Genomic DNA, 53,883 nt, shown 5'->3' with positions numbered 1-53,883 from the left:
CAGAAATGAAATAGCCTCCATCGCGTCCACAACCTCTGACACTGGTACTGTCTCGCGGCCCGCAATCTTTACCAGGAAATTTTCAATCTTTTGCCTAATAACACCGCCATATGTCGTTACCTGATGATGCAGCGATATGATCGTATCTTCATCAAGTGTAGAGATAGATGAGAGGAAGAGATTTCGCTTTCGTTCTTCAGCAAGTTTTTCTGACGCCTCCGTAGCCGCCTTTTCGGCCACATATGCACGAGCCTCTGCCGCCTCTTTGGCCCTGCGCTCTTCGTCGGCTTGCTTGCGGGCCCGCTCCTCCGCCTCCCGAAGTTCCTCGAAGCGCTTTTCTGCTGCCTCGATATTGTTGAACAGTCCCCTGTCTTTAGTCTTTTCGGCTATTGCCCGCAAACTGCTAAGGGAGGCCTCAAATTGAGCTGAACGCTCGCTTAGGATGCCGATCAGACTTGTGCTGTATGCGAGTAGTTCTACGTTTTTGTCATCAACAAGCTTCGCGACCGCCGCCGCGACGCGAGCCCGGCCTGGGTCTGTCAACAGCCGGGAGACGTCACTGGTATTCTTGTCCTCTTTGTCCACGAAGGTGACCGGAACAACGTAACGCTCCAGGCGGATGAGGCAGTAGTCACGGAAGCATTTCCTGAGCTGTGTGACAGCAGGTGTTTCGATAAGGCCGGCATTTCGGCTGGAGGCTTCTTGGAAATCGCTATCGGTTCCTGAGACATCCACACGTCCAATGACATCGCGCGTCCCGAGAAAACGTGCGTAGCCCTGCTGCTTCCTGCGGTCCATCCCGAACCAGTCATCTGTCTCTTCACCAATCGGGTAAACTCGAAAGCCATTTCGGAAGAGGAAAACAGAGCCAAACTGGACCGAGGGCACCCCCATGCGCCGCGCGAACGTAACCTTCGCAGACTGGTTCAAAAAGAACACCTGGCACTTGAAGCCGGACTTAGCGAGAAGAGGGAATTCATTAGGCTCCCGTATACGGTATATGAGCTCACCGCGATCAGTAAGTGTGCTCTCGATGTACTCACCACTCTCATCGATTGCGACATCAATAAAAGTGGTTTTTTCCTGCAGCGTAGCGAAAATAAAGTTTCCTACCTCGCCATTTACAATGGCATTCGGGTTCTCTTCCTCACCCTTTTTCTGGGATTGTAAGCGTTCTGCTTTGTCTGCTTCTTGTTCTGCGGGAGCGTGGATAACGATGCGAAATCCGTCCGTAGACACCCCAAACGGATTTATCAGTTTTGCCAAGGCCGACTTCAGCCTCAGGATTTTCTCGCGGCCCCACTGTCGCCGGGTCTTTTCAATCGTTATCGCTGTTCCATGTTTGGGTGCGGTAAGTTCATCCGGGAGGGAAAAGCCCTCCGGTTGGGCAACGTAGTCTACACCGATTTTTTCAAAGTGTTCCGTATGGTCCTGATCGAAACGGTCCCAATCGATAGCGATGCAATGGACGGGGTCATTGCGTTCTAACTTTGGGCGGGTTTGTAAGCGGATAAGTTGGCCAAGTCTGTCCGACGAGAACCGGCCGATGCCTTTACTGCCCGCATAGTTTCGCCGCTCCGCGATATCATCTCGAAAGTCGGCTTCACGATTGGATTCACGTTTTGAGGAGTAGGCCACGAAGAGCCATTTGGTTCTGATGTCCTCATATGACATGCCTATGCCATCGTCGGCGATCGTGATCGTTGAAGCGCCAAAATATAGTTGGACAAGCTTAGCTTCTGCATCGAACGAGTTCTTTACAAGTTCAAATATCGCGACCTCATCATCAGTGATGAGTTCGCTGCCGAGCACGCTTTTCAGGCCTGTGCTCACATCAAAATGTAATGGCTCTTCTTTGGCTGCGCTCATCGAATCTCTATTCCAGTATCTCTATCACCTACCATTTCGCTTAATTCGGCCCAACTATTTCCACGAAGATGGGGAAGGCTAATTTCTGGACGACCTTTGGTTTAGCACATTTGGGTTAAAAATGGCGGATACGCTCACACCGCAGGAGCGCAGCGAACGGATGCGGAGGATTCGGGGAAAAAACACAAAACCCGAGTGGCTGGTACGCCGCATGCTCCACAATGCCGGATATAGGTATCGGCTCCACCGGCATTCCCTTCCTGGCAAGCCTGACCTGGTGTTTCCTTCCCGCAAGATAGCTGTTTTTGTACATGGGTGTTTTTGGCACCAACATCAGGGGTGCAAGATCGCACATATCCCGAAATCTCGTTCAGGATACTGGAAGCAAAAATTCCGACGCAATGTTGAAAGAGACGCTGCGAATGAGGCCGCTCTGGAGAATATTGGGTGGCGGGTAATCGTCGTCTGGGAGTGCGAAACCGCCGATAGTGAAAGCCTCCTATTGAGGCTAACTGAGGAACTTCGGCTGCCATCAGTTTCATAGGCCCCACCTACACTCCACATAGCCTGCTTATCCCCACGCTATCCGATGCTCTGAAGGTGTTGGACAAGTGCTGCGGGATCGAAGCTAAGTATCTCAGATAACTCCACAAGCTCCACAACATCCACCCTCCGTTGCCCGCTTTCCAAGCGTGCCACGAACGACTGATATGCGCCCAGCTTCTCCGCCAGCTCGGTCTGTGTAAACCCCGCCATCTCTCGCTTCTCGATCAAGAGGGCAATCAGGGCTTTATGCCGCTCAGTCCCAAGGGTTTTGACCACGAATTGCCCCACCTGATAGCAGATGAGGGCTTCCGGTATATCTGATTTTCAGTTATCTTAAATTCAGATATTTGGAGGCTTGGTTATGGACTGGGCACAGGTGGCGATTTGGGTGATTTGCCTTTCCCCGATCTGGGGCGCATTTGCGTTGGAGTGCTGGGAAGGGCTGATTCGGCCGAGCCTGATCCCACGCGATAGAATATTGGCTGAAGCTGATAGGTTGTGGGCAATCGATGACGATCGCGCCTTTGACACGGCCTGTATGGAAGAGCACGCTGCATGGTATCGTTCGAATACATCCGAGCAAGGCCGGTGGCGGCGAATCAGACGCGAGATTATGCGAAGGGAACGCGCGAGAGGCACCACCTTTCGGAAGGTGCGTCGCGCTTCTGACCTTCACTGAGAACTGATGCCATTCGGTTTGGACTTTCTTTCCTCGACGGCAGGCAGTTGCCAATTTCTCCCAATCGCTCAGGGTCGTTTATTTCCTATATTATCGATCCGTCCATAAGACGTATTCGTGCTTCCTGATGCTCTATCCTGATGAGTGAAAGATAATTCTTTCCTTCCAACAACTTGCTTTGTCCTCAATCCATCTACCTGGGGGCTGGTGCCACAAACGCTTTCATCCAAGCTCGGTCATACAGTCCGGGCCACGCCTCGTGAGGGCTGCCATATGTGAAAGCTTGTCTCACGACGAGGATCGGGCGCGTCTTATAGCGGCGATGCCTATCGCATCGCTCCTCAACATTGACATACAGAGTCGTCCGAAAAACCCGAAAATGCGATTCAGGGGTGAGCGACAGCGATGTTTCGCTGTTTCCGAGCCTGTTTCCCGTTTCGGTCGCGTGTTTCCCGAGTTTGTTTCGGGCCTGTCATAGATCACGCGCCGGGGTGGACTCGACCCCGATCATGAGCGGACGTGCTGCGTTTCCCGGTTTCTCTGGGGTAACATGGGGGAAGCGGGCCGAGACGGACCTAGCTTCATTTGAAGCGTTGGATCAATTCGCCGCTCTTGTGCATCGGGCGCGGGTCGTTTCCGGCCATCGCTTCAATGCGTGCTTCGCGTGCCAGACGTTTCGCCAAGTCCAATGTGAGATTGCCTGGTTTGCCTAAAGTGATTTTGCCCTGCGTGCTGCGCCCGCAGATCCTGAACATGACGATGTAGGTTTTTACGCCTGAGGGTCGGACACGTAAGCCAAACCCCGGCACGGCCTCGGACCAGATCGTATATTCACTTGATCTCGGCGGAGCGGTGATCACGCTTTCTTCGGTTAGGTCCGGCCGCACGACCACTGCGAGCTTTTGCACCTCGGCACCGATATTCGGCACAATAAGCAGGTCTTCGGGGTCGATGTCTCCGATGTAGTCCCCCGATAATTCGACTGTTTCCCGATAATAGCGCGGGAGCATGTCTCGGAAGGCTCTTCGGGCAAATGCGTCCGAATAGCCTTGATGGCGCAAAGCCCAGTAGGCATCGTTGCGGGCGCGCGGGTCGTGTGGCCCGATTGGCTCGTGCTGCATGCGCCGCAAAAGTTGGCTATTTGTGGGGTTCTTGCGGGGCTTCATCGTTTGAGCCCCGCAAGTGTCGATCTGCGTCGGAGGCTACCGGACTTCTGCGACTTCGGCTTCCAAGTATCCCGCAATCTGCGGGATACTTGCCGTGGTGTACACCGAGGGGCCGGACTTGAGATAGACGATACCGCCCTCACCGCCATTGGGGCGGCCCCCGGCGATCTCGCTGCGGCGGATGAGAGCGCCGCCGCCCTTGGCTGGGATAAGGATGAAATCGCTTGTTTCGTTTTCCATGACATGGGTCCTTTCGATGGGTTGGTGTCATGGTGAGGCACAGCGGCCTTCACCTCTAATAACAAACCAGACCCACCGAGGGTGTCAACTTTTGAGTTGCCATAAGTCATTGTAATTTCTTATTATTGCCCCGCTCTGACCCAATCAGAGTTTTGCCAGAAGTTCGAATACGTCCATGTCGCGGCTAAGTTCGACTGCCGGTTTTTTGTTGGGACGCGCAGGTTTGCGATTGGATTGCCGAGGCAAGACATCGGGTGTTTCCGCCTTTCGCTGAGACTGGAGGATAGGTGGTTCCGATGTGGTCCGGCGAACCTGACGGCGAGATTTGACCCATTCGTCAAGCTGCTCAGGCGTGTAATAGACGCGGGCGGGAAATTTGACGTGTTCAGCGCCCTCGCCGGTATGGCGCAATTTGGCGAAATATTTGGGACTGTAACGGATGCCGTAGGTCCGAATGAGGTAATTGACCGCTTCTTCTGGCGTGAGGTGTTTGGTCTGCATTTTTTGCACTCCGTGGATCGCGTTTGAGAGTGCGACACGGGCTGCGTCGCCCCATTATATACACTGAGAGCGTCGAAATCTGCGGTCCTGCGGCAAAGAAAAATAAAACCCACTCAAATACATATACTTACGGACGGTCCTGATCACGGGTTTTGCTGACATTGATGGCCTGGCCAATCTGGTTCAAGCCTCGCCGCAATGGGTCCTCGGTGAGGTGAGCGTAGCGCGAGGTCGTCTCTGGGGATTTGTGTCCGAGCAAGGCTCCGATCATTTGTAGGCTCATGCCCTGCGCGGCACCGATGGACGCGAAGGTATGTCGCAGATCATGCAAGCGAACGTTCTCAAGCTCGGCATGATTTGCGATCCGTTGCCAAGGGCGTTTCAGGTCGGCACGGGGCTGGTCTGGGTTGCTTCCCGCGATCACATAGCGTCCGACGCGCGGCAAGTTCTGTAAGACGTCAAGAGCTGCATCGGAAAGGAAAACGGTTTTGCGGCCCGTCTTGCTGTCTGGCAAAAGCAGAAGCCCGCGCTCGAAATCGACCTCATTCCATCTTAGATGCAGGATTTCCCGCAAGCGGCAGCCGGTCAGCAAAAGCAGCCGGATTGCGCCGGTGACATGCGGAGAGAGGATTTCGCGCTGCTTTTCCGATGTCGGACGATGCTTGGCCTCCGCAGTCTCGCGAAAGGTCCATGGAAGGCCGATCGTTTCGGCTTCCTCAAGCGCCGTGCTCAACCGTGCCAACTCATCCTCCGACAAGAAGCGCTCTTTCGCGCCGTCCTTAAAGAGCTTCACGCCTGTTCGCGGATTTGTTTCAAGATAGCCTTGGTTGACCGCATAGGTGAAGATCCCGCCGAGAAGGCGCACCGTGCGGGTCGCGGTTCCCTTGCCGCCCTTGATAATCGAGCGACCTTTTTTGCCGGTGGGTTTATCCCGAGCAGTCTTGCCCTTGGCGATGTCGTTCAAGAACCGCTCGATGTCTTGCCTCGTCACGGCACCGATCTTCTTCTTGCCGAGCAGCGGGCGAATATGGCCATCGATGCGTCCGACATCGGTCTTGATGGTGCTGGCCTTCTTCAAACCCACACCATGCTCAAGATATTCATCGCAAAGCTGCGAGACGGTCATTTCAGAGCGGGCCTTTCGCTCTGCGCCGACGAGATCGTTTCCAAGATGGGCCGACGCCAGGTAATCCTCAGCGCTCTTGCGCGCTTGGTCGGTCGTCACCACGCCGTAGGTGCCGAGCGCCTTGCGTCGGGTCGGCGTGCCACGCCCGCCGGTTCGATATTGGACGATGAATACCTTCTTCCCGTTCGGCCAAACCCTTACGCCAAAGCCCGCCAGCTTTCCGCACCACGCGAAATACTCCTTCTCGCGCGGTACAAGCCGATCGACGACCGTCTTGGTGAGGCGGGTTTCGCTCATCTGGATTTACAGGAAGCACATAGGAAGCACATAGGAAGCACCGAAGCGGTAAATCAGGGTAATTTGGGGCAATGCCGATTACGGCGTCACCTACCAAAAGAACACCATTTTACAAGAAAAATCAAACGCCTGCGGTAATTTTGAGTTAGCTTCGGAAAAGCCAAGAAATCTCAATCCCTCGCCCTCCGAAGGCAGAGGTCACAGGTTCGAATCCTGTCGGGTGCGCCAGAGATCCTTTTGGATCGGTGGCTGACCTCGAGCGGAGTTTCCTCGCTTGCGCTCGTTTTTCTGTTCGAAATCCAGCTTGTCCATCATCGCGGATGTTCGCATTGACCGGCCCGTCGTCGACCATATGGCACTCGCCGATGTGCTCGAACGTGCCGTAAACGACCTTCGGGTCGGTCGAAGGCGGCCTGCCGCCTCGACTGGTTTCAGCACGACGAACCAAGGTTAGCAAAGGCGGCTCCTTTGCGCTCACCCCGTCTCGCTTCGGCGAGCCGATCGTCTCCGGCTCGAGGCGGTCCATGCACGCCCGATGAAAAGCAACTCGTTCTCACAAAACCGAAGCCGGGGCGTATCGCACTTTTACCGCCCGTTTCGAAATGGCATGCGGAGGAGCGCGCTAGGATACCTAGTCATCTCTAATGACCGGACGAGCGATATCAGGCACAAACATGAACGCACCGGAAAACCGCCGGATGTCGTTCGTCGTGTGTACGTCGTTTCTTGCGCGGGCCGGCGGGCCATGACGAAGTTGCGTGAAGGCGTCCTCTACCCGAACATCGAGTTCGGTATCAGGAGGGCGACCGACGGGAACGCGACGATGATGACGAGTCCGACGATCATCGCGAAGAGGAAGGGGGCGACGCCCCTGAAGATCGTCGTCAGCGGCACGTCTTCGGCGACACCGCGCACGACGAAGACGTTGAGGCCGACCGGTGGCGTGATCATTCCCATCTCGATGACGATCACCGCCACCACGCCGAACCAGATCGGATCGAAACCGAGCTGCATGATGATCGGGAAGACGATCGGAATGGTGATGACGAGCATCGACAGCCCGTCCATGAACATGCCGAGCACGACGTAGCCGAGGATGATCATGAGAAGCGTGCCGTAGGCACCGAGGCCGAGTGCCGTCAGGCCGGCGCCGAGCGCATCGGGAATGCGCGTGACGGCGAAGAACGGATTGAGCACGTTCGCGCCGATGACGATCGTATAGAGCATGGCGGAGGTGCGAAGCGTATCGAGGACGGCGTCGCGAAAGCTCGCGAGCGACAGGCTGCGCGTCGCGACCGCCAGGAGAATGACGAGCGCGGCGCCGACGCCGGACGCTTCCACCGGCGTGAAGGCACCAATATAGATGCCGCCGATCGACACGACGATGACGCCGATGAGCGGCAGCGCATCGCCGAGCAGACGGAAGCGTTCGCGATAGGCGAGCGCCTCGCCGCGCGGGCCGGTCTGCGGAAAGAGGGTGGCGACGATCCACACCGTCAGCATGAAAAGCGCCATCAACAGAAGTCCCGGCAGGATCCCGGCCATGAAGAGGCGCCCGACCGACTGCTCCGTCAGGATCGCGTAGAGCACGAAGCCGGTCGACGGCGGAATGAGAAAGCCGAGCGTGCCGCCGGCGGCGACCGATCCCGTCGCAAGGCTATCGGCATAGCCGAGCCTGCGCATCTCGGGCAGCGCCACTTTGCCGAGCGTCACGGCAGTGGCGACGGAGGAACCGGAGACCGCCGAAAACGCCGCGCAGCCGATGACGGATGCCGAGGCGAGCCCGCCGCGAAACCGGCCGACCCAGGCATAGGCCGCATCGTAGAGCCCGCGGCTGAAACCGGCCGCCGTCGACACGTTGCCGAGCAGGATGAACATCGGCACGACAACGAGCGTATAGCCCGAGACGGCCGAATAGCTTTCGGTGAGGAGAAGGCCGCCGGCCGAGCGGAAGCCTTCGAGCGCCCATGTGCCGAAGAAGCCGACGAGCAGCATGGCGAACGCCACCGGGGTTCGCAGGATCATCAGTGCGAAGAGGCACGCGATGCCGACGAGGCCGACCTGGACCGGGCTCATGCCGCCTCCCCCGCGGCAACCGCGATGACGATCTGCATGGCGAAGACCACGACGCAGAGCGCAGCCCCCGCCGCGAGCACGGCGTAGAAAGGCCAGATCGGCATGGAAAGCATGTTCGTCGCATCGCCCCAGCGCCACGCGTCGATCGCCTTCAGTACCGCGCGCCAGACGAGCACGCCGAGGACGAAGCCCGAAAGCAGGCGTGACAGCACGTCGCCGGCAAGGCGTCCCCACCGCCCGAGCATGGGATCGAAGACATCGACGCCTACATGCGCGCGCTCGGCAGTGCAATAGGGAAGAGCCGCCATGACCACCACGACGGCGGCAAGCTCGACGATCTCGTTCGCGCCGAGGATCGGGATCGCGAAGACGTACCGCAGAAGCACGCCGAATGCGATCATCGCGACGAGGAACAGGAGGCCGAGTGCGGCAAGCCACGCGAGGGCGAGCGTGGCCCGGTCGAGACGCTTCGACCAGGCCATCGAGGAAGAGGATCGCATGAGAGTTCTATTTCGATCCGAGCGCGTCCACGATCTTTTCGGCCTGATCGCCCTGTTGCTGGACCACCTGTTTCGTGACCTTTTCGGAGATCTTGTCGAAGGCTGCCGCCTGATCGTCCGACAGGCGGATGAGCGTCTTGCCGTCCATGTCGGCGAAGGCTTCGATGCCCTTCTTCGCTTCGGTCACCTGCACCTCGTGGCCGAGCTCGGAGGCCTTCCGGCCGGCGCTCTCGATCGCCGACTTTTCATCGTCGGTGAGGTTCTCGAAGGCGTCGCGATTCATGATGATGTAGAAGGGCGAGATCGTCGTCTCCATGCCGACGGTCAGGTACTTCGCGACTTCGCCGAGCTTGAAGGCGCGCGTCGCCGTTCCGTCGATCATCGCGCCGTCGATCACGCCGGTCTGCATGGCGTTGTAGATTTCCGAGACCGGCATCGACACCGGCGTTCCGCCCCAGGCTTCGACGAGCTTGCCGGTGTTGCGCGAAGGAACGCGGATCTTCATGCCCTTGATGTCGTCGGGCGACTTCACGGCCTCGTCACGCGTGTAGAGGATGTTTTCGGCGCTCGACCACAGGCTGACGAGCTTGACGCGGCGGAACTCCGACTGGAACAGGTCGATATGGTTCCAGATCGTCTTCGTGCCGGTATCCTCGTCGATGACGCCGGGAAGCTCGGTCACGAGCGTCAGCGGAAACTTCGACGACGTGTAGCCCGGCAGGCTGACGGCGAGTTCGGCGACGTCGTCGACGACGCGCGAATACTGCTCGGCCGGACCGCTGCCCAGTTCGCCGCCATTGTAGAGCGTAACCTTGAGCTTGCCATCGGTCTTCTGCTCGACGGACTTGGCGAACGGCTCGAACGTGCCGCCCACGTAAGGATGGGTCGCGGCCATATAGTTGGCGAACTTCAGGTCCTCGGCGAGCGCAGACGTCGCCCACATGGCCAATCCGACCGTCGCGAACGCCGCGATCCTCTTCCCGATACGCATGATATCCTCCTTTATCCCGAACGGCTTCGGTCCATCACTCCCGTTCGACAGACGGGCTCGACCCTATGTGCCGAACCAGCTGCGCGAAACGAAATTCGAAGCGAAGCGCACCGTATTAGAACAGGCTATAGCGGCTCGAGGCGGGACGCTTCCTCGCGCACGATGTCGATGAGGCGGCGCTGTGCTCCGGTCGGTTGCCATTCGCTGCGCATCGTCAGGCCGATGGCGCGGGCCGGCCAGCGAACGGTGGCATCGATCCTCGCGAGAAGCCCGTTTGCGATTTCGGCCTGCGCCTGCTGGCCGGAAACGCAGCCGAGATGGTCGCTCTGCCGCAGCATCTCGCGCATCAGCAAAATCGAGCCGGCTTCCATGACGTGTGGAGACGTCGAGGGGCCGCTCTGCGCGAAGAGCGCATCGAACTGTGCTCGCGACGGCGTGCCGGGGCGCGGCACGATCCACGGATAATCGACGAGATCTTCGATGCCGACGGCCCGAAGGCGGGCAAGCGGATGGTCGAGCCGGGCGACGATGACGAGACGATCGTCGAAAAGGGCTTCCTGGACGACGTCGTTGATCGGCGGAGGATCGCGCAACGCCCCGATCATGAAATCGATCTCCCCACGCCGCAGGCCGGAAAGGAAGACGTCGTAGAGACCGTCGTGCACGGTGACGCGCATCGACGGCCGTTCGGCGCGAAACCGCACGAGGGCACGCGGCAGCAGGACGGAGCGGGCAAGCGGCAGCGACCCGATGACGACGGTGCCCTCGTCACGGCCTTCGAGCTCGGCGAGTTCGGCGCTCGCCTGCTGCAATTCGTAGAAGGCGAGATGGGCCGCCCGCGCGAGAGCAAGGCACGCTCGCCCCGCCACGACACCGAAGGAGGTTCGCTCGAAGAGCGGCCGGGTCGCCTCGTGTTCGAGCTGAGCGACGGCGCGGTGAACGGTTGGCTGCGCCAGCCCGAGGCGTTTGGCGGCAAGCGTGAAGTTCTCGCTCTCGCAGACCGCGATCAGCGCCTCGAGTTGCGAGATGGTAGCGGTCGCAATAAGCCGCGGCGAGATGTCGGCAAGGGCCGGATCGAGCATCGCGAAGACGCGTTCGACGCGCCGCACCAGGGCTTCGCCGCGTTCGGTCGAATAAAAGCCGTGGCTCGTGCGGGTGAAGAGAACGCCTTCGGCCTGCGTTTCGAGTTTGCCGATCGCCTGGGTGACGGCCGGCTGCGAAACGTGGCAACGCGACGAAGCGACCGTCAGGGAATGGCTGCGTGCCACTTCCAGGAAAAGTCGCAGGTGCCGCAGATTCCGGGCGAGAGGCGCACGCGCTGCCTGTCGCGTGCTGCGCGACACCGTCACGTCGTTTCCCGTCGCCTCGATCAAGCCGTCTTTCCTCGTCTTTGCGCCTGCCTCGCCCGGTAGAGCGAACACATGGTATCAGACGAGGAGTTGGTAGCGCGTTACCATTCAGGACGAACGCGAAAGTCCGTCGAAACGGGCTTCGAGAATACGGTCGAGCAGTTCATGCACGTCGTCGACATCGGCTTCGATGCCGAGATCGCCCAGTTCGGCCTGCCAGGCTGCACAAGCCGAACTCATGCGCGACGGCATGCCGAGATCGTCGAGCGTCTCAACGACCGCCTCCATTTCCGCCGCACGGCGCACGCCATGGTTCAGCATCCGCTCGGTATTGTAGGCGACGCGAGCCGGCCAGTCCGTGCGCGGATCGGAGGCGGCAAGCGAGGCGAAGACCGCATCCTCGACCCCGGCGCGGCGGGCGGCGAGCGCACATTCGGCCGTCAGCGCCTCCATGCCCTTGACCATGATGGAACGCAGCATCTTGATCGTCGAGGCCTGCCCGATCCGTTCACCGGCGATCGACGGCTTCATGCCGAGGCTTTCGAGTGCGTTCTTCGCGGCTTCGGCATGCGGGCCGGAAACGAGCAGCGGCGTCTCGTGGCGCTTCGGATGGACCGGCGCCATGATCGCGACGTCGACATACTGACCACCGGCCTCCGAAACGATGCGCGAGGCACGCTCCTTTGTCTGCGGCGCGCACGAGTTGCAATCCAGGAAGAGCGATGCTTCGGGAAGGAAAGCCGCGGTCTCCTCTGCCGCTTCGAACGCGCGATCGGCCGTTACCAGGCTGAAAACGCACGCGGCCTCGGCAGTGGCCCGTTGTGGGTCCTCCGCACACGCGACGTCGAGCTTGTTCGCCGCATCGCGCAGGCGCTCCGCCTCCCCTTCGTTCCGGATCTTGATGTCGAAGGTCGAGACGGCGACGTCCACGGTTTCGCGCCATCCGGCGACGAAGGCCCGGGCCGCTTCTCCGAAACCGATCGTGGCGATGCGTTTCATGGCGTGCGTTCCGTCGAAATTGCCGATATCGTTCTGTTTCGCATGTCGATCGGCGCCCCGGAAGCCGCTATGGGCTTTTCACCCGAAGACCGTACCGTCGAAAAGCTTGCGCGCCGTGCGCAGGATGCCGGCACGCGAGACTGCGCCACCGTCGTCGAGCGTCGCGACGACGGTCATCTCGCCCGTCGGATGCTCCACTGCAAGCCGGCGCTCGGTCCCCGAACCGATTTCGGCGAGTTCGCTGGCCGGCCCGGCGTCGAGCAGGCAGGCAGTCGCGACGCTGACAGCGCCGAGCACGCCGATCGCCTCGTGGCAGCGATGCGGGATGAAGGTGCGCGTGGCGATCGCGCCGCCGTTTCGAGCGCGCGAGACCATCGTCATCTTGGGGACCGACTTGTCCGAAACGTCGCCGAGATTCATCATCGGCCCGGCCGCGAGCCGGATCGCTTCGAGCTTTTCGCGCAGCGCTTCGTCTGCTTCGAGCTCGGAGGGGCTCTCGCTACCATCGACACCAAGATCGCTCGCCTTCACGACGACGCAGGGCATGCCGTTGTCGATCAGCGTCGCTTCGATGCCATCGATCGTATCCACCGCATTGCCGGTCGGAAGCAGCGCGCCGCAGCTCGATCCGGCCGTGTCTTCGAAGACGATCGACACGGGGGCCGCCGTTCCCGGAACGCCGTCGATCTGCGCCTCGCCCTCGTAGGAGACGAAGCCACCCGGCGTCTCGACGGTCGCGACCGCCGTCTGGCCGGTGTTCTCCATGAAGATGCGGACATCGGTGCGGCCGTCCTCGGCAGCCACCAACCCGCGCTCCAGCGCGAACGGCCCGACGCCGGCGAGGATGTTGCCGCAGTTCTGCCGGTCGGTGACCACCGCACGGTCCACGAAGACCTGGAGAAAGAGATAGTCGACGTCGGCATCCGGCCGCTCGGAACGCTTTACGACCGCGACCTTGGAGGTCAGTGGATTGGCCCCGCCCATGCCGTCGATCTGGCGCGGATCGGGCGAGCCCATGACCCTGAGCAGGAAGGCATCGCGCTCGTGCGGATCGGACGGCAAATCGTCGGCAAGAAAATAGCCGCCTTTCGAGGTGCCGCCGCGCATCCACATGCAGCGCACGCCGTCAGACATATTTGAGGCCCTTCTCGGCCAGTTTCTCGCGCATGCCGTAGATGTCGAGGCCGAGCTCGCCTGCCTTCAGCCGCTCGCGCTTTTCCACCTCGTTCGCCTCGCGCTTGCGTGCGGCCTCGAGAGCCGAAGCCACCTCGTCGCGCGGCACGACGCACACGCCGTCATCGTCGGCCACCACCACGTCGCCGGGCTCGATATGGGCGCCGGCGCACACGATCGGCACGTTGACCGAGCCGAGCGTCGCCTTGACCGTGCCCTGCGCGAAGACCGCCTTCGACCAGACCGGAAAGCCCATCTCCGTCAGGTCGCGCGTATCGCGCACGCCGCCTTCGATGATCAGCCCTCGCACGCCGCGCGACATCAGCGAATGGGCGAGCAGGTCGCCGAAATAGCCGTCCTCGCAGGGGCTCGTCGGCGCGACGACGAGGACGTCGCCATCGCGGCACTGTTCCACCGCGACGTGGATCATCCAGTTGTCGCCGGGAGGAACGGAGACTGTGACGGCAGGTCCGGCAATGCGCGCTCCGGCATAGATCGGCCGCATGAACGAGCGCATGAGACCCTTGCGCCCTTGCGCCTCGTGTACGGTAGCGACACCGCATTCTCCGAGCCCGGCGATCGTCCCCGCGTCGGGCCGCTCAATGTTCTGTACAACTACGTTCGCCATGTCAGAGCTCGTCCACGGTCTTCGGGAAGATCGACTGGAAGGCCTCGGCGTATTTCGCCTCGCGCCCACCGGATTGTCCGCCGGAATTGCGGCGGAACTGGTTGCCGCGGTTTTCGGCGACGTTCGTGTAGTAGTGCCAGAGGTGCTGCTGGCCTTCCATGCACTCGATCGCCGCGCGCTTCTTGTCCCAGACCTCGGTGATGTCGAGAAGCGTGTCGGGCTTCCAGCCGCACTGCTCGCTCTGGTGCGGTTCGAAGAGGTAGAGCTGCGGCGCGCCGAGCACTTTCTCGCCCGGCTTGTGCCCCCAGGCCTGCGCGATCATCCGGCATTCGAGCGCGATCTTCGCGGCGTAAGGGTGGTCGGTGTTGTACGGGTCGTCCATCGAGTGCGAGAGCATGAAGGCGGGCTGCACCTCGCGGATGACGTCGACGAGCTTGTCCTTCGCCGCCCGGTCCAGTTCGAGCGGATAGTCGCCGAGGTCGAAGAAGCGGATGTCGTGCGCTTCGAGCGCGCCGGCGGCGTTCTCCGCCTCCTTGCGCCTCGCGTCCTTCACCTTGTCGAGGGTCATCCCCTCCTGCTTCCACAGCTTGGCGCTCTCGCCGCGCTCGCCGTAGGAAAGGCATACGACCGTGACGTCGACCCCGCGCGCCTGATGCAGCGCGATCGCGCCGCCGCAGCGCCAGACGAAATCCGCCGCATGGGCGCTGATCACCAGCGCCGTCTTCTTGCTCATCGCTCGTCTCCGGAATGATGGCCGCCCGCGTTCTCGATCGGCGGCGTGCCGTGCGTATGAAAGCTCTCGATCGTCTTCAGGCCCCAGGCCTGGCCCTTCTTGCGCTCGGCTTCCGTCCACGTGATCGTCGGCCAGTCGGGGCGCAGGATCAGCCGCGCGCCGGCATTGGCGATCTCGACGCGGTTGCCGGCCGGCTCGTAGACATAGAGGAAGAAGGTCTGCTGGATGGCGTGCTTGTGCGGCCCCGTCTCGATGTGGATGCCGTTTTCCAGAAAGATGTCGGCGGCGCGCAGCACGTCCTCGCGCTGGTCGGTCACGTAGGTCACGTGGTGGAAGCGCCCGGGCGTGCCGGTATGCTCCTCCGCATAGGCGATGTCGTAGCCCTTGTTGTTGACGGTGAACCAGCAGCCGCCGAGCCGGCCGTTGTCGAGAAGGATCTCCTCGGTGACGCGGCTGCCGAGTGCCTCGACCATGAACGCCTTGATGGCGCGCACGTCGACGGCGAGCAGGTTCACGTGGTCGAGCCGGCGCGGACAGGCGCCGCGTCCGTGATAGCGCTGCGCGATGTTCTTGATCGCCGGCGCCTCGCCCGAAGGCGGCTCGAAGACGACCGTCTCCCAGTAGAGCTCGAAGACGTGGCCGTCGGGGTCGCGAAACCGGTACGCAGGACCGTGGCCCATGTCGCCTTCCGTCCAGCCGATGCCGCACCCCATCGCCTCGATGGCGGCGACACGGCGGTCGAGCGCTGCCTTCGAGGATGTGCGGTAGGCGACGTGGCCGACGCCGGTCGTTTTCGAACGTGTCAGCTTGAGCGAATGGAACTCGTAGTCGTCGAAGGCGCGCAGATAGACCGAGTCCGCATCCCGCCCGCTCTCCGTCAGCCCGTAGACGTCGACGAAGAAGTCGAGGCTCTCCTCGAAGCGGTTGGTGAACATCTCGACATGACCGAGATGCGCCACATCGAAGCACGGTTCATCCTCACCCACGCAAATCCTCCAAATGACTGCTCAATATCGACGCCGAAGGATTTTATAGGAAACGTTCCGATGTCCGATCCAATTAAACCTTCAGAGGTCGGCATAAGTTGGAGCTATGAAGTCACCATGAATGCTGGGGAAGGCGCAGGAGTAAGCGCGGAAGCGCTTCCTGTGGCGGGAGAAGCGTCCCGCATGCGGCAAACCGCGGTCTGGCCGACGACGGGACTGAAGCTCGTCGTCGGCACGCGAGCGTTCAGTCTAGACGGGCAACGTGCTTCACGATGAGGACGGCCGGCGCAGGCTTTCCCGACCAGACCGCAGATCAATCATCGCAATTGCAGAATGCGCGTCGGCGCTCGGATCGCTTATCAGAAGACCGCCAGGTATTTCAGCAGCGAGAGAATACCGATGATGATGACGACGATTCGGGCGATCTGCTTGGCCTGACCCTGAATCGGCAGGCGCTCGATCAGGTATAGAACGAGAATGACGACCAGGAAGGTGATCAGGATGCCAATCAGCACGCTCATGGTTTAGCCTCGAACCTGATTATCGATCGGAAGCCGGAACACGTCGTGGTTGCCGACCTCATCAGGAACGCGATGGCACCGGGCCGGTTCCCCCTCGCACGTTCCCTTCTTTCGCGATCGTGCCTCGCCGTTCGATCTCCGCATCGACGAGGTGATTGGCGATGCTCATGCGCAGGTTGGCATTCTCGCGCAGTGCCTCGGGCTGGCCGTCGGGGTGGTTCTCGCGGGCAAATCGCCGCCGTGCCGCATGAAGCGCTTCGAGGCCGGCGCAACTTGCAAGGGCGAGTTCGCAGGCGATCTCGGTCGGATCGACGCTCTTCGGTTGACTGTCTTCGGCGCCTTCTCCCCGATCGGCAGGCGGCGTACCTCCATCGGCGTAGAGGCCGGCAAACGTATGGGCAGCGCCCTCTCCCGCTTCCCGCTCGCGGGCCGTCGAGGCGATGAAGAAGGACCGCGTGCTGACCGGCGCGCTCGTCCGACGATCCGCACCGTTGCCATCGGCGTCGGGCGCTCGGTCGGTCCGGGCACTCAGGATTCGCTCGAAGCGGTCGTCGCGATGCACCATGGCGACGATCATACTCCCCCTTTCCTTGCCGACATCTTGCCACGGGATGCCGGAGGCGTCCGTTGACAATGGTGCAGCGCAGCATGATCATGATGTGATTTCGCGGATCGGATGTCGTCCACCATGTCCAAACCGGCCCTTCGCTCATACGATCGACGCCCATACGATCGGCACGAAGTGTACGCGGACGGTGCCGTTCACGTCGCGGGCATCGCCCTCGCCCTTTGCGGATCCGTCGCGCTCGTCATCGCGTCGAGCCGCCTTCCTCCGCCCCACGCACTTGTGGGCACCATCGTCTACGCGCTCAGCCTGCTCGGTACGCTCAGCCTTTCCGCCCTCTACAACCTTTGGCCTGAAACGCCGGTCCGCCGCTGGCTGCGTCGGTTCGACCATGCGGGCATCTTCCTGCTGATCGCCGGAACCTACACGCCGTTCGTGCTGCATATGGGTTTGGGTGCGAAAGGCTTTCTCGTGGGAATGTGGTGCGTTGCAGCACTTGGCATGGTCATGAAGATCGCGCTCACCGGCCGGTTCGATCGGTTGGCGATCTTCTTCTATCTCGCCCTCGGCTGGAGCGGCGCCGCCCTCTTCGGCCTGATGATCGAAACCCTTCGGCCGGCAACGCTGATCCTCGTCCTCGCCGGCGGCCTTGCCTATTCGGCCGGCCTCATCTTTCATCTATGGCGCGGCCTGCGCTTCCAGAACGCCATCTGGCACACCTTCGTGCTGTCGGGTGCCGCCTGCCACTATGCAGCGGTCTGGCTGACGGTCGGCACGCTCGCACCGACCGCCTTGTAAATTCCGATACCCTGGAGCCCATGGGACCCGAGCGAAGCGGACCCCGCGGCGATCGGGCCGCAGGATCCGCTTCGAAACCGTCTTCGGGCGCGGGCCGGAAAACACGCTTGCCCGTCGCATACACTCTAAAGTTTCGCGGATCGTTCGCGACGCCGGACTGCATCGGTCCGGCTGGAAGACGCCCTAATGGTCGCGGCGCCACCGGCGGTGGTCGTCGCGATCATGGTTGCGATCGTCGCCTCGGCTTGCGTGACGGTCGTGATCGTCGTGGTCCCTGCGTGCATGCCTGCCGTGGTCGTCGCGGTCCCGATTGGAATGGTGGCCACGATCGCGACGGTGGTCGCCGCGGTAGTCGTGGTGATGCGAATCGTGGTTGTGATTGGTGAGCACCGAACCGATGACGGCCCCTGCGATCAGTGGAATACCGATCGCGGCACCCGAACGCGCATAACGCTGGCCGCGATGGTGCGCCTGTCGTGAAGCGAGGTAGTTGGAAGACGCCCAGCCGTCATGGCCGTTCCAGCGCACGCGGCACCAGTTGTAGCCGCGGGTGCATCCCACGACGTTGACGATCGCACCGTTCGGCATTGCCGTTTCCACACGGTATCCCGTACCGGGGCCGCTGCGAAGGTTGAGCGACGTCGTCACCATGGCCGGTGCGGCGGAGGCCGCTCCGATACCGAGAAGGCTCGTGGCGAGCGCCGTTGCGAAAACCGTCTTCATCATGTCGTTTCTCCTCTTCGGGTCCGTTTCGAACCAGTTCGTGCCTCGACGGCCGCCGGTGGTTTGAAGCCGTTGCCTGCCGGCGACGGATGAAGACCTAGCCGAGCGCGCCTGAATGCGACCTTGGCGAAGCGTTCAGATTGGGTTCACGGCCCGAAGACAGGGCGAGACCGGCTTGCCATAGGGGCTGGTGCCGTTATTTCTCGACGCAACCAGGGAAGGAGACCACGCATGACGGCAGGAAAGAACATTCTCTTCACCGGCGGTTCCGGCAAGGCGGGAAAGCACGTCGTACCCTATCTTGTCGACCAGGGGTACAACGTTCTCAATGTCGATCTCACCCCGCTCGACCATCCAGGCGTCGACAATTTGAGGGCCGACGTCACCGACAGCGGCCAGATGTTCAATGCGCTGAGCCAGCACCGCAACCTTGACCAGCTCGAAACGGGCGACGGGCCGGAAGGCTTCGATGCCGTCGTCCATTTCGCGGCGATCCCGCGCATTCTCATCGAGCCGGACAACGAGACCTTCCGCGTCAACACGATGGGCACCTATGCCGTCATTGAGGCGGCAATGAAGCTCGGCGTGCGCAAGATCATCTTCGCGTCGAGCGAGACGACATACGGCGTGTGCTTCGCCGAGGGTCGGAAAGATTTCCATCAGTTCCCGCTGGAGGAAGATTACGACGTGGATCCGATGGACAGCTACGGCCTCTCCAAGGTGCTGAACGAGAAGACGGCGCGAGCCTTCCAGATGCGTTCGGGCATCGACATCTACGGCCTTCGCATCGGCAACGTCATGGAGCCGGACGACTACGCCAACTTTCCGGAATACCTCGAAAAGCCGGAGATGCGCATCCGCAACGCCTGGTGCTACATCGATGCGCGAGATCTCGGACAGATCGTCCATCGCTGCATCCAGACCGACGGTCTCGGCTACGAGATCTTCAATGCGGTCAACGACACGGTCGTCTCCCGCGCGCCGACCCGCGAGCTGCTCGAACGGTTCTTCCCGAACGTTCCGGTAACGCGCGAGATGGGCGAGTTCGAGGGCGTCATCTCGAACCGCAAGATCCGTGAAGTACTCGGCTTCAGCGAGGAACACGACTGGCGCAAATACGTCTGAGCGCCGTCGGGCTACCTTGTCAGGCCCCGAAGATCGGAACGGTCAGCGGGTAAAGACGATCGCGTTGTTATTGCGGTCCGTGCTCAGTGCCACGACGTTGGACACCTGAACGTCGTGGGCGCGCAGATAACGCATCAGGTCGGCATTGGCGCGAATGGCGTCCCGCAGCGTTTCAGCGGCGGCGTTTTCGTCCATCACCGCCTGCACGAGCGGTTTCGAATTGCCGGATTGCTCGACGGGAACGATCTTGATCGAAGCGAATTTCGGCGTCTCGCGTACCGCGATCGCCTGCGCCGAAAGGTTGGGGTCGATCAGTTGGCCGGGATCCGCCACGCCGGCCCCGTCGATCGAGGACTTCGAAGCGGCACTTCCGCCCTTGCCGGAAGCGGCGCCGGACGAGGTCGCGATGTGATCGCCGGTGCCATTGCCGCCGTGCGTCGTATCGGCCCGTGCCGATGCCGGCGCGACGGCAACCATGACGATCGCAAGCCATGCGAACCGCCGATGTTCGATACCGAACAGCATTCTGCCATCCCTTCTCCGGCCGGCTTCGTCCGGCCTCGCGTCGAAAACGGTTCCGCCATCGGGCTCTACGGCCTTGGTATCGGAGAGGTAGGACCGGCCCGGCGAAAACGCAAATCTAGCGTTGCATAGCCGACTGTCGACATGGACGGGAAGCGGGCCTCCTGCCGCATGTCTCTTTGCCGCAGTCCGCCTTCGTCGCCTCGACCGCCGGGCCGGACGAAAGCCGCCGGCCGGTGTTCGAACGAACGGCCGGCCACGCGCAAACCGCCCTTGGGTGTTGCAATCGCCGCCGCGGGGAGCGATGGATGCGCGCGACATTTTCGAAGGGGCGAAGCGCAGGGCGGAAAACCGCCCTCGCCGGACGCGCCGCAAAGATCTCAACAAGGAAAGGATCTCCAACCCATGGCCACCGAAGCAAAGCGCATCGCGGTAACCGGCGCGGCCGGGCAGATCTGCTACTCGCTGCTGTTCAGCATTGCGAAGGGCGAGGTCTACGGCGCCGATCAGCCGATCCGTCTGCAACTCCTCGACCTCCCGCAGGCCCAGGACGCCGTACGCGGCGTCGTCATGGAACTCGAAGACTGCGCCTTCCCGCTCTTGAAAGACGTTTCGATCACCGACGATCCGGCGGTCGCCTTCAAGGACATCGACGCGGCCTTCCTCGTCGGCTCGCGGCCGCGCTCGAAAGGCATGGAGCGCCGGGACCTGCTCACGGCCAACGCCGAGATCTTCAAGGTGCAGGGCAAGGCTCTCAACGAAGCGGCCAAGCGCGATGCGCGGGTCATCGTCGTCGGCAATCCGGCCAACACCAACGCCATGATCCTTGCCGACAACGCGCCGGATTTCCCGCGCGAAAACATCACCGCCATGGTCCGCCTGGATCACAACCGCGCCCTCACGCAGCTTGCCAAGAAGGCAGGCGTCGGCGTTGAGGAAATCGACAAGTTCGTGGTCTGGGGCAATCATTCGCCCACCATGTTCGCCGACTGGACGAACGCGACGGCGAACGGCAAATCCCTGCCCGAACTCATCGGCGACGAGTCCTGGTACAAGGACACGCTGATCCCGCAGGTCGCCAAGCGCGGCTCCGCGATCATCGAGGCACGCGGCGCGTCTTCGGCGGCGTCCGCGGCGAATGCGGCGATCGACCACATGCACGACTGGATCAACGGCTCGAACGGCGACTGGACCTCGATGGCGGTCTCTTCCGACGGTTCCTACGGGATCCCCGAAGGCCTGATGGCCGGCGTACCGCTGATCTGTGCCAACGGTTCGTACGAGCGGGTCACCGGCCTTTCGCTGGATGCCTTCCAGCGCGAAATGCTCGAGCGCACGGTGGGCGAACTCGTCGAGGAACGGGACGCGGTCGCAAAAGGCTGAACGGCCAGCAACATTCGGGCGACGACATTCGGGGGCGACGAGCCATATTCCGGCCGCGCCTCCGGCCACTGCGCATTTTTTCTGGAAAATAATGCGTAGTGAAATCAACGATCTGGATCGCAAACACCGATCGTTCGAAAAAATTCGAGAATTTTTTGAGCGATGATGGAACACCGAAGCGATCACCGCGTTGATCTGGCGAACCAAGACACCCCACCTCATCCCCGACCCGAGACGTCTTGGTTACTGTCGTGTTACCCCTCAGACACGATCAGGGGCTGGTGCCGTCCCCCGCACCAGCCCCTTTCCTTTTTCCGATAATAAATTGGCTGACTTCGGACTGATGTTCAGGCGCGTTGCGGCAGTTCGGTTTCATGGGGCCGATTGAGATACATCGCGCGGGGAAATCACGCATCCAACGACGGACATTGGCCGAAACCTTTCACCGCTATTAGGGGTCGCACCCTCCAATGGATAGGCCAAACTCCATGGTCAGCCGGCGAGCTCCGGCAGGCGTTCCATACTCTGTTCGAAACGTCTGCGATCTCGCTTCGGTGCGGCGCTGGGAGTAAGACCGTCTGAAAGCCGCGGACCACTCCCGCCGTCATCAGCGGGTCTAGCCGGTGCATGACGTGCGGGGGGATCGAGCGTCCTACAGATCGTCTTGCTTCTGATGCTGGGCCGAGACGAGCTCGCCAGCGTTTACGGAGCGGCGGGCGTTTCAACCGAAGAATGAACCGCCCCTCCCTAGCTCAGCATTCGTACTGGGAACTGGGGATTTCCAACCGGTACTGCACCGTTTCGAGGGCGATCTCGTAGATCGCGCTTCCGCCGACGGCCTTGGGCACCACCCGTTCGAGAACGGTACTGCCGAAGCGCGCACGGACCGCGTCGACGTCCGCCGCCCCGGCCAGATGTTCGAGCCAGCGGATCTCCAGCACCTCGCTCTCGGATCCTTCGTCACGCTTGTGCGTCTCGATGTCGACGTGACCGTAGCCTTCCGAAAGCACGCCGTAGACGGCGGAATTCACGGAAAGCTCGTGAATCGCGAGCCCGACATGCAAGGCCGCATTCGGGTTCAGGTAGCAGTCGACGCCGTTGCGCCGGACGAGCCCGACATTGCTCGCGATGTAGCGCGCGAGCTGGCGTGACAGAAGTTCCGAGAAGCGCGCACCCCGCCAGTTCGAATCCGTAACAAGATCCTGCGACTGCGAGAGCGACTGGATGCGGCCGCGAAACTTGAGCAGGAAATCGTCGAGGGTGTCGGAAAATCGCGCCGTCTGCATGGCGATGCTCTGCATGATCGCCAACAGATTTTTCGAGCGATGACTGACCTCGCGCAGAAGCGTCTTGAGCACCTGCTCGCGGTGGACGAGATCGGTGATTTCGACTGCGGCGACGAAGATCCCCTTCGCCGCACCCGAAGGGTCCGTATCCGGCTCGACGGTCACCTCGAACCAGCGGGACTGGTCCTCGCTCACGACCGGCACCTCGATGCGCGTCGCGATACCGTCCTCGATGACGCCGAGCTTCGCGCTCTTGACGCGCTCGGCCACCTTCCGCTCGAAGATCATGGCATCGCCGCCATCCATGATCTCGCGTCGCGACGGCCAGAACTCCGGCGCATTCTCGACCATGAGGACGTTCAGGTCGTTGTCCTGGTACATCACGCACATGCCGCTCGCGCGCAAGCCACGGAGCATGGTCTTGAAACGGTCAAAACGCGGCACCGAATCGGCCGGAGATCCAGACGTCATCTTGCCTTTGCCTATGAAGACCCATGAAGCCACGCGGTGTGAACGACCGCGCGACGGGAGGCGAAGCCATCGCCATGAACCACCAATGTGTCCGATGCCGCTAAGGTTTCGTTCGTGCGACGGCGGAACCCGTGGATCCGAGGATGGCTGACCGGTTGCGAAGGGTGCGAACGGCGAAGATGCGCGGCGTCAGGGATCTGCCCGGAAGCAACCCCGTTGGCGAAACCCGGCATCTTCTCCTCCATTCGCCCCACCGACGTGAACGCGTCGCGAAACGCCTGGTTCCACGCGAAAGCGACCGGCCGCGGCATGTTGCCACTCAGGCCGCGAGGCGGGAGCTTTCGTTGAAGAAGAGGGCCTGGCTGATGAGGGCGCGGACCATGTCCGGATTGAAGGGCTTCGTCACGAGAAAAGCCGGTTCGGGCTTGTCGCCCGTGAGGAGCCGCTCGGGGAACGCGGTGATGAAGATGACCGGAATGGTGCTCGTGCGCAGGATGTCGTTCACCGCGTCGATGCCCGAACTACCGTCGGCGAGCTGGATATCGGCCAACACCATCTTCGGCGTGCTCTTCTCGAAGAGTTCGATCGCTTCCTGATGGGTGCGCGCGACGCCGGTCACCGTGTGGCCGAGACCTTCGACCATCTGTTCGATGTCCATGGCGATCAGCGGTTCGTCCTCGATGATCATGATATCCGTGGCCACCTGACGCGAGATCTCGGTCGACGCCTGGTTGATCAGATCGGAGATCTCGCTCGTGCTCACGTCGAGGATTTCGGCGGCCTCTTCCGGCTGGAAGTCCTCGACCGCGACGAGCAGGAACGCCTGTCGCGGCATCGGCGCGATCGCCGACAGGTTCTGCGACGCGCGCTGTTCCCATGCGAAGGGCGAGGAAACGGAAGGGGACGGAACGGAAAGCGAGGAGAAGAGCTGGGTGAACAGCTTGTAGATGCCGATCCGATCGGACGAACTTTCCGGGAAGATCGAAACGTCCGCGATCAGCGCTTCGAGCACCGCTGCTACGTAAGCGTCACCCGACGTTTGCGAGCCGGTGACGGCACGCGAGAAGCGGCGGAGATAAGGAAGGTGCGGCGCGATGCGCGTCGAAAGAGACATACGATACTCCCCATGCAGAACTGTCGCGTGCCGCAGCGCATGCCACAGCGTTGATAAACTCACGAAAGAAAAAAAAGTTCCCGATACGCAGGAACTTTTTTTGGTCTATGCCATTCACGCCTTCATAAGAACGCGTCGAGAGGAATCAGATCCGAGTGATGAACGACAAGCCCGACGAAAATGCCCGTGACAGCGCGCTCGATACACCCCATATTCCACTCGATCCAAATAGCGAAATCGGCTCGAGACTGAAAGCCTTTTATAGCGCAGTTCAGGAAGAGCCGATACCGGATCGGTTTTTGGATCTTTTGCAGAAACTGGACGAGTCCGAACAGAACAGCCAGTCGGGGTCGAGCAGGCAGGGGCAGGAATGAGTCAGGGCGACGACCAGACGAACGACTTCAAACGAGAGCTGCTGGCCACTTTGCCCAGCCTCCGCGCGTTCGCCATGTCCTTGAGCGGACGGCACGACAAGGCGGACGATCTCGTTCAGGATACGATCATGAAGGCATGGGCGAAGCAGTCGGGCTTCGAGCTCGGCACCAACATGAAGGCCTGGCTCTTCACCATCCTGCGCAACGAGTTCTACAGCCAGATGCGCAAGCGCGGGCGTGAAGTGCAGGATACCGACGGGCTGTTTTCCGGCAATCTCGCCGTGCATCCGTCGCAATACGGCTCGCTCGACCTGCAGGATTTCCGCCACGCCCTCGACCAGCTTCCCGACGACCAGCGCGAGGCGATCGTGCTCGTCGGCGCCTCGGGCTTTGCCTACGAGGAAGCCGCAGAGATTTGCGGCTGCGCCGTCGGCACGATCAAGAGCCGCGTCAATCGCGCCCGTGTGCGCCTTCAGGAACTGCTGAGGGTATCGGGCGAGTCGGATTACGGGCCGGACGCGATTTCGGCACCGAGCGTCTCGAAGGCTTTCGCCCGTTGAGATAGCGCACCGCCCGCCGAACCGAAAGGCCCCCGGATCGAAACCGATCCGGGGGCTTTTTTGTTTACGGTCGCATCACGGCCGACTGCATACCCGCGTCATGCGCCCTCGGGCAGCACTTCATGCTTCACGAACGAATTTCAGCGTCCGCCGTCGTCGTTCGAGGAACCACCGCGGCCCATCAGCATATAGCCGATCGCGGCCGCCAATGGCACACCGAGCAGCATCGTCGCGCGCGAGCGCAGCAGATACGGGAGGAAGGAGACCGCCGCGGCGCTGAACATCGCGTTGTTCTCCTGCCTGCGACGAAGTGCACGCCGGCGCGCCTTCGCCTGCATGAACTTGCTCGCCATGAGAACGACGAGCCCGACGACAAGCGATACGATCGCGATGAGGAGGCACGCGCCCAGATTGCCGTAGATACGGGCGAGATAGACTTCGAGTGCGATCAAGCCGAAGGCGACCGCGATCAACACGAAGAAGGCGACGATGGACATCATCACCGCCTGCCGCTTCGCGTTCTTGATCCTCAGCCCCACTTCGCCGGAAGCGAAGGAGGTCAGGAGCGGAAGCAGACTCCGCATCGATCAGCGGCGCAGGATCAGCGCTGCAAGAAAGCCGATGCCGGCGGCGACACTCAAGGTCTGCAGCGGCTTCTCGCGAACCTTCAGCGACATGTCGCGCTCGACGTCGTTGAGCTGGCGACGAAGATCCTCGATCGCCTGCTCACCGGCGCGCGTCAGTTCGTGGATGCGTCCATCCGCATGACCGCGCGCATCGTTGAGGCGGCTGGATCCGATCGACGCGAGCGTGGATGCGAGACCGGAAATATCAGCCTTGATGCGGGCCAGCTGCTCCTCGATCGCCGCCTTGTCCGCATTCTGCGGTTGGGGCCCCTGGGGGCCGTCCTCGGCGGGGTTTACACGCGGGTCCGTCGTCATCGATCACTCCTGTATTGCATCTGGCACGCCAACGCCGTTTGAACGCCATTCGTTCCACTGGCCCTTCCGCGATACGGCTCGGTCCTTGGAGGAACGTGCCGCCCGTATCCGGCAGCATCGGCCACTTCAATGAAGCACGTCGGCAAACCGAAATGAATGCTGCCCTGCCTGCTCATCGCAAAAATCCACTGGCCTTTTCGGCCGTACTTCACCAGATCGTACAGGTGGGTCGAGCAGCACGTCGACGCCTTCGGCGTGCGGTTCGACACCTCCTCGTGGAATACTGGCCGATCGGCTCGGGCGTCGCGGGCGAAACAAGAGACCTGGAGCTCGTCGAACATGAACCGCAAAGCCGGCTCGCTGCGCGAAACCTTCAACTCCCTCGGCGGCCTGTTGTCGGTACCCGGCACCATCGCGCTCGGACTATGGGCGCTCTCGGTTCCCGCCCTCCTTCTCGACCATGCGTTCGGCTCCGGCGCGTTCCCGGGCTTTGTGCGGATCGGCGAGACGACCGCCTATTACGTGTTGTCGGCGATCGCGACCGCGGCGATCGCGACGCTTGGCGTCGTCTACTCGCTGGTGTTGATCGTCTTCACGCTCGCCGCCGGCAACATCGGCCCTCGCCTTCTCCAGCGCTTCACGCGCGATCGGGTCAACCAGATTACCGCGGGCCTGCTCGGCGGCACCTTCCTGTTTTCGATCGTCGTCCTGCACCAGACGGACAAGAGCCACGTGCCGAGCCTTTCGATCGCGTTTGCGGTCGTGCTTTCGGTGCTGAGCGTGCTTCAACTTATCTATTTCGTACACTCCGCTTCGAAGAGCGTGACGATCGACGAGGAGATCGCAATCATCTCGAGCGGCCTCAAGATCGAGATCGACCGCGTCACGGCGAAGGATGAAGACGGAGACGATCCCGAGACGGTGGTCCAGGCCTGCAGGACCCCGGTCAAGGCCGCCCGGTCCGGCTATGTCGAGGCGATCGTCGAGGATGATCTCATGGCGCTCGCACGGCGTCACGACCTGCGGATCGACTTCGTCGCCAGGCCCGGCCTCTTCGTCGTCGAGGGCATGATGCTCGCGCGGCACAGTGCCGCAGCCGATGGCGAGATCGAAACGGCCATCCGCGATGCGGTGGAACTGGTGGAGTCCCGCACGGCGACCTCGAACATCGCGTTCTCGCTGGATCTGTTGATCGAGATGGCGCTGCGCGCCCTATCGCCCGCCGTCAACGACGCCTTCACGGCCGTCGCCTGTGTCGACCAGTTCACGGCAGCGATGATCGGTCCGGTGACGCACGGCCTTCGTGGCCACGTTCGCTGCGACACCGACGACACACCACGCCTGCACGTTCCGGGAATGACGGTGGGAGCCATGCTCGGCGAAATCTTCCATCCGTTGCGCCGGGCGGCCGCTTCGAACCTGCTCGTAACGCGCCATCTCGCCGATGCGCTTCTTCGCCTGGACGAGATCGCCAACGATGACGTTCGCCCCCTCCTTCGCCATCACGCCAGACTGCTCGCCGAGGAGCAGCGTCTGGTCAAATGCCTGGATCAGGACGAACGTGACCTCGAAACGCTGCTTTCACCGTTGCTCGAAGGCAAGAACAGCGCGGGAGCGCACGATCCGAGCTACCTGTGATCGGCGAACGGATCATCGAGCCGACCGGGTGGCGGATGGCAGCCGCCCTGCCCGCACCGTCCCGAGCGACAGCGCTCATCGAACGATGAGGATCGCCCTTTCTCATCCTGCCTGGCGAGCCAGTCGTCGATCTGGCGATCGTCTTGTTCCTTGGCGAGACCGTAGCGTGTTTTGCAGGCGACCGACGAGCTGGTCCCGGCGGCCTTCGATCTGATCGAGGTCGTCGTCCGTCAGCTTACCATTGCAGTTGGGCCCTGCCTCGATATGGCGTCCACTGGCCTTCGGAAATATCCCAAGATCATCTCATGCGACCAAATCCGGGCTTGGCGTCGTTCCATACGAAAAAAACCCGGCAGAATTGCTCTGCCGGGTTTTCGTATCAAGCCGCTCGGCTCCCGAAGCGTGCCCTGATCGGGCGGAAACGCTCCTAGTAGCTGTTGGGGCAGCGTGCGACGTAGGTACGTCCGCGACGATCGCGATAGCGGCACTGGTCGTTGCCTTCGGACGCCTTGCCGAGAAGCGCGCCGGCCGCGCCGCCGACTGCGGCACCCGCGAGCGCGCTCTTGGCGTCGCCGCCCAGTGCCGCGCCGATCGCGCCGCCCGAGGCAGCACCGACGGTTGCGCCGCGTTCCGTCGGCGTGCAGGCCGCCAGCGGGGCAATGCAAAGGACGGCGATGATTGCTTTCTTCATTGGGGTATTCCTCTCACTCGGAACCGGGCTGGCTTCTGGACTGCCTTGACACTCTTCATCACCTGCAACCGTCTGTCACTGCGCAGAAACGTTCGCCGACGTGCATCTTGACTGTCCGCAACACGACCGGGTCACCCGATCGGCCGCGCACGCGACAAGAAGCCACCGCCAACGGATCACGCACTGCTTCGCGAGCCGGTAGCACAGGCTCCGCTTAAACGTGCGCTTGCCCGCAAGGTTCCCAAGACTATGCGTACGAGTGGAAGATCATTTTCGATGGGGTAAGGCAGAAGCAATGACGCGACAGCAACGGGAACAAAGGACCGGTAAGTACCGTTCCGAGACGATCACAACGGAGTGAATTATGAACGCGATCATCTACCTCGTGGGACTCGTCGTCGTCGTCGGCTTCATCCTCTCGCTTCTCGGCGTCTTGTGATATTGCGCTCGATCCGGGCGAACCACCCTCGCATAGAAGACCTTCCCGGTACGCGGCCGAGTGCGACGGCTCCACGCTCCGCTTGCGTATACCCGGAAATCCGAACCGAAGGGCAAGGCGCGGCGGTAACGAGTGCGTTCCGCCTACATCTTGCCAAGTAAAACAGCTGCGCAATACGCCTCTACGCGGAGCGCTTGTTGGCGCGTGACCGTTCTGCCGGCTTGCCCTTGCTTTCGGCCTTCTGGCCGAGGCCCATATCGCGGGCGAGCTGTGATCGGGCCTGCGCGTAAGCCGGCGCGACCATCGGATAGTCGCTCGGCAGATTCCACTTCGCACGGTATTCGTCCGGCGTCATGCCGTATTGCGTGCGAAGATGGCGTTTCAGCGACTTGAACTTCTTTCCGTCTTCGAGGCAGACGAGATAATCGCGCTGAAGCGATCGCTTGATCGAGACGGCGGGAACCGGCTTTTCTTCCGCGACGTCTTCAGCCTCGCCATCGTTATTTTTCGCCAATGCCGCATGCACATTGCCGATCAACGCAGGCAGTTCGTTTTGCGGAACGATGTTATTGCCGACATAGGCCGAAACGATGTCGGCGGTCAGCTCGGCCAGAACCGTATTGGATATTCCCTTGCCGTTCTCGTCCATAACATGCGCCTCGTCTTGCTCCGAACACGTTCGGAAGTTTCTCAGTCGTCGTGACTACAACGAGCGCTGAAAATATTCAAATTAATTTCTGTTAAATTTTGATATGGAGCGCTGGTTTACTGTCTTCGCGCACTCGTTTGTGGTCTTCGAAGCAGGGCGAATGCAACTATTCGTCGTCGCTCGCCGGTTTATCACGATCGATCTGTTCCTGAAGATCGTCGTAGACGGAGACCTTGTCGAGCCGATAGCCGACCGAATGGGCGGCCTTGGCGAGCAGATGCGCCGATATCGGCGCGGTAAGAAGAAAGAAGACGACGCCCGCGAGCGCCCGCGTCGCGATGCCGAGGTCCTGCGAATAGACCGCAACGGCGACGAGCATCAGACCCGAGCCGACGGAGCCCGCCTTCGAGGCGGCATGCATGCGGGTGTAGAGATCGGGAAGGCGCACGAGCCCGACCGCCGCGGAGAAAGCGAAGATGGCACCGACGAGGATCAGGATCGAGGCGACGATGGAAAGGACGAATTCGATCATTCGTGCCTCCCGCCCGCGGTGCGCGGCGTCATGCCGAGCGGGGTATCCCCCTCCTCCACGACATCCTGCACGGCGCTCGCCTGCGCGCCCTTGACGAGGATGAAGCGCGCGAAGGCGACGGTCGCCAAAAAGCCGACCAGCCCCAAGGCGATGGCGATGTCGATGTAGAGCGCATATCCGGTCTTGATCGCGAACAGCGCCATGAAGCCGATTGCGATGGAGACGAGCACGTCGAGCCCGAGCACCCGGTCCGGCAAGGTGGGGCCGCGCACGATGCGATAGACCGTCAGCACGAACGCGATGCAGATCAGCACCATCGAGGCGGCGTCCGCCCAGAGCAGGATGCGTGTCGGCATATCCATCAGCAGAAGGCCTCCATGATCCGGCGTTCGAACCCTTCGGCGATATCGCGGCGCGCGGCCTCGGGATCCGAACAGTCGATCGCGTGCACGTAGAGCGTCTTGCAGTCGTCGGAAACGTCGACCGAAAGCGTGCCAGGCGTGAGCGTGATGAGGTTTGCGAGCAGCGTGATCTCGAAATCGCCCTCAAGGCGCAGCGGATAGGCAAAGATGCCGGGCTTCAGGTCCATCCGCGGCGAAAGAACGAGCTTTGCGACCGAATAGGCCGACATTGCTAGTTCATAAAGGAAGAGCAGCGCGAGGATCAGCAGTCGCCAGGTCCGCGAGAGATAGCCGACCGTGCCGACCTGTTCGCGAACGAGCCAGAGACCGACCATTGCCAGAACGAAGCCGAAGGCAAAGTTCACCACCGTCAGGCTGCCGGTGACGGCGACCCATACGACGGCAAGCAGAAGGTTCATGATGGCCGTGTTCAAGGTACCGCTCCCGCCGGGAACACCGAATGGATGTAGCTCGCCGGATCGAGGATGCCCACGGCTGCCTGCTGGGACGCGGAGACCATCGCCTCGGGAAACAGGCCGAAGACGACGCTCAGCCCCGTCAGGATGATGAGCGGCAGGTATTCGGTCCAGAATCCCGGTTCGATGGCAAGGGCCGGCTTTTCCCGGCGCATGCCCGGCGTCGGCGCCGGCTGCCAATAGGCGAGCACCCACACGCGCCCGACCGCGATGGTGGTCAGCAGGCCGTTGACGAGGATCGCGGCGCCGAGCCAGCTGCTGCCGGCGTCGATCGCCGAGCGGACCAGCATGATCTTCGGCCACAGGCCCGAGAAGGGCGGCAGTCCGGCGACCGAGAGGAACAGCATCAGCGACAGTGCCGAAAGCATCGGATGGCTGCGGTAGAGGCCGGCGAGATCGGTGATCGAGAGCGGCGCCCCCACGGCGCGCGCAGCCATGCCGGCCGCGACGTAGAGCGCCGTCATGACGACGATCGAATGAGCCATGTAGAACACGGTTCCGGCAATTCCCCCCTCGCCCGCGACGGCGACGCCGACGAGCATGATGCCGATGCCGGAAATGACCACATAGCCGAGCAGACGGCGGATATCGCTCTGGGCGAGTGCGCCCATCGCGCCGACGGCCATCGTCAGCACCGCCACGACCGCGATGACCGGCGCCAGTTCCGCGCGTTCGCTCGGAAACAGCATGACGAGCGTGCGCACCAGCGCATAGACGCCGACCTTGGTCAGCATGCCGGCGAAAAGCGCCGAGGCGACGATCCGCGGCGTGTGGTAGGAGGCGGGCAGCCAGAAGTTCACGGGGAATGCCGCCGCCTTCATCCCGAAGGCGAGCAGGTAGAGCGTGCCGAGCGTGGCAAGCGGCGCGGTATCGTCCATCGCCCGTGCCTTCTCGGCGATGTCGGCCACGTTGAGCGTGCCGAAGATCGCGTAGAGATAGGCCGTCGCGATGAGGAAGAGCGTCGTCGCGACGAGGTTGAGGAAGGCGTACTTCGTCGCCCCGTCGATCTGCCCCTGCTCGGAGCCGAGCACTAGAAGCCCGAACGAGGCGATCAGCAACACCTCGAACCAGACATAGAGGTTGAAGATGTCGCCGGTCAGGAACGAACCGGAGACGCCGGCCATCAGCAGGAAGAGGAACGGGAAGAAGCCGTAGCGTTTGCCGCTGTCGTCCACGTCGACGAGCCCGAAGAGCCCCGCGGCCAGCGCCGCGATACCGCTGACGAGGGCGAGCACGGCGCCCAGAAGATCGACGGTGAAGGAAATGCCGAAGGGTGGCAGCCAGCGACCCATCGTCATGGTGACCGGCCCGTCGTTCGCCACGTGCCACAAAAGCGCGGCATCGAGAACGACGAGGAGCACGAGCCCGGCAATGGCGATCGCCGCATGGACGGCGACGGTCTTGCGCACGCACAGAAGACCCGCTCCGACGACGATGCAAAGCACGATCGGCGCGATCACCAGCCAGTCGGCGAGCGGCGGGGCGTGCATGATCATCGCATCGGCGCGATCGACGACATGGGATGAGGACGAAGCGGCCATCGATCAATACCCGAGCGGGGGAACCGGCTCGTTCTCCGGTTCCGCGATGCGCATTTCGTCCGTGTCGTCGGTGCCGAGCTCCTGGTAGGCGCGAAAGGCGAGTACCAGGAGGAAGGCGAAGAACGAGAAGGAAATGACGATCGCCGTGAGGATCAGCGCCTGCGGCAACGGGTTCGCGGTGATGCGATTGGGCACGTCGTTGCCTTCGCCGATGATCGGTGGCACGGCATGCACGATGCGCCCCGCCGTGAAGATGAGGAGGTTCACCGCGTTGCCGAGGATCGTCACGCCGAGCAGGATGCGGATGATGTGCTTCGACAGCATCAGATAGACCGATACGGCGAAGAAGATCCCGATGACGACGGCCATCAGCGCTTCCATCACTCGCCCTCCCGTTCCTCGAGCACCAGCGCGATGGCGGTGATCGTGCCGGTGACGACGAGATAGACGCCGAAATCGAACAGCATGACGGTCGCAAGCGGCACTTCCACGCCGAAGAAGTGCGGATAGATCCACAGCCCGGTCATGAAGGGAACGCCGTCGAAAAGTGAAATCAGGCCCGCCACCGATCCGAGAAGCAGGCCGATGCCGGCGATCGTCGTCGGGTGAAGCCGCAGCGCGCGGCGCACCGGTGAGACGCCGCAGGCGATACCGTAGATCGCGAAGGCAGAAGCGGCGATCAGACCGCCGATGAACCCGCCGCCTGGCGCGTTGTGGCCGCGCAGCAGCACGAAGACCGAGAAGACGAGCATCAGGCTCGTCAGATACGGCGCGACGGTGCGGAAGATCAGCGTGCGCATCATTCCGCCTCCACGCCGGCATAGGTCCGCTTGCCGTGCGAACCCTCTTCACGCGGATCGTGCTGTTCACGCGGATCGTTGTCGCCAAGCTCGACATCGGTGCGCGTCGCGCGGATGCGGATGAGCGCGAGAATGGCGAGGCCGGTGACCATGACGACCGAAATCTCGCCCAGCGTATCGGTGCCGCGGAAGTCGACGATGATCACGTTGACGATGTTGTGGCCGTGGGCGATCGTCTTGGAATAGCGGGCGAAGAAGTCGGACAGCGTCGCGTCGAAGGAGCCTTCGGTGACGCGCATCAGGTACAGCATGAAGCCCGCTCCGCAGGCGATCGCGATCGCCGCGTCGGAAAGCTTTTCGCCGGTCGGGCGATGGTCCGACGGCGCAAGCCTCAGTCGCGTCATCACCAGCGCCAGGATGACGACCGACAGGGCCTCGATCATGAACTGCGTGAACGAAAGATCCGGCGCCCCGAAGAGCATGAAGAGCAGCGCCACCGCGAAGCCCTGCACGCCGAGCGAGACGATCGCCGTCAGCCGGTCGTGGGCGATCAGCACGGCGACGAGGCCGATGATGCCGATCGCCATCACCGTCAGTTCGTAGAACGTGACGTCCGTGGGCCATGTGGGCATCGACGGCAATTCGCCGAAGACGACCATCGGCACCAGCAGAGCTGCGGCGATCGCGACGAATGTCACCGTCATGTAGACCTCGAGCGAGCCCGGCTGCAGGCGGTCCGTCACCGCGTGCGAGAAGCGCACGAGGCCGCGCACGAACTGGTCGAACCCGCGGTCCGGCCCCCAGCCGATCGCACGAAGGACGCCGCCGACCGCACGGCGGAACGGTGCGATCGCGAGATAGGTGACGATGCCGACGACGATGGTGAGGCCCGAAAGCGCGAGCGGCGGCCCGATATGCGGAACGAGCGTGATGTCGATCTCGCTCGCCCGACCGAGAACGGCGCTGACCATCGGGCTCGAGACGATCTCATGCGTAAAGGGTGCGGCAATCGCCGCCACGATGCCGAGCGCGCCGAGCGTGGCCGGTCCGACCCACATGATGAACGGCGCCTCGTGGACGTCGCCGAGCGCGTGCGGCCGTTTTCCGAGGAAGGGCTTGAGCGCGACGACGAAGCCGACCGCCATCATCAACGCGTTGCCGATCACCGCGCAGGCGAGGAAGGTGAGCGACCAGGGATCGAGATGCCAGAGCGAAGAATAGATCTCCTCCTTGGCAAGGAAGCCGACGGCCGGTGGAAGCCCCCCCATCGAGACCGCGGCGGCGAGTGCTGCGGCGAAGGTCACCGGCATGGCACGCAGGAGTCCGCCGAGCTTCGTGACCTCGCGCGTGCCCGCCTCGTGGTCGACGATGCCCGCGACCATGAAGAGCGCACCCTTGAAGAGGGCGTGCGCGACCAGATAGAGCACCGCGCCCGCCACGGCATGCTCGCCGCCGAAGCCCGTCATCATCACCATCAGGCCGAGCGACGACATGGTCGTATAGGCGAGCATCTGCTTCAGGTCGCTCTGCCGGACCGAAAGCAGCGCGCCGAAGACGAGCGTCATGCCGCCGAAGATCGGCAGGATGGTGTGCCAGGCCGGCGTATCGGCAAAGACCGGGTTGAGCCGCATCAGAAGAAAGACACCGGCCTTCACCATCGTCGCCGAGTGCAGATAGGCCGAAACTGGGGTCGGTGCCTCCATGGCGTTCGGTAACCAGAAATGCAGCGGGAACTGCGCCGATTTCGTGAAGGCGCCGCAAAGCACGAGGATCAGCGCGACGAGGAAATACGGACTCTGTCGAAGCACTTCGTTACTCTGCAGGAGCCCGGAGAGCGAATGCACGCCGGTGACGTTCCAGATGAGGAGCAGGCCCGCGAGCAGGCCGAGCCCGCCCGCACCGGTGACGACGAGCGCCTGAAGCGCGGCACGCCGGGAGGCCTCGCGCTCGTGATCGAAACCGATCAGCAGGAAGGACGTGACGGACGTCAGCTCCCAGAAGACGAACAGCATCAGGAAGTCGTCGGAAAGAACCAGCCCGAGCATCGATCCCATGAAGAGAAGGATGAACGAGAGGAAGCGCCCCTGCTGCGGATGCCCCTTCATGTAGCCGCCGGAATAAAGCACGATCAGCGTGCCGATGCCGGTAACGAGAAAGGCGAAGGTCAGGGAAAGCCCGTCGACGAACCATTCGAAGCGCGTGTCGAGCGATGGAACCCAGTCGAAGCCGGCGGTCACGTGCCGGCCGTTTGCGACGAGCCCCGCATACGGAATGAAGTGGATGAAGATCGAAAGCGGCGCCAGCGCCAGCACCCATGCCGCGCGGTGGCCCATCAGCCGGACGAGATAGGGGGCAAGGCCCGCGGCCACGAACGGAAGAGCCATCGCGAGGAGCGTCATGTCCGCGGCTCCGACGTTCATCGTCCCTCCGGTCTCGATGCTGCTTCATGCGCAAGGTCCGGCCACACTTAGGCAGCCCGTCGGCAAGGAGCAAGCCATGTGGCTCGATTTCCACGCGTATCGGCTCGTTCACACCGCTGGCACCGTGCCGCCGAACAGGGTCGAGCATGCGGTTCGACGCGGTCGATCTTCGTTCGCGTTGCGGTTCGAAGCAGGCGGACCGCGGCCTTCGAACGCGGCCTCGGCGTATTGCCGGCAGCGCCGCGGATACCTATGTCGGAAGCAACGCCATCATTTCGAGGACGAACCATGAGCGACACCAAGACGCTGAAGGTCGAAAAATCCGACGCCGAGTGGCGCGAGCAGCTGACGCCCGAGCAGTACAAGGTCACCCGTGGCCACGGAACCGAGCGGGCGGGCACCGGCCCGCATCTCGACAACCACGAGGACGGGGTCTACCACTGCGTTTGCTGCGGCAAGGCGCTGTTTTCCTCCAACGCGAAGTTCGATTCGGGCACCGGTTGGCCGAGCTACACGCAGCCGGTCGACGGCGAGGCCGTAACGGAGCACTCCGACCGTTCGCTTCTGATGAAGCGGACCGAGGTGCGCTGCGCCGACTGCGACGCCCATCTCGGTCACGTCTTCCCCGACGGCCCCCAGCCGACCGGCCTTCGCTACTGCATGAACGGCCACGCGCTGACCTTCGAACCGGAAGAACGCTAGCGCGTACGAGTGCACCCATCGTTGCGGGCGGCATGCAAGGTGCCGCCCTTTTCTTTTGTCCCGTCAAGGCACGATCCATGTCCGAACGACCGTCCGCCCCCCGCCCCGAAAAGAAGCCCGTCACCGACACGCGCCACGGCGTGACGCGTACGGACGACTACGCCTGGATGCGCACGGCGGACTGGCAGACCATGTTCAAGGACCCATCGACGCTGGAGCCCGCGATCCGGGCGCATCTGGAGGCGGAAAACGCCTATCAGGCGAGCGAGATGGCGGATACGGAAGCGCTGAGGAAGACGCTCTTTTCGGAGATGCGGGGGCGGATCAAGGAAGACGATTCTTCCGTTCCGGCACCCGACGGTCCCTATGCCTACGGCACGAGTTTCATCGCCGGCGCCGAGCATCCGCGATTCTTCCGCCAACCGCGCGAGGGCGGCGAGCGGACCGTCCTTCTCGACGGCGACCGGGAAGGCAAGGACCGGGCCTATTTCCAGCTCGGCGGTGCGGATCATTCGCCGGACCATTCCCGGCTTCTGTGGGGCTACGACGACAAGGGCTCGGAATTCTACACGCTTGGCGTTCGCGACCTTTCGAACGGCGAGGATCTTGCCGATCGCGTCGAAAACACCGGCGGCGGAGGCGAGTGGGCGGCCGATTCGCAAGGCTTCTTCTATAGCCGCCTCGACGCCAACCATCGCCCTTCCCAGGTCTTCTACCACCGGCTCGGAACGTCATCGACCGACGACCGCCTCGTCTACGAGGAGCGCGATGCCGGCTTCTTCATGGGGGTCGGCGGTAGCCGCCTGAACGACTTCATCTTCATCGACATCCACGACCACGAAACCTCCGAGATCCGCCTTCTCCACGCCGACCATCCGGAATCGGAACCGGTTCTCGTCGCCGCGCGCGAGCGTGCCATCGAATACGACCTCACCGAGGGTGGCGACGTCTTCTACATCCTGACCAACGACGCAGGCGCCAAGGACTTCAAGATCGTCGAGGCTCCGACGAGCGCGCCCGGAAAGGAGAACTGGACGGACGTCGTGCCACACGAGCCCGGCCGGCTGATCGTCAGCCACATCGCCTTCAAGGACTATCTGGTGCGCCTCGAGCGCAAGAACGGCCTGCCCCGCATCGTCGTGCGCGCGCGTGCCGACGGCGAAGAGCATGCGATCGCCTTCGACGAGGAAGCGTATTCGCTCGGCCTTCAGGGCTCGATGGAATACGACACGGACATCATCCGCTTTTCGTATTCATCGCCGACGACACCGACGCAGGTTTTCGACTACGATATGCGCACGCGCGAGCGCCAGCTCCTGAAGACGCAGGAAATCCCCTCCGGTCACGAGCCGCAGAACTACGTCACGCGCCGGATCATGGCGCCCGCCGAAGACGGCGAAACCGTGCCGGTCACCCTGCTCTACCACGCCGACACGCCGCTCGACGGCTCGGCGCCCTGCCTGCTCTACGGTTATGGAGCCTATGGCATTTCCGTGCCGGCGAGCTTCAACACCAACGCGCTGTCGCTGGTCGATCGCGGCTTCGTCTATGCCGTCGCCCACATCCGCGGCGGCAAGGACAAGGGCTTCGCCTGGTACGAACAGGGCCGCCGCGAGTTCAAGACGAACACCTTCGGCGATTTCGTCGCCGTCGCCGACCACCTCGTCGAAGTAGGCTTCACGCGCCACGACCGGCTGATCGCCGAAGGCGGCTCGGCCGGCGGCATGCTCATGGGCGCGGTCGCCAACATGGCGCCGGAAAAGTTCGCCGGCATCATCGCCGCCGTGCCGTTCGTCGACGTGCTCAACACCATGCTCGACGACACCCTGCCGCTGACGCCGCCGGAATGGCCGGAATGGGGAAATCCCATCGCTTCGCAGGAGGACTACGAGACCATCGCCGGCTACTCGCCCTACGACAATGTCGACGCGAAGGCCTATCCGCCGATCCTCGCGCTCGCCGGGCTGACCGATCCGCGCGTGACGTACTGGGAACCGGCGAAATGGGTCGCACGACTTCGCGAACGCTCGACAAGCGAGGCGACCTTCCTTCTGAAGACGAACATGGAAGCCGGTCACGGCGGCGCGTCCGGCCGTTTCCACCGTCTGGAGGAAATCGCCTACGAATATGCCTTCGCGCTGAAGATCGCCGGCAAGGCCTGATCGGCGGCTTCGGGCCATGCAATTCCGGAATCGGCGCGGGTAAGGCCTGGCAGAAGCGCGGCCCCTACCCGTGCTCGGCTTCCGAACGGCGCAGCGACGAGCGGTCCAGCGCATCAACGAGCGCGTAGATCGCCGTGTTGAGCGGCGTCGCGATGGAATGCCGTTCGCCGGCGCGAAGCACGGCGCCGGTCAGGTGGTCGTGCTCCAGCGAGCGGCCCGAAAGCCGGTCGTAGAGCATCGAGCTTCCGCCTTCGCCGGTCATGCCATCGTAGACCGAAAGCACCTGCTCGACATCGGCCTCGCCGATTTCCGCGCCCTCGCAGCGACCGACGAGCACCGCTTCGCGCAGCAGCGAACGGGCGAGATCCACCACCTGTTTTTCGTGAAAGACGTCGAGCCGGCGCATCGTCAGCGCCGTGATCGGGTTGGCGGCGATGTTGGCGATCAGCTTCTTCCACGCATCGGTGCGGAAATCCCCGCTGCGCGTCAACTCGAGCGCCGAGCCCGCGAAGAGTGTCTCCGCTTCGGCAGCCTTCCGGCATTCCGGCACGATCATCCGGCTCGAACCGTGATGGACGACGTGGCCGGGCTCGGTCCGCTCGACGGCGATATAGACGATGGCCGGCAGGATCCGCGCCTTGCCTGCAATCGGTGCCACGCGTTCCTCGTGCTCGATGCCGTTCTGCGCGACGAGAATCGTGGTGTTGGCGCCGGCGAGGCGATCGAGCCAGGCCTTGGCACTGGCGGTATCCTGCGCCTTCGTGGCGAGAACGACCCAATCCTCTTCGGCTACCGCTTCGGGTTCGGTGGCGATCGTGACGGGAAGCGTGCGCGTCTCGCCATCCACTTCCAGTTCGAGGGTTTCAAAGGGCGTACGCACGCACATCGTCACGTCCTGCCCCGCATCGGCGAGCATGGCCGCGAGGTAACTGCCGATCCCGCCGGCTCCGATAACGGCTACCATCGTCGATCCTTTCCGAAATGGTGCGGCCGCCCGGCGGATGCCGGACGGAAGAACCGCCGACGATCCGGCGACCCCGCATGATTCATGGGGCAAGTAAGACCGGAAGACGCCCTTTCGTCAAAGCCCCTCGGCGTGGACGAAACACAATTTGTTGCCTTCCGGGTCGCGGCAATAGGCGGCGAAGAAGTCCGGCGCGTAACGAACCCGGATGCCGGGTTCGCCTTCGTCGGTCCCGCCCGCGTCGAGTGCTGCGCGCCAGCAGGCCTCGACGGCGTGCCCGTCAGATACGGCAAAACTCACCTGAACGCCGTTGCCTGCCCGCGCCGCCTCGCCATCGAACGGCGCGCGTATGGCGAACTGCGGGCAGCGCTTGCCCTCCATGTACCAGATCACCCCCGCCGGGCCGGCCGCCTCGACCGATTCGCGCCGCTTCAGGTCCGACGGGGCGAGTACGGCGTCGTAGAAGGCGACCATGCGCGCGAGATCGCGCGCGCCGAGCAGATATGGCTGAACATCGGCGATGGATCGGTCCGGTCGAAATCGACCGCGAGCCTCGTCACCCGCGGCCTCGACGATGCGTATGGGGAGAACCCGATCGACGGCGCGCTGGCGCCCTCAGTGGCGGGTGGACTTCAATCGCTCGATCTCGTCCTTGAGTGCCAGTTTGCGGCGCTTGATGTCCGCGATCCGGTCGTCGCCGCTCGAGGCGTGCTGCATGGCCATGTGCAGTTCCTCTTCGAGGGCGACGTGCTTTTGCTGGAGCGATGCGAGATGAGCTTCGATGGTCATGGACAACTCCCTTCTTCTGGTGCTTTTCCATTTCCATGTCGCCGCCTTTGGAATGGCGACCGGAAGATGTTGCCACGGTTCCAGCCCGCTGTCGAAGCTCTTTCTGGCCGGACCGGAGTAACTTCCCGTTACGTGGCAAGATATGGTAGGAGCCCCCATCGAAGGACGCCGCCCTTCATCCGGGGATCGCGGCGTTCGGGGACGGCAGGGACACCGGGATGTCGGAACAGGAACAGGCCGATCTACGGCTGAGGGTGGCGCGGCTGCGCCAGGAGCATGCCGACTACGACGTCGCGATCGAGGCGATGATCGCCACGAGCTGCGAACCCTTGCGCATCCAGCGCATGAAGAAGAAGAAGCTGACGATCAAGGACGAGATCTCGCGTCTCGAAGACCAGATCATCCCCGACATCATCGCCTGAGGGAGCGCGCGAGCGTGAGCGAAACCGCAAGACCACGCGTGGCTGTCGTCATGGGCAGCCAGTCCGATTGGGCGACGATGCGCCACGCGGCCGACACGCTGGAAGCGCTCGGCATCGACCATGAAGCGCGAATCGTCTCGGCCCATCGCACGCCGGAAAGGCTCGCCGAATTCGCCAAGGGCGCGCGCGGCGAAGGCTTTCGGGTCGTCATCGCCGGTGCGGGCGGAGCAGCGCACCTGCCCGGAATGATCGCCGCGATGACGCCGCTGCCGGTCTTCGGCGTGCCCGTGCAGTCGAAGGCGCTTTCGGGCCAGGACAGCCTGCTTTCCATCGTGCAGATGCCGGCCGGCGTGCCGGTTGGCACGCTGGCGATCGGCCGCGCGGGAGCCGTCAACGCGGCGCTGCTCGCAGCCGCGGTGCTTGCCCTTTCCGATACCGCGCTCGCTGCCAGGCTCGACGCGTGGCGCGCGGCGCAAAGTGAAAGCGTCGCCGAGCGCCCGACCGACGAGGACCCCGCGTGAGCGTCCCCCTTCCCCGCCGCTCCGCCATCGGCATCGTCGGCGGCGGCCAGCTCGGCCGCATGCTCGCCATGGCCGCTGCCCGGCTCGACTACCGGGTCGTCGTTCTCGATCCGGCGGCCGATTCGCCGGCCGGCGAAGTGGCCTATCGTCAGATCGTCGCCGCATACGACGATCCGGCCGCACTCGACGAACTCGCCGATGCGACGGAGGTCGTCACCTACGAATTCGAGAACGTGCCGGTCGCAGCAGCCGAACGCCTCGCCGCGCGCAAGCCCGTCTTCCCGCCGCCCGCCGCACTCGAAGCCGCGCAGGACCGCCTGACGGAAAAGCGTTTCCTTGCCCGCTGCGGTATCGCGACGGCGCGTTTCGAAGCGGTCGACGACCAGACCGGGCTCGAAGCCGCCCTCTCGGCATTCGCCGGACGCGGCATCCTCAAGACCAGGCGCATGGGCTACGACGGCAAGGGACAACGCCGCTTCGCCGGACCCGACGATTCGCCGCACGGCGTGTTCGAGGCGATGGGCGGCGTCCCGCTCATCCTCGAGGAGACCGTCACCTTCGCACGTGAAATCTCCGTCATCGCCGCACGCGGACGGGACGGCGAAACGGTCGCCTACGAACCGGCGGAAAACGTCCACGAAAACGGCATCCTGCGACGCTCGGTCGTACCGGCGGCGATCGATGCTGAAACGCGGAAGAACGCTATCACGGCAGCCGAAAGCATTCTCGAAGCGCTCGACTATGTCGGGGTGATCGGCGTCGAGTTCTTCGTCCTCGACGACGGGACGGTGATCGCCAACGAGATCGCGCCACGGGTTCATAATTCAGGCCACTGGACGGAAGCCGCCTGCGTCGTCTCGCAGTTCGAGATGCACATGCGTGCCGTTGCCGGCCTGCCGCTCGCAGCCCCGATGCGCCATAGCGACTGCACGATGGAAAACCTGCTCGGCGACGAGGTCGAACGGCTGCCCGCACTTGCGCGAGAGCCGAACGCCTTCGTCCATCTCTACGGCAAGGAAACGGCGCGTGCCGGGCGCAAGATGGGCCACGTGACGTGGCTCGGCGGCGCCGGCAAGCGGAACTGAACGCCGGCGCTCATCGCGCCCGGGCGACGATCGCGACGCCCGCCACCGCAACGGCCATGCCGGCCAGTCCGGTGACACCGAGCCGTTCGCCGAGGACGAGCCACCCGAAGGCCGCGGCGACCGGGGGGACGAGGAAGAACAGCGCGGAGACGCGCGAGGCTTCGCTGCGCCGGATCATGAAGAGAAGCAGCGACACGGCCAGAAGCGAGTTGGCGAAGACGAGCCAGCCGAGCGCGAAGGCGAACTCTCCCGTCCACGTCACGTGGTTCGATTCGACGAGCAACGCCAGCGGCCCGACGGTGAAGAGCCCGACGCCGTAATGCACCAGATTGACCGTCACCGGATGCGCGGTGACGGCAAAGCACTTCTGGTAGAGCGTCGCCGCGGCCATGCCGAGCGCGGACGCGACGCAAAGCGCGAGCCCGAGATCGATGGAGGCATCGAGCGAGGCCCGGCCGACGATCACCACAGCGCACCCGGTCGCGCCCACGAGAAGCCCCGCCCATTTCGCCTTGCCGACCCGCTCGCCGGTCGTCAGCGGCGCGGCGGCGGCGACGACGAGTGGCTGCATCGAGACGATCAACGCCGCGACACCCGCCGAAACGCCGTGGTTCATGCCCGCATAGGCGAGCCCGAAATAGACCGTTTGCAGGAGAAACCCGCCGACGCAAAGGTGCAGCCAGTCGATCCGGCGAACGGGTGCCGGGGGGCGAAGCACTGCGAAGATCGGCAGGAACAGCACGAAGATGATGCCGAATCGCAGCGCAAGGAAGGTCAGCGGCTGCGCGTGGGCGAGACCGAGCTTGGCGAAGCCGAACCCCGACGCCCACAGGACGAGGAAGATCGACGGCGCGAAACGGGCGAGGACATCGCCGCTCGCACCAGCGGCGGCGTTTTCGAAAGAACGGGGCATGAAAGGATCGTCGCGCACTGGATCGCCGGAACGGCAGGACGCGGCGAACACACGCCAATTCCGCATGCGCGTCAAGCCGGCCGCATCGGATCGTGACCTATTTCGCGGAAGCTCGAACGTTGACACGCGAGGTTGGGCGCGGTAGACGCCCTTCATCATTGAGCGCGTCCTCGGGCGCGCTTTGTTTTGTTCCGGCGCCGGCCCGTTCCGGCCGCCCCTTTCCGAAGCGGTTGAAGCCGATGAAGATCAAGAACTCGCTCAAGTCGCTCAAGGCCCGCCACCGCGAGAACCGTCTCGTGCGCCGCAAGGGTCGCGTCTACATCATCAACAAGAACAATCCGCGCTTCAAGGCACGCCAGGGCTGAAGCCTTCGGCCCGTGTCGTTGGCGCTCAGGCCCCGTGCTCAGCGCTCACGATGCAGTCAGCGCGCCGACTGCGGGATTGATCTTCGCCGCCGGCGAGCTACCATGGCGGCCATGCGTCGTCTGTCCATCTTCGCGGTCTGCCTTTTCGCGTTCGCTCTTACCTTCGGTTCGGGCGAGCGCTTCGTCGTGTCTGCCGGCGCGCAGACCGGCAGTTCGGCCCGACAGTCGACGCCCGACACCATGACGACCGGGGAGGATGGGGAAGAAACCGAAGATCGCTCCGCCAGGCTCGATCGCCTTTTCCACCGCCTCAAGCGCGAAAGCGACCCGACCGTGGCCGCCCAGACCGCGAACGCCATTTCGAACATCTGGCAGGAATCGGGCAGCGACACCGTCGACCAGCTCATGAAGTGGGCGGCAACGGCGCGCGACAAGAAGGACTACGTCACCGCGCTCGACCTTCTCGACCAGGTTCTTGTGCTGGAGCCGGACTACCCGGAGGGCTGGAACCAGCGTGCCGTGGTCCATTTCCTGATGACCGACTACGCCAAGTCGATGGCCGATATCGACCATGTGCTTTCTCTCGAACCCCGCCATTTTGGGGCGCTCGCCGGTATGGCCGGGATCTTCAAGGCGATCGGCGACGACGAACTGGCGATGAAGGCGCTGCAGCGCGTGCTCGCCGTCTATCCGGCCGACCGCGAGGCACAGGACCGCCTCGCCAAGATTGCCGACACCCTTGCCGGAAACAACATCTGAAGCGCGTGGCTTTCGACGAAGACGTCCGCTTTCCAGCCCGGCGTCTTGATCCATCATCTCCAAATCCGCTGATGCCGTGATCTCTTCCTTCCTTCTTGGCATCTGCGCGCTTGCCGCCGTCGTCGCGCTGTTCACGGCCGTGCAGACGCGGCGCATCGAGGCGCGCTTTCCACCGCTCGGCGCGCGCTTCGATGTCGGCGGCTTTGCCCTGCACGCCGTCCACGTGACGCGGCCGGAAACTGCGGACCTGCCCGCCCTCGTCTTCATTCACGGCGCCAGCGGCAATCTGCGCGACCAGATGCAGGCCTTTCGAAAACCTTTGGAAGGGCGTGCCGAGATGGTGTTCGTCGACCGGCCCGGCCATGGCTATTCCGACCGCGGCGGACCGGGGAACGATCGTCCGGACGGACAGGCTCGAGCGATCGCCACCCTGCTCGAACGCCTCGGGATCGAGCGGGCGATCATCGTCGGCCACTCGCTCGGCTCGGCGATCGCGGTCAATTTCGCGCTCGTCGCACCGGAAAAGACCCTCGGTCTGGTGTTTCTCGCACCGGCCACCCACCCCTGGCCGGGCGGTGTCGCCTGGTACAATACGCTCGCGGCGCGGCCCATTGCCGGCCGGCTCTTTGCCCATCTCGTCGCGATGCCGGCAGGTCTCTCCCGCGTAAAGGCGGGGACGGCCTGCGTCTTCCAGCCGAACGAAATGCCGGACTCCTACGCCGAAACCGGCGCGGCGCTGGTGCTGCGACCGTCGGCCTTTCGAAGCAATGCCCGCGATCTCGCCTTCCTGCACGCCCACATCGTCGAGACCGCGCCGTGCTATCCGACGATCACTGCGCCGACGACCATCGTCACCGGCGATCGGGACGGCGTGGTGCTGCCCGACCTGCATTCGCGAGGGCTCGCGCGCGACATTGCGGGATCACGGCTCGTCTGGCTGGAAGGTGTCGGCCACAAGCCAGACTATGCCGCGACGGACGTCGCGATCTCGGCGATCGAGGAGGTCGCGAAGCGTGCGATCCCGGCGCCCGCGGATGCGAACTCCGAAGAGGCCGCCGCCGCGAAACGGTCTCAGATACCGGTGAGCCCGTCCGAGCCGATATAGGCGATGCGCAGCATGTTCGTCGCGCCCGGCGTGCCGAGCGGCACGCCCGCCGTCACGATGATCCGGTCACCCGGGCTGCCGAAGCCTTCGCTGTGGACGATGCTGCAGGCGCGATCGACCATTCCGTCGAGGTCGCTCGCATCTTCCGTCACCACGCAGTGCAGTCCCCAGCACACGGAAAGGCGCCGGGCCGTCTCGATGACGGGCGAAAGCGCGAGGATCGGCGTCTGCGGGCGCTCGCGCGAGGCGCGCAGCCCCGTCGTGCCGGAGGACGTGTAGCAGACGATCGCCTTCAAGTTCAGTGTCTCTGCGATCTGCCGAGCGGCAAGCGAGATGGCGTCCGCGCCGGTCGGATCGGGCTGCGGGCGCTGGGCATAGACGATGCTCGGGAAATTGACGTCACGCTCGACCTTGCGGGCCGTCGCGGCCATCATCTCCACCGCCTCGACGGGGTACTGCCCGGCCGCCGATTCGGCCGAAAGCATTACCGCGTCGGCACCCTCGAAGACGGCGGTCGCGACGTCGGACACTTCCGCGCGGGTCGGCACGGGCGCGGAGATCATCGATTCCAGCATCTGCGTGGCGATGACGACCGGCTTGCCGGCCCGGCGGCAGGCGCGGGTGAGCTGCTTCTGGATGCCGGGAACCGATTCGACCGGCATTTCGACGCCGAGATCGCCGCGGGCGACCATCAGCGCATCGGAAAGCTCGATGATCTCGTCGATGCGCTGGACGGCCTGCGGCTTTTCGATCTTCGACATGAGACCGGCGCGGCCGCGCACGATCTTGCGCACCTCCGCCAGATCTTCCGGGCGCTGCACGAAGGAAAGCGCGATCCAGTCCGCCTGCCCGCTTTCGAGCACCGCGTCGAGATCGGCCCGGTCCTTGTCCGTCAGCACGCTGACGGCGAGGTCGGTGTCCGGCAGGCTGACCCCCTTGCGGTTGGAGATGCCCTTGCCGGCGACGACCTTGGTGCGGATCGTGTGGCCGTCGCACCCCTCCACCTTCAGCTGCAGCTTGCCGTCGTCGATCAGCAGCCGGTCGCCAGCCTCGACCGATCGAAAGATTTCCGGATGCGGAAGGTGGACACGGCTCGCGTCCCCGGGCGTCTCGTCGTCGTCGAGCGCGAAGTCCTGGCCGACGTCGAGGCTCACCTTGCCCTCGGCGAAGACGCCGACGCGCAGCTTCGGTCCCTGAAGATCGGTCAGGATGCCGATCGGCCGGCCGCTGCGTCCCTCAACGTTGCGGATGCGCTTCATCAGCGTGCGCATATGCTCGTGGTCGGCGTGGCTCATATTGATGCGGAAGAGATCGGCGCCTGCCTGATGCAGCTTCTCGATCACCGCCTCTTCGGAGGAGGCCGGTCCAAGCGTTGCGAGGATCTTCACTTTGCGAAGGCGCTTCATGGCGCGGATTCCTTGTTTGGTGCCGCGCTGCCCGAAGGCGCTGCGGGTGGTTCTTTCGGCGTGTTCGAATCGGCACTTTGCGACTGACCGCCCCCCGAACCGGCCGTCAGCTGGACCATCCAGCTTCCCTGCCGTCCGGTATCGTATTCCTTGAAGCCCATGCGCTGATAGCCGCGCGCGAAACAGTCGTGGACGCCCACGACCTTGAATTCCTTGTCGGCGACGCACATGTCGATCGGGCCGCCCCAGCGGCCGCCGCGCCCGGCATCCTCGGCGTAGAGGTAGTAGTAGCGCGAGGAAAGTTCGCCCTTGATCAACGTGGCGCAGGAACTGCCTGGCACCTGCCACCAGCCCTCGGTCGTCCAGCCCTCCGCCGCACGATAGCCGATGGCGACGCCGACCAGATCGCTGGTGCCGTTGCACACGCGAAAATCGGCCTTCGCCTGTGCCGAGAGCCCGGCCATGGCGCCGCAGGCGACGACGGCAAGCAGGACGAATCGGAGGAGGAAAGGACGCAAAAGGGCGGAAAACGGGAAGCGACGGAACACGGGTTGGGTGGCCTCCAGCCTTAAATGACCGCTTCGCGTTGTGCGCCCGCAAGCGCGCAAAGTCAACGAAGGGTGCAGGGGTCGCGCCGATCAATCGCACCCCTTGCGCGAAGCCGCGGCCTTGCACGGCGAACGCGGCTGTGCAAGCTCCCACGCTTCATTTCGAACGAAAAGAAAGGATGTGGCGGTGAGTGAATTCGCCCCCTACGAAATCCTCGATGCCGAGCCGGGAAGCGGTATCGTCCTGCTCGCCGACCACGCGCGCGCCGCCCTGCCGGAACGCTATGCGAAGCTCGGCCTGCCCGAAGAGGCCTTCACCCGCCACATCGCCTACGACATCGGCGTTGAGGCACTGACCCGTCGGCTCGGCGAACGGCTTTCGGCACCGGCCGTACTTTGCTGCTTCTCGCGCCTGCTTATCGACCCCAATCGCGGCGAGGACGATCCGACGCTCGTCATGAAGCTTTCCGACGGCGCGGTGGTACCGGCGAACCATCCCATGACCGGCGAGGAACGCGCCTTCCGCCTGGAGACGTTTCACCGTCCCTATCACCGCGCGGTGGCGGACCTCGTCGAACGGGCCGAAAAGGCCGCCGGCGCGCCGCCCTTCGTCGTTTCGCTCCATTCCTTCACCCCCGCCTGGAAGGGCGAGGCACGGCCATGGCACGTCGGGGTGCTGTGGGACAGCGACCCGCGCGCACCACGCCCGCTGATCGAAGCGCTTCAGGCCGAAGGCGATCTGGTTGTCGGCGACAACGAGCCCTATAGCGGTGCGCTCGGAAACGATACGATGTTCACCCACTGCACGAGGACCGGCCTCGCTCATGCGCTGATCGAAGTGCGCCAGGATCTGATCGCCGACAACGCCGGCGTTGCCGAATGGGCCGATCGGCTCTGCCCGCTGCTCGAATCGCTGAACGCACGCCCGGAGATGCATCGCCGGGAATATCACGGTTCGCGAACGGGCCTTTTGTAACAACCGACCTCTTGGAAGGAAACGATCCATGGCGGACCTGACCGAAGCCGAACGCCGCGATCTCGAAGCGGCCGCCTTTCGCCGGCTCGTGGCGCATCTCGGCGAGCGCACGGACGTGCAGAACATCGACCTGATGAACCTCGCCGGCTTTTGCCGGAACTGCCTTTCGAACTGGTACCGCGAGGCTGCCGAAGAACGCGGGCTCGACCTCGACAAGGCCGCCTCGCGCGAGATCGTCTACGGCATGCCTTACGAGGAGTGGAAAGCGCGCTACCAGAAGGAAACGGGCTGAACGCCGGGGCATAGCCTCGTCGTTTGCGAGGCGGCGCGCCTGCTGAAACCGCAAAGTCGCACGAGCAAGGTCGTGGCGCGTCGTGCGGCCATCCGTCGGACAAAGCGCTTGACCTCGGCGGTTCGATCGACCAATCCACGGCACGATCCAGATTGCGCATCTCCAGGGTCGTCCCGCCCGTTCGGACGGGACGCCACGGGAAACGCGCGCGTGCGAAACCGAAAAGACCTGACCGTCGCAACATCAAGCGGGAGACCATGATGGCCGAATCCGAAGCGCCGCATTCCGAAGAACCTCAAGAAAACGTCGCGGCGGCCGAGCTGCGCCAGTTCATCGAGCGCGTCGAGCGCCTCGAAGAGGAGAAATCCGCGCTGCAGGACGACATCAAGGAAGTGATGGCCGAGGCCAAGGGCCGCGGTTACGACACGAAGGCCCTTCGCGCCATTATCCGCCTGCGCAAGAAGGACCCGAACGAGCGGCAGGAGGAAGAGGCGATCCTCGAGACGTACAAGAACGCGCTCGGCCTCGTGTGAGGTCGAGCGCGTCCACGGGACCGGTCGAGCGCATCGCTCGTCCCCTGAACCGGTCCATCATGTCTCCGAAGAAAGGCTGTCGACCATCGTCGACGGCCTTCTCTCATTCATCTTCCCGCCGCTGCGGCTTGCGCTAGACCGCGCACCGACACGGCTCGCGATCGACTGCCGCGAAGCGCCGCGGCAGTCCGCAATCTACTCGGTCGCCGCAGCGAAAGCCGCACGCGCCGAAGGCAACGGCACGGTCGTCTGCTCGGCGAAGGCCGTCCGCAGCACACTGCCATCGAGACCGCCGACCGGTCGCGCGCCCGGAACGGGCACCGACGCCGGCACGTCCGCCGTGGCGATATCGATCGCCCGGCTCGCGGGCGAACTCACCCTGCGCTTTTCGTAAAAGGCGTTGCCACCGGCGACCACGACGTAATGCATGTTGTTGTACGGGAAGTGCAGTCCCGCGGTATGGAAGAACTTGGCCGGCCCCACCTTGGGATGGCGCTTGCCCGAAAGCACCAGGTCGGCGACCTTTTCCACGCGCGGCGTCGTGCGGGGGTTCATCTTGCGCGACAGCACGCCGGGTGCGAACTGGTTCGGTTGGCCGACGACGCCGCAGATCGTATTCGGGAACTTCGGCGAGGCCACCCGGTTCATCACCACCGAGCCGACGGCGAGCAGGCCGTCGTCGCTCGACCGGTTGGATTCGAAATACATCGCCCGCATCAGGCATTGCTTTTCCCGGCTGCCGACATTGACCGCGGCGACGTGCGTGGCACCGCTGTCGTTCTGTTCCGCCTTCACCGTCGGTGGGATAGACCCCGTCGTCATCCCATCCGTCTGGCAACCCGCCAGCGTCATGACGGCAAGGCTTACGAAAGCCAGTCCGCCGAATTTCGCGGACGCCGACCCAGCGCCCGCAAGACACCCCGACGCGCCGACGACCCGGTCGGCACGCAACCTCATTGATCTGGACATCAAGCCAGAACTCCCCGACTTCCGGCCTTGCTAACGTACCGGATTACCTCGAATTTCTTGTTCGCCACCCTCAACGTCGGCAATCTGCCCCATATCCTCGGCGCAAAAAAGGCACGACCATCAAAAAGTCGCCACTTACGCGCCGGGACCTACGTCACACTTCGTTACAAATGGGTATGGCTGCGTGAAGAAAACGGCAGGCCGCTGCGCTTGACCCTACTATGGCGATATGAATAAAAAGTGAAATCGTCATACGCAACACGAGCGCATCGGCATGCACATTCCCGACGGCTATCTCAGCCCTTCGACCTGTGCGGTGACCTATGCCGCGGCGGCCCCCTTCTGGTTCGTCGCGATGCGCAGGGTTCGCCGGCGCATGCAGGGCCGGGCCGTTCCGATGCTCGCCATGACGTCGGCCTTTTCCTTCGTCGTCATGATGTTCAACCTGCCAATCCCCGGCGGAACGACGGCGCATGCCGTGGGCATGGGGCTTGCGGCGATCCTGCTCGGGCCCTGGGCGGGCCTTCTCGCCATCTCGGTCGCGCTGATGATCCAGGCGCTCTTCTTCGGCGACGGCGGCATTACCGCCTTCGGCGCGAACGCCTTCAACATGGCGATCGTCGGCTGCTTCGTCGCGCACGTCACCTATCGTCTCGCGGCCGGCAACGCCGCGTCGACGGCGCTGAGGCGAACCGTCGCCGCTGGCCTGTCGGGCTATGTCGCGATCAACGCGGCGGCGCTGTCGGCAGCCGTCGAGTTCGGCATACAGCCCATGCTCTTCACCGCGGCGGACGGCACGCCGCTCTACGCGCCCTATTCGCTGGCCGTCGCCGTCCCGGCGATGATGGCCGCACACCTCACGGTCGCGGGCGCGGCCGAGGCGATCGTCACCGGCGGCGTCGTCGGCTACCTGCAACGCAGCCATCCCGAACTTCTGGTCGGGCGCGAAGACGGCTCGCGGCGCAGCCCGCGCGCCCTTTGGGCCGGCCTCGGCGCGCTGATGGTCGCAAGCCCGCTCGGCCTGCTCGCCACCGGCATCGCCTGGGGCGAATGGGGTACACATGATTTCGCCGATGCGGGCGTGCGCGAACAGATCGCCGGCGCTTCCGGCGGTATCGCCCCGCCTGGGGACGTGCCGACCGGACTTGCCCGCATCGCCGACCTCTGGCAGGCGCCGATCCCGGATTACGCGCCGTCCTTTCTCCACAGCGAAAGCCTCGGCTACGTACTTTCCGCGATCGTCGGCGTCGGCCTCGTCATTCTTACCTGCGCGCTGGTCTCGTGGTTCGCCGCCCGCCGGGCGCCGACCGGCGCGGCCTGAATGGGCGAGCAATCGTTTCTGGCGCATTCCCATGGTCGCAACGCGAGCTACGCCGAGCGCATCGTCGGCGGGCTTGCCGGCGCCCTCGACCACGCCCTCGAAGCCGAGACGTTCGCGTCGCGACGCGGCCTGCTACAGGCCCTCGATCCCCGCACGAAGCTCGCCTGCCTCATGGCGCTCGCCGTTACGGCCGTGTCAGTCCATTCGCTCATCGTGCTCGTCGCCCTGCTCGCTTTCGTGTGCGTGGTGGCGCTCGGTTCGCGCGTTCCGCTTCGCCGCCTCTGGAAACAGGTCGGCCTGCCCGTTTTTCTCTTCACCGGCCCGATCGCCCTGCCCGCGATCTTCCTCGTCGCCGGGCCGGCCATCGCGCACCTGCCCGTCCTCGGCTGGCCGATATCGCGAACCGGCCTGCGCAGCGCGGCCTTCCTCCTCTTGCGTGCGCAAACCTCGGCCGGTCTCTGCCTTCTCCTCATCCTCACGACGCCGTGGCCGCACGTCCTCAAGGCCATGCGCTTCTTTCGCATGCCGGTCGTGCTTGTCGTGATTCTGGGCATGACGCACCGCTACGCCTTCACGCTTCTCGAAACCGCGCACCGGATGATCGAAGCGCGCCAGGTCCGCACGCTCGGCCGCCTCTCGCCGCGCGAGCGCCGCAGGCTGGCGGGAGAAAGCGCGGGCGTCCTCTTCGCCCGCGCCCTTGCGATGAGCACAGACATCCATCAGGCGATGATCGCACGCGGCTACCGTGGCGAAGTCCGCCTGATCGAAAGCTTCCGCTTCCGCAAACGCGATGCGTCTGCCTTCGCGACATGCGCGGTCGTCGTCGCCGGCGCGCTGGTGTTCGGGCGATGAGCGACAGCGCCCCGCTCTTCGAACTCGACGGCGTATCCTACGCCTACCGGAACACGCCGGGGCTCGATGGCCTCGACCTTACGGTTCGTTCCGGCGAACGCCTCGCCCTTGTCGGGGCGAACGGTTCGGGCAAGTCCACGCTCCTCAAACTGCTCGCCGGACTGATCTTCGCCGACCATGGTTCTGTGCGTGCCTTCGACGAAGCGCTCGACGAGGATCTGTTCGCGGACGAGGATCGCGCCATCGCGTTTCGGCGTCGCGTCGGCCTCGTCTTCCAGAACCCGGACATCCAGCTCTTTTCGCCGACCGTCTTCGACGAACTTGCCTTCGGCCCGCTGCAACTCGGCTGGCCGCCCGAAGAGATCCGTTCGCAGATCACGGCGACGCTCGAGCGTTTCGAGATCGCCCATCTCGGCGACCGGGCGCCGCATCGGCTTTCGGGGGGAGAGAAGAAGCGCGTGGCGCTCGCCTGCGTGCTCATCAGCGAGCCGCAGGTTCTCCTTCTCGACGAGCCGACCGCCGCGCTCGACCCGCAAAGTGCGGACGCAGTGGTCGCGTTCCTTCAAGCCGAACGTTCGCAGGACCGTACGATCGTCCTCGCAACGCATGATCTCGACCGGATCGAAGCGGTCGCCGACCGCGTGGTCGTCCTCGATCATGGCAAGATCGTCGCCAGCGGATCACCCGGCGCGATCCTCGACGATACCGCCCTTCTTGCGCGTTCGCGTCTGCTGCATACGCGACCTGCCTGAACACCGACGCTTTCGGCGAGCGCCCGCGGCGGCTATGGTGCGGCCGAAGCCGGCCATTGCGGGATCGGGAGCGCCCATGCAACGCATTACCATCACCATGGACGACGATCTGCTCGCCGTCGTCGATACGCTCAAGGACCGGCGCGGCTATGCCAGCCGCTCGGAGGTCTTCCGCGACGTCGTCCGCGCGCTCGGCAACCGCGAGGTTACGGAGGGTGGGGAGAGCCTGTGCATTGCGACGCTAAGCTACGTCTTCGACTATGCCACGCGCGAACTCGCGCAGCGCCTTACCCGGGCGCAGCACGAGCATCACGACCTCGTGGTGACCAATACGCGGGTACCGCTCGACCATTCGAGCTGCATGGAACTGATGGTCCTGCGTGGCCCCGCCGCTGCGGTACAGGCGTTTTCCGACACGATCGCGACGCAGCGCGGTGTCAGGCATGCCAATCTGCACCTGGTGCCAGTCCGTCTGTCGAACGACCACAGCCACGAGCCGGGCGGCGTATCGCACGTTCATTACGAGGCCTAGGATCTGTACTCATAAACGGGATTCCGTTTGAGGCTGGATCGTGATTCAAAGATCCTCGAGGAGGAGCTTTGAATGGCCCGTTTCGA

The 53,883-nt window shown here is 63.4% G+C and carries 62 protein-coding genes and 1 pseudogene (1 of these 63 only partly in view); 22 read left to right on the top strand and 41 right to left on the bottom strand.

Translation table 11 applies throughout. The annotated features are described in order from the left end of the window. On the bottom strand, positions 1 to 1,869 hold the 5' portion of the coding sequence (locus tag FJU11_RS14020) for an ATP-binding protein (RefSeq protein ID WP_141167690.1). It extends 504 nt beyond the left edge of the window; 1,869 of the gene's 2,373 nt are visible here — the first part of the coding sequence; it begins with the start codon at positions 1,867 to 1,869; its stop codon lies off the left edge, out of view. 121 nt (positions 1,870 to 1,990) lie between these two features. On the opposite strand from FJU11_RS14020, the gene FJU11_RS14015 reads away from it, so the two are divergent. Next, positions 1,991 to 2,413: a very short patch repair endonuclease gene (locus FJU11_RS14015; RefSeq protein WP_141167689.1), complete on the top strand. Its 423-nt coding sequence runs from the start codon at positions 1,991 to 1,993 to the stop codon at positions 2,411 to 2,413. 38 nt (positions 2,414 to 2,451) lie between these two features. Here the strand turns inward: FJU11_RS14015 and FJU11_RS14010 are convergent, their stop codons facing one another. The 16 genes from FJU11_RS14010 to FJU11_RS13935 form a co-directional block, all read right to left on the bottom strand. Then, positions 2,452 to 2,703 carry a helix-turn-helix domain-containing protein gene (locus FJU11_RS14010; protein WP_407946722.1) on the bottom strand — a complete coding sequence of 84 codons (252 nt, stop codon included), beginning with the start codon at positions 2,701 to 2,703 and terminating at the stop codon, positions 2,452 to 2,454. A gap of 972 nt (positions 2,704 to 3,675) precedes the next feature. Then, on the bottom strand, positions 3,676 to 4,260 hold the full coding sequence (locus FJU11_RS14005; RefSeq protein ID WP_141167688.1) for an Arm DNA-binding domain-containing protein: 585 nt from the start codon (positions 4,258 to 4,260) through the stop codon (positions 3,676 to 3,678). Between the two features lie 36 nt (positions 4,261 to 4,296). Beyond that, positions 4,297 to 4,500: a hypothetical protein gene (locus FJU11_RS14000; RefSeq protein ID WP_141167687.1), complete on the bottom strand. Its 204-nt coding sequence runs from the start codon at positions 4,498 to 4,500 to the stop codon at positions 4,297 to 4,299. A gap of 144 nt (positions 4,501 to 4,644) precedes the next feature. Further along, entirely contained in the window at positions 4,645 to 5,001 is a 357-nt protein-coding gene (locus FJU11_RS13995) for a hypothetical protein (RefSeq protein ID WP_141167686.1), read from the bottom strand. 127 nt (positions 5,002 to 5,128) lie between these two features. Further along, the gene (locus FJU11_RS13990; protein WP_141167685.1) at positions 5,129 to 6,424 is read right to left on the bottom strand and encodes a tyrosine-type recombinase/integrase; all 1,296 of its coding nucleotides are present in this window, start codon (positions 6,422 to 6,424) and stop codon (positions 5,129 to 5,131) included. A gap of 771 nt (positions 6,425 to 7,195) precedes the next feature. After that, entirely contained in the window at positions 7,196 to 8,500 is a 1,305-nt protein-coding gene (locus tag FJU11_RS13985; protein ID WP_141167684.1) for a TRAP transporter large permease, read from the bottom strand. Beyond that, positions 8,497 to 9,000, bottom strand: coding sequence for a TRAP transporter small permease (locus FJU11_RS13980; protein ID WP_141167683.1), 504 nt, complete (start codon positions 8,998 to 9,000; stop codon positions 8,497 to 8,499). Before FJU11_RS13980 ends, FJU11_RS13985 begins: the two co-directional genes overlap by 4 nt. 7 nt (positions 9,001 to 9,007) lie before the next feature. Then, complete coding sequence (locus FJU11_RS13975; protein ID WP_141167682.1) at positions 9,008 to 9,991, bottom strand: TRAP transporter substrate-binding protein; 984 nt, start codon at positions 9,989 to 9,991, stop codon at positions 9,008 to 9,010. Positions 9,992 to 10,116: 125 nt separating this feature from the next. Then, positions 10,117 to 11,364, bottom strand: a complete 1,248-nt coding sequence (locus tag FJU11_RS13970) for a LysR family transcriptional regulator (RefSeq protein WP_235891035.1) — start codon at positions 11,362 to 11,364, stop codon at positions 10,117 to 10,119. An 84-nt stretch (positions 11,365 to 11,448) separates the two neighbouring features. Next, positions 11,449 to 12,339, bottom strand: a complete 891-nt coding sequence (locus tag FJU11_RS13965; RefSeq protein ID WP_141167681.1) for an NAD(P)-dependent oxidoreductase — start codon at positions 12,337 to 12,339, stop codon at positions 11,449 to 11,451. Positions 12,340 to 12,417: 78 nt separating this feature from the next. After that, positions 12,418 to 13,473 (bottom strand): 4-oxalomesaconate tautomerase, encoded by a 1,056-nt coding sequence (locus tag FJU11_RS13960; RefSeq protein ID WP_141167680.1) that lies wholly within the window; start codon positions 13,471 to 13,473, stop codon positions 12,418 to 12,420. Continuing rightward, entirely contained in the window at positions 13,466 to 14,140 is a 675-nt protein-coding gene (locus FJU11_RS13955) for a 4-carboxy-4-hydroxy-2-oxoadipate aldolase/oxaloacetate decarboxylase (protein ID WP_141167679.1), read from the bottom strand. The genes FJU11_RS13960 and FJU11_RS13955 overlap by 8 nt, the downstream gene beginning before the upstream one ends. 1 nt (position 14,141) lies before the next feature. Then, entirely contained in the window at positions 14,142 to 14,873 is a 732-nt protein-coding gene (locus FJU11_RS13950) for a PIG-L deacetylase family protein (RefSeq protein WP_141167678.1), read from the bottom strand. Further along, positions 14,870 to 15,859 (bottom strand): catechol 2,3-dioxygenase, encoded by a 990-nt coding sequence (locus tag FJU11_RS13945; protein ID WP_268935218.1) that lies wholly within the window; start codon positions 15,857 to 15,859, stop codon positions 14,870 to 14,872. The genes FJU11_RS13950 and FJU11_RS13945 overlap by 4 nt, the downstream gene beginning before the upstream one ends. Before the next feature lie 359 nt (positions 15,860 to 16,218). Further along, positions 16,219 to 16,380 carry a Thivi_2564 family membrane protein gene (locus FJU11_RS13940; protein ID WP_141167677.1) on the bottom strand — a complete coding sequence of 54 codons (162 nt, stop codon included), beginning with the start codon at positions 16,378 to 16,380 and terminating at the stop codon, positions 16,219 to 16,221. A 61-nt stretch (positions 16,381 to 16,441) separates the two neighbouring features. Further along, a complete protein-coding gene (locus FJU11_RS13935) occupies positions 16,442 to 16,957 on the bottom strand; it encodes a hypothetical protein (protein WP_141167676.1) in 516 nt (171 codons plus the stop codon). 111 nt (positions 16,958 to 17,068) lie between these two features. Between FJU11_RS13935 and trhA the strand changes: the two genes are divergently transcribed. Then, positions 17,069 to 17,743 (top strand): PAQR family membrane homeostasis protein TrhA, encoded by a 675-nt coding sequence (gene trhA / locus FJU11_RS13930; RefSeq protein ID WP_141167675.1) that lies wholly within the window; start codon positions 17,069 to 17,071, stop codon positions 17,741 to 17,743. A gap of 183 nt (positions 17,744 to 17,926) precedes the next feature. On the opposite strand, the gene FJU11_RS13925 is transcribed toward trhA, so the two are convergent. Continuing rightward, a complete protein-coding gene (locus tag FJU11_RS13925) occupies positions 17,927 to 18,469 on the bottom strand; it encodes an SH3 domain-containing protein (RefSeq protein ID WP_141167674.1) in 543 nt (180 codons plus the stop codon). 228 nt (positions 18,470 to 18,697) lie between these two features. Between FJU11_RS13925 and FJU11_RS13920 the strand changes: the two genes are divergently transcribed. After that, a complete protein-coding gene (locus tag FJU11_RS13920; protein WP_141167673.1) occupies positions 18,698 to 19,591 on the top strand; it encodes an NAD-dependent epimerase/dehydratase family protein in 894 nt (297 codons plus the stop codon). A gap of 42 nt (positions 19,592 to 19,633) precedes the next feature. On the opposite strand, the gene FJU11_RS13915 is transcribed toward FJU11_RS13920, so the two are convergent. Next, positions 19,634 to 20,116, bottom strand: a complete 483-nt coding sequence (locus FJU11_RS13915) for a hypothetical protein (protein WP_141167672.1) — start codon at positions 20,114 to 20,116, stop codon at positions 19,634 to 19,636. Positions 20,117 to 20,518: 402 nt separating this feature from the next. Here FJU11_RS13915 and FJU11_RS13910 point away from each other — a divergent pair, with 402 nt between their 5' ends. After that, positions 20,519 to 21,496, top strand: coding sequence for a malate dehydrogenase (locus tag FJU11_RS13910; protein ID WP_141167671.1), 978 nt, complete (start codon positions 20,519 to 20,521; stop codon positions 21,494 to 21,496). A gap of 752 nt (positions 21,497 to 22,248) precedes the next feature. On the opposite strand, the gene FJU11_RS13905 is transcribed toward FJU11_RS13910, so the two are convergent. Beyond that, on the bottom strand, positions 22,249 to 23,253 hold the full coding sequence (locus FJU11_RS13905) for a sensor histidine kinase (RefSeq protein ID WP_141167670.1): 1,005 nt from the start codon (positions 23,251 to 23,253) through the stop codon (positions 22,249 to 22,251). Between the two features lie 319 nt (positions 23,254 to 23,572). Next, positions 23,573 to 24,367, bottom strand: coding sequence for a response regulator (locus FJU11_RS13900; protein WP_141167669.1), 795 nt, complete (start codon positions 24,365 to 24,367; stop codon positions 23,573 to 23,575). Between the two features lie 158 nt (positions 24,368 to 24,525). On the opposite strand from FJU11_RS13900, the gene FJU11_RS13895 reads away from it, so the two are divergent. Then, positions 24,526 to 24,741, top strand: coding sequence for a NepR family anti-sigma factor (locus FJU11_RS13895; RefSeq protein WP_141167668.1), 216 nt, complete (start codon positions 24,526 to 24,528; stop codon positions 24,739 to 24,741). After that, a complete protein-coding gene (locus tag FJU11_RS13890; protein ID WP_141167667.1) occupies positions 24,738 to 25,301 on the top strand; it encodes an RNA polymerase sigma factor in 564 nt (187 codons plus the stop codon). Before FJU11_RS13895 ends, FJU11_RS13890 begins: the two co-directional genes overlap by 4 nt. Positions 25,302 to 25,441: 140 nt before the next feature. Here the strand turns inward: FJU11_RS13890 and FJU11_RS13885 are convergent, their stop codons facing one another. From FJU11_RS13885 to FJU11_RS18360, 3 genes are read right to left on the bottom strand one after another with little or no spacing between them, the layout of a single operon-like run. Next, entirely contained in the window at positions 25,442 to 25,885 is a 444-nt protein-coding gene (locus FJU11_RS13885) for a hypothetical protein (protein WP_141167666.1), read from the bottom strand. Positions 25,886 to 25,888: 3 nt separating this feature from the next. After that, positions 25,889 to 26,242, bottom strand: coding sequence for a DUF883 family protein (locus FJU11_RS13880; RefSeq protein ID WP_141167665.1), 354 nt, complete (start codon positions 26,240 to 26,242; stop codon positions 25,889 to 25,891). After that, positions 26,239 to 26,583, bottom strand: coding sequence for a hypothetical protein (locus FJU11_RS18360; protein ID WP_181408191.1), 345 nt, complete (start codon positions 26,581 to 26,583; stop codon positions 26,239 to 26,241). The genes FJU11_RS13880 and FJU11_RS18360 overlap by 4 nt, the downstream gene beginning before the upstream one ends. Here FJU11_RS18360 and FJU11_RS13875 point away from each other — a divergent pair. Then, on the top strand, positions 26,582 to 27,880 hold the full coding sequence (locus tag FJU11_RS13875) for a DUF2254 domain-containing protein (RefSeq protein ID WP_181408190.1): 1,299 nt from the start codon (positions 26,582 to 26,584) through the stop codon (positions 27,878 to 27,880). The genes FJU11_RS18360 and FJU11_RS13875 overlap by 2 nt on opposite strands. A gap of 119 nt (positions 27,881 to 27,999) precedes the next feature. Here the strand turns inward: FJU11_RS13875 and FJU11_RS18470 are convergent. The 10 genes and pseudogenes from FJU11_RS18470 to FJU11_RS13825 all read right to left on the bottom strand — a co-directional run. Beyond that, a pseudogene (locus tag FJU11_RS18470) lies at positions 28,000 to 28,169 on the bottom strand (CsbD family protein); the annotation flags it as partial. 138 nt (positions 28,170 to 28,307) lie between these two features. Then, complete coding sequence (locus tag FJU11_RS13865) at positions 28,308 to 28,571, bottom strand: YMGG-like glycine zipper-containing protein (RefSeq protein WP_141167663.1); 264 nt, start codon at positions 28,569 to 28,571, stop codon at positions 28,308 to 28,310. A 620-nt stretch (positions 28,572 to 29,191) separates the two neighbouring features. Next, complete coding sequence (locus FJU11_RS13860) at positions 29,192 to 29,659, bottom strand: MucR family transcriptional regulator (RefSeq protein ID WP_141167662.1); 468 nt, start codon at positions 29,657 to 29,659, stop codon at positions 29,192 to 29,194. Between the two features lie 166 nt (positions 29,660 to 29,825). Further along, positions 29,826 to 30,191, bottom strand: coding sequence for a monovalent cation/H(+) antiporter subunit G (gene mnhG / locus FJU11_RS13855; RefSeq protein ID WP_141167661.1), 366 nt, complete (start codon positions 30,189 to 30,191; stop codon positions 29,826 to 29,828). Next, complete coding sequence (locus tag FJU11_RS13850; RefSeq protein ID WP_141167704.1) at positions 30,188 to 30,547, bottom strand: cation:proton antiporter; 360 nt, start codon at positions 30,545 to 30,547, stop codon at positions 30,188 to 30,190. The genes mnhG and FJU11_RS13850 overlap by 4 nt, the downstream gene beginning before the upstream one ends. A gap of 5 nt (positions 30,548 to 30,552) precedes the next feature. Then, positions 30,553 to 31,011, bottom strand: a complete 459-nt coding sequence (locus tag FJU11_RS13845) for a Na+/H+ antiporter subunit E (protein ID WP_407946724.1) — start codon at positions 31,009 to 31,011, stop codon at positions 30,553 to 30,555. Positions 31,012 to 31,022: 11 nt separating this feature from the next. Next, positions 31,023 to 32,609 carry a Na+/H+ antiporter subunit D gene (locus FJU11_RS13840; protein ID WP_141167659.1) on the bottom strand — a complete coding sequence of 529 codons (1,587 nt, stop codon included), beginning with the start codon at positions 32,607 to 32,609 and terminating at the stop codon, positions 31,023 to 31,025. A gap of 3 nt (positions 32,610 to 32,612) precedes the next feature. Continuing rightward, a complete protein-coding gene (locus FJU11_RS13835; protein WP_141167658.1) occupies positions 32,613 to 32,990 on the bottom strand; it encodes a Na+/H+ antiporter subunit C in 378 nt (125 codons plus the stop codon). Continuing rightward, positions 32,990 to 33,409 (bottom strand): Na+/H+ antiporter subunit B, encoded by a 420-nt coding sequence (locus FJU11_RS13830; protein ID WP_141167703.1) that lies wholly within the window; start codon positions 33,407 to 33,409, stop codon positions 32,990 to 32,992. Before FJU11_RS13830 ends, FJU11_RS13835 begins: the two co-directional genes overlap by 1 nt. Further along, a complete protein-coding gene (locus FJU11_RS13825; RefSeq protein ID WP_141167657.1) occupies positions 33,409 to 35,829 on the bottom strand; it encodes a putative monovalent cation/H+ antiporter subunit A in 2,421 nt (806 codons plus the stop codon). Before FJU11_RS13825 ends, FJU11_RS13830 begins: the two co-directional genes overlap by 1 nt. Positions 35,830 to 36,117: 288 nt before the next feature. On the opposite strand from FJU11_RS13825, the gene msrB reads away from it, so the two are divergent. Both msrB and FJU11_RS13815 read left to right on the top strand, forming a co-directional pair. Then, positions 36,118 to 36,531, top strand: coding sequence for a peptide-methionine (R)-S-oxide reductase MsrB (msrB, locus tag FJU11_RS13820; protein WP_141167656.1), 414 nt, complete (start codon positions 36,118 to 36,120; stop codon positions 36,529 to 36,531). Between the two features lie 77 nt (positions 36,532 to 36,608). Then, positions 36,609 to 38,693 carry a S9 family peptidase gene (locus FJU11_RS13815; RefSeq protein WP_141167655.1) on the top strand — a complete coding sequence of 695 codons (2,085 nt, stop codon included), beginning with the start codon at positions 36,609 to 36,611 and terminating at the stop codon, positions 38,691 to 38,693. A gap of 64 nt (positions 38,694 to 38,757) precedes the next feature. Here the strand turns inward: FJU11_RS13815 and FJU11_RS13810 are convergent, their stop codons facing one another. The 3 genes from FJU11_RS13810 to FJU11_RS13800 all read right to left on the bottom strand — a co-directional run bounded on the left by FJU11_RS13810 (position 38,758) and on the right by FJU11_RS13800 (position 40,446). Further along, positions 38,758 to 39,657 carry a 2-dehydropantoate 2-reductase gene (locus FJU11_RS13810; RefSeq protein WP_141167654.1) on the bottom strand — a complete coding sequence of 300 codons (900 nt, stop codon included), beginning with the start codon at positions 39,655 to 39,657 and terminating at the stop codon, positions 38,758 to 38,760. A gap of 117 nt (positions 39,658 to 39,774) precedes the next feature. Continuing rightward, positions 39,775 to 40,131, bottom strand: a complete 357-nt coding sequence (locus tag FJU11_RS13805; RefSeq protein WP_141167653.1) for a VOC family protein — start codon at positions 40,129 to 40,131, stop codon at positions 39,775 to 39,777. 141 nt (positions 40,132 to 40,272) lie between these two features. Further along, complete coding sequence (locus FJU11_RS13800; RefSeq protein ID WP_141167652.1) at positions 40,273 to 40,446, bottom strand: YdcH family protein; 174 nt, start codon at positions 40,444 to 40,446, stop codon at positions 40,273 to 40,275. Positions 40,447 to 40,664: 218 nt separating this feature from the next. Between FJU11_RS13800 and FJU11_RS13795 the strand changes: the two genes are divergently transcribed. The 3 genes from FJU11_RS13795 to FJU11_RS13785 are packed head-to-tail and all read left to right on the top strand — an operon-like array spanning position 40,665 to position 42,474. Further along, positions 40,665 to 40,868, top strand: a complete 204-nt coding sequence (locus tag FJU11_RS13795; RefSeq protein ID WP_141167651.1) for a YdcH family protein — start codon at positions 40,665 to 40,667, stop codon at positions 40,866 to 40,868. Positions 40,869 to 40,882: 14 nt separating this feature from the next. After that, complete coding sequence (gene purE, locus FJU11_RS13790; RefSeq protein WP_268935217.1) at positions 40,883 to 41,389, top strand: 5-(carboxyamino)imidazole ribonucleotide mutase; 507 nt, start codon at positions 40,883 to 40,885, stop codon at positions 41,387 to 41,389. Further along, a complete protein-coding gene (locus FJU11_RS13785) occupies positions 41,386 to 42,474 on the top strand; it encodes a 5-(carboxyamino)imidazole ribonucleotide synthase (RefSeq protein ID WP_141167650.1) in 1,089 nt (362 codons plus the stop codon). The genes purE and FJU11_RS13785 overlap by 4 nt, the downstream gene beginning before the upstream one ends. A 10-nt stretch (positions 42,475 to 42,484) precedes the next feature. Here the strand turns inward: FJU11_RS13785 and FJU11_RS13780 are convergent, their stop codons facing one another. Continuing rightward, positions 42,485 to 43,387: a DMT family transporter gene (locus tag FJU11_RS13780; RefSeq protein WP_141167649.1), complete on the bottom strand. Its 903-nt coding sequence runs from the start codon at positions 43,385 to 43,387 to the stop codon at positions 42,485 to 42,487. A gap of 239 nt (positions 43,388 to 43,626) precedes the next feature. Here FJU11_RS13780 and ykgO point away from each other — a divergent pair, with 239 nt between their 5' ends. The 3 genes from ykgO (at position 43,627) to FJU11_RS13765 (ending at position 45,616) form a co-directional block, all read left to right on the top strand. After that, positions 43,627 to 43,752, top strand: a complete 126-nt coding sequence (ykgO, locus tag FJU11_RS13775; RefSeq protein WP_141167648.1) for a type B 50S ribosomal protein L36 — start codon at positions 43,627 to 43,629, stop codon at positions 43,750 to 43,752. A 102-nt stretch (positions 43,753 to 43,854) separates the two neighbouring features. Then, complete coding sequence (locus FJU11_RS13770; protein ID WP_141167647.1) at positions 43,855 to 44,511, top strand: tetratricopeptide repeat protein; 657 nt, start codon at positions 43,855 to 43,857, stop codon at positions 44,509 to 44,511. A 76-nt stretch (positions 44,512 to 44,587) separates the two neighbouring features. After that, a complete protein-coding gene (locus tag FJU11_RS13765; RefSeq protein WP_235891033.1) occupies positions 44,588 to 45,616 on the top strand; it encodes an alpha/beta fold hydrolase in 1,029 nt (342 codons plus the stop codon). Here the strand turns inward: FJU11_RS13765 and pyk are convergent. After that, positions 45,583 to 47,022: a pyruvate kinase gene (pyk, locus tag FJU11_RS13760; RefSeq protein WP_141167646.1), complete on the bottom strand. Its 1,440-nt coding sequence runs from the start codon at positions 47,020 to 47,022 to the stop codon at positions 45,583 to 45,585. The two genes, FJU11_RS13765 and pyk, sit on opposite strands and share 34 nt — an antisense overlap. Continuing rightward, positions 47,019 to 47,486 (bottom strand): DUF1036 domain-containing protein, encoded by a 468-nt coding sequence (locus tag FJU11_RS13755; protein ID WP_141167700.1) that lies wholly within the window; start codon positions 47,484 to 47,486, stop codon positions 47,019 to 47,021. The genes pyk and FJU11_RS13755 overlap by 4 nt, the downstream gene beginning before the upstream one ends. Before the next feature lie 271 nt (positions 47,487 to 47,757). Here FJU11_RS13755 and FJU11_RS13750 point away from each other — a divergent pair, with 271 nt between their 5' ends. The 3 genes from FJU11_RS13750 to FJU11_RS13740 all read left to right on the top strand — a co-directional run bounded on the left by FJU11_RS13750 (position 47,758) and on the right by FJU11_RS13740 (position 49,371). Continuing rightward, positions 47,758 to 48,546 carry an N-formylglutamate amidohydrolase gene (locus FJU11_RS13750; RefSeq protein ID WP_141167645.1) on the top strand — a complete coding sequence of 263 codons (789 nt, stop codon included), beginning with the start codon at positions 47,758 to 47,760 and terminating at the stop codon, positions 48,544 to 48,546. 28 nt (positions 48,547 to 48,574) lie between these two features. Next, positions 48,575 to 48,838 (top strand): DUF1244 domain-containing protein, encoded by a 264-nt coding sequence (locus tag FJU11_RS13745; RefSeq protein ID WP_141167644.1) that lies wholly within the window; start codon positions 48,575 to 48,577, stop codon positions 48,836 to 48,838. Between the two features lie 260 nt (positions 48,839 to 49,098). Continuing rightward, on the top strand, positions 49,099 to 49,371 hold the full coding sequence (locus FJU11_RS13740; protein ID WP_141167643.1) for a DUF2312 domain-containing protein: 273 nt from the start codon (positions 49,099 to 49,101) through the stop codon (positions 49,369 to 49,371). A 195-nt stretch (positions 49,372 to 49,566) separates the two neighbouring features. Here the strand turns inward: FJU11_RS13740 and FJU11_RS13735 are convergent, their stop codons facing one another. After that, the gene (locus FJU11_RS13735) at positions 49,567 to 50,193 is read right to left on the bottom strand and encodes a cell wall hydrolase (protein ID WP_407946718.1); all 627 of its coding nucleotides are present in this window, start codon (positions 50,191 to 50,193) and stop codon (positions 49,567 to 49,569) included. A 421-nt stretch (positions 50,194 to 50,614) separates the two neighbouring features. On the opposite strand from FJU11_RS13735, the gene cbiM reads away from it, so the two are divergent. The 4 genes from cbiM to nikR all read left to right on the top strand — a co-directional run bounded on the left by cbiM (position 50,615) and on the right by nikR (position 53,797). Beyond that, positions 50,615 to 51,661, top strand: coding sequence for a cobalt transporter CbiM (gene cbiM, locus FJU11_RS13730; protein WP_141167642.1), 1,047 nt, complete (start codon positions 50,615 to 50,617; stop codon positions 51,659 to 51,661). Next, a complete protein-coding gene (gene cbiQ, locus FJU11_RS13725) occupies positions 51,662 to 52,513 on the top strand; it encodes a cobalt ECF transporter T component CbiQ (RefSeq protein ID WP_141167641.1) in 852 nt (283 codons plus the stop codon). It begins immediately after the preceding gene. After that, positions 52,510 to 53,265 (top strand): energy-coupling factor ABC transporter ATP-binding protein, encoded by a 756-nt coding sequence (locus tag FJU11_RS13720; RefSeq protein ID WP_141167640.1) that lies wholly within the window; start codon positions 52,510 to 52,512, stop codon positions 53,263 to 53,265. Before cbiQ ends, FJU11_RS13720 begins: the two co-directional genes overlap by 4 nt. A gap of 76 nt (positions 53,266 to 53,341) precedes the next feature. Further along, on the top strand, positions 53,342 to 53,797 hold the full coding sequence (gene nikR, locus FJU11_RS13715; RefSeq protein ID WP_141167639.1) for a nickel-responsive transcriptional regulator NikR: 456 nt from the start codon (positions 53,342 to 53,344) through the stop codon (positions 53,795 to 53,797). Positions 53,798 to 53,883: the final 86 nt, after the last annotated feature.

The organism is Pararhizobium mangrovi (assembly GCF_006516965.1).
GTDB lineage: Bacteria > Pseudomonadota > Alphaproteobacteria > Rhizobiales > Rhizobiaceae > Pararhizobium_B > Pararhizobium_B mangrovi.
The sequence above is the reverse complement of the archived record's forward strand: the minus strand, read 5'-3'. Positions and strand labels throughout refer to the sequence as shown.

Bases quoted from the DNA above. Each gene is read 5' to 3' on its own strand.
- FJU11_RS13940 (WP_141167677.1), bottom strand. From the start codon at position 16,380: ATGAGCGTGCTGATTGGCATCCTGATCACCTTCCTGGTCGTCATTCTC.
- mnhG (WP_141167661.1), bottom strand. From the start codon at position 30,191: ATGATCGAATTCGTCCTTTCCATCGTCGCCTCGATCCTGATCCTCGTC.
- FJU11_RS13735 (WP_407946718.1), bottom strand. From the start codon at position 50,193: ATGACGACGGGGTCTATCCCACCGACGGTGAAGGCGGAACAGAACGAC.
- FJU11_RS13850 (WP_141167704.1), bottom strand. From the start codon at position 30,547: ATGCCGACACGCATCCTGCTCTGGGCGGACGCCGCCTCGATGGTGCTG.
- cbiM (WP_141167642.1), top strand. From the start codon at position 50,615: ATGCACATTCCCGACGGCTATCTCAGCCCTTCGACCTGTGCGGTGACC.
- msrB (WP_141167656.1), top strand. From the start codon at position 36,118: ATGAGCGACACCAAGACGCTGAAGGTCGAAAAATCCGACGCCGAGTGG.
- FJU11_RS13805 (WP_141167653.1), bottom strand. From the start codon at position 40,131: ATGGTCGCCTTCTACGACGCCGTACTCGCCCCGTCGGACCTGAAGCGG.
- FJU11_RS14005 (WP_141167688.1), bottom strand. From the start codon at position 4,260: ATGAAGCCCCGCAAGAACCCCACAAATAGCCAACTTTTGCGGCGCATG.
- FJU11_RS13810 (WP_141167654.1), bottom strand. From the start codon at position 39,657: ATGGTAGCCGTTATCGGAGCCGGCGGGATCGGCAGTTACCTCGCGGCC.
- ykgO (WP_141167648.1), top strand. From the start codon at position 43,627: ATGAAGATCAAGAACTCGCTCAAGTCGCTCAAGGCCCGCCACCGCGAG.
- FJU11_RS18360 (WP_181408191.1), bottom strand. From the start codon at position 26,583: ATGTTCGACGAGCTCCAGGTCTCTTGTTTCGCCCGCGACGCCCGAGCC.
- FJU11_RS13875 (WP_181408190.1), top strand. From the start codon at position 26,582: ATGAACCGCAAAGCCGGCTCGCTGCGCGAAACCTTCAACTCCCTCGGC.
- FJU11_RS13745 (WP_141167644.1), top strand. From the start codon at position 48,575: ATGGCGGACCTGACCGAAGCCGAACGCCGCGATCTCGAAGCGGCCGCC.
- FJU11_RS13905 (WP_141167670.1), bottom strand. From the start codon at position 23,253: ATGACGTCTGGATCTCCGGCCGATTCGGTGCCGCGTTTTGACCGTTTC.
- FJU11_RS13890 (WP_141167667.1), top strand. From the start codon at position 24,738: ATGAGTCAGGGCGACGACCAGACGAACGACTTCAAACGAGAGCTGCTG.
- FJU11_RS13975 (WP_141167682.1), bottom strand. From the start codon at position 9,991: ATGCGTATCGGGAAGAGGATCGCGGCGTTCGCGACGGTCGGATTGGCC.
- FJU11_RS13990 (WP_141167685.1), bottom strand. From the start codon at position 6,424: ATGAGCGAAACCCGCCTCACCAAGACGGTCGTCGATCGGCTTGTACCG.
- FJU11_RS13755 (WP_141167700.1), bottom strand. From the start codon at position 47,486: ATGGCCGGGCTCTCGGCACAGGCGAAGGCCGATTTTCGCGTGTGCAAC.
- pyk (WP_141167646.1), bottom strand. From the start codon at position 47,022: ATGAAGCGCCTTCGCAAAGTGAAGATCCTCGCAACGCTTGGACCGGCC.
- FJU11_RS13880 (WP_141167665.1), bottom strand. From the start codon at position 26,242: ATGACGACGGACCCGCGTGTAAACCCCGCCGAGGACGGCCCCCAGGGG.
- FJU11_RS13955 (WP_141167679.1), bottom strand. From the start codon at position 14,140: ATGGCGAACGTAGTTGTACAGAACATTGAGCGGCCCGACGCGGGGACG.
- FJU11_RS13920 (WP_141167673.1), top strand. From the start codon at position 18,698: ATGACGGCAGGAAAGAACATTCTCTTCACCGGCGGTTCCGGCAAGGCG.
- FJU11_RS13720 (WP_141167640.1), top strand. From the start codon at position 52,510: ATGAGCGACAGCGCCCCGCTCTTCGAACTCGACGGCGTATCCTACGCC.
- FJU11_RS13935 (WP_141167676.1), bottom strand. From the start codon at position 16,957: ATGATCGTCGCCATGGTGCATCGCGACGACCGCTTCGAGCGAATCCTG.
- nikR (WP_141167639.1), top strand. From the start codon at position 53,342: ATGCAACGCATTACCATCACCATGGACGACGATCTGCTCGCCGTCGTC.
- FJU11_RS13815 (WP_141167655.1), top strand. From the start codon at position 36,609: ATGTCCGAACGACCGTCCGCCCCCCGCCCCGAAAAGAAGCCCGTCACC.
- FJU11_RS13915 (WP_141167672.1), bottom strand. From the start codon at position 20,116: ATGCTGTTCGGTATCGAACATCGGCGGTTCGCATGGCTTGCGATCGTC.
- FJU11_RS13825 (WP_141167657.1), bottom strand. From the start codon at position 35,829: ATGAACGTCGGAGCCGCGGACATGACGCTCCTCGCGATGGCTCTTCCG.
- FJU11_RS13795 (WP_141167651.1), top strand. From the start codon at position 40,665: ATGTCGGAACAGGAACAGGCCGATCTACGGCTGAGGGTGGCGCGGCTG.
- FJU11_RS13885 (WP_141167666.1), bottom strand. From the start codon at position 25,885: ATGCGGAGTCTGCTTCCGCTCCTGACCTCCTTCGCTTCCGGCGAAGTG.
- FJU11_RS13835 (WP_141167658.1), bottom strand. From the start codon at position 32,990: ATGGAAGCGCTGATGGCCGTCGTCATCGGGATCTTCTTCGCCGTATCG.
- FJU11_RS13740 (WP_141167643.1), top strand. From the start codon at position 49,099: ATGGCCGAATCCGAAGCGCCGCATTCCGAAGAACCTCAAGAAAACGTC.
- cbiQ (WP_141167641.1), top strand. From the start codon at position 51,662: ATGGGCGAGCAATCGTTTCTGGCGCATTCCCATGGTCGCAACGCGAGC.
- FJU11_RS13960 (WP_141167680.1), bottom strand. From the start codon at position 13,473: ATGTCTGACGGCGTGCGCTGCATGTGGATGCGCGGCGGCACCTCGAAA.
- FJU11_RS13830 (WP_141167703.1), bottom strand. From the start codon at position 33,409: ATGCGCACGCTGATCTTCCGCACCGTCGCGCCGTATCTGACGAGCCTG.
- FJU11_RS13865 (WP_141167663.1), bottom strand. From the start codon at position 28,571: ATGAAGAAAGCAATCATCGCCGTCCTTTGCATTGCCCCGCTGGCGGCC.
- FJU11_RS13860 (WP_141167662.1), bottom strand. From the start codon at position 29,659: ATGGACGAGAACGGCAAGGGAATATCCAATACGGTTCTGGCCGAGCTG.
- FJU11_RS13780 (WP_141167649.1), bottom strand. From the start codon at position 43,387: ATGCCCCGTTCTTTCGAAAACGCCGCCGCTGGTGCGAGCGGCGATGTC.
- FJU11_RS13845 (WP_407946724.1), bottom strand. From the start codon at position 31,011: ATGAACCTTCTGCTTGCCGTCGTATGGGTCGCCGTCACCGGCAGCCTG.
- FJU11_RS13895 (WP_141167668.1), top strand. From the start codon at position 24,526: ATGAACGACAAGCCCGACGAAAATGCCCGTGACAGCGCGCTCGATACA.
- FJU11_RS13980 (WP_141167683.1), bottom strand. From the start codon at position 9,000: ATGCGATCCTCTTCCTCGATGGCCTGGTCGAAGCGTCTCGACCGGGCC.
- FJU11_RS14000 (WP_141167687.1), bottom strand. From the start codon at position 4,500: ATGGAAAACGAAACAAGCGATTTCATCCTTATCCCAGCCAAGGGCGGC.
- FJU11_RS14015 (WP_141167689.1), top strand. From the start codon at position 1,991: ATGGCGGATACGCTCACACCGCAGGAGCGCAGCGAACGGATGCGGAGG.
- FJU11_RS13985 (WP_141167684.1), bottom strand. From the start codon at position 8,500: ATGAGCCCGGTCCAGGTCGGCCTCGTCGGCATCGCGTGCCTCTTCGCA.
- FJU11_RS13965 (WP_141167681.1), bottom strand. From the start codon at position 12,339: ATGAAACGCATCGCCACGATCGGTTTCGGAGAAGCGGCCCGGGCCTTC.
- FJU11_RS13950 (WP_141167678.1), bottom strand. From the start codon at position 14,873: ATGAGCAAGAAGACGGCGCTGGTGATCAGCGCCCATGCGGCGGATTTC.
- FJU11_RS13840 (WP_141167659.1), bottom strand. From the start codon at position 32,609: ATGGCCGCTTCGTCCTCATCCCATGTCGTCGATCGCGCCGATGCGATG.
- FJU11_RS13900 (WP_141167669.1), bottom strand. From the start codon at position 24,367: ATGTCTCTTTCGACGCGCATCGCGCCGCACCTTCCTTATCTCCGCCGC.
- FJU11_RS13925 (WP_141167674.1), bottom strand. From the start codon at position 18,469: ATGATGAAGACGGTTTTCGCAACGGCGCTCGCCACGAGCCTTCTCGGT.
- FJU11_RS13800 (WP_141167652.1), bottom strand. From the start codon at position 40,446: ATGACCATCGAAGCTCATCTCGCATCGCTCCAGCAAAAGCACGTCGCC.
- FJU11_RS13770 (WP_141167647.1), top strand. From the start codon at position 43,855: ATGGCGGCCATGCGTCGTCTGTCCATCTTCGCGGTCTGCCTTTTCGCG.
- FJU11_RS13910 (WP_141167671.1), top strand. From the start codon at position 20,519: ATGGCCACCGAAGCAAAGCGCATCGCGGTAACCGGCGCGGCCGGGCAG.
- FJU11_RS13995 (WP_141167686.1), bottom strand. From the start codon at position 5,001: ATGCAGACCAAACACCTCACGCCAGAAGAAGCGGTCAATTACCTCATT.
- trhA (WP_141167675.1), top strand. From the start codon at position 17,069: ATGTCCAAACCGGCCCTTCGCTCATACGATCGACGCCCATACGATCGG.